This is a genomic window from Mesorhizobium vachelliae (assembly GCF_033977325.1).
Classification (GTDB): Bacteria; Pseudomonadota; Alphaproteobacteria; order Rhizobiales; family Rhizobiaceae; genus Mesorhizobium; species Mesorhizobium vachelliae.
On sequence record NZ_JAVIIR010000016.1, the window covers coordinates 1 to 57,269 of the forward strand.

General features: G+C 64.7%; 52 protein-coding genes, 1 other RNA gene and 1 pseudogene (1 of these 54 running past the window's edge). 10 read left to right on the forward strand and 44 right to left on the reverse strand.

Features of this window, described 5'->3' with window-relative positions; genetic code table 11:
- Positions 1-258: 258 nt before the first annotated feature.
- The gene (locus tag RFM41_RS27255; protein WP_320252632.1) at positions 259-1,734 is read left to right on the forward strand and encodes an esterase-like activity of phytase family protein; all 1,476 of its coding nucleotides are present in this window, start codon (positions 259-261) and stop codon (positions 1,732-1,734) included.
- Between the two features lie 102 nt (positions 1,735-1,836).
- Positions 1,837-3,309: an MATE family efflux transporter gene (locus RFM41_RS27260; protein ID WP_320252631.1), complete on the forward strand. Its 1,473-nt coding sequence runs from the start codon at positions 1,837-1,839 to the stop codon at positions 3,307-3,309.
- A 31-nt stretch (positions 3,310-3,340) separates the two neighbouring features.
- On the opposite strand, the gene RFM41_RS27265 is transcribed toward RFM41_RS27260, so the two are convergent.
- Positions 3,341-4,549 (reverse strand): MFS transporter, encoded by a 1,209-nt coding sequence (locus tag RFM41_RS27265; RefSeq protein ID WP_320252629.1) that lies wholly within the window; start codon positions 4,547-4,549, stop codon positions 3,341-3,343.
- A 138-nt stretch (positions 4,550-4,687) separates the two neighbouring features.
- Here RFM41_RS27265 and RFM41_RS27270 point away from each other — a divergent pair, with 138 nt between their 5' ends.
- Complete coding sequence (locus RFM41_RS27270) at positions 4,688-5,263, forward strand: TMEM175 family protein (RefSeq protein WP_320252628.1); 576 nt, start codon at positions 4,688-4,690, stop codon at positions 5,261-5,263.
- Positions 5,264-5,266: 3 nt separating this feature from the next.
- On the opposite strand, the gene RFM41_RS27275 is transcribed toward RFM41_RS27270, so the two are convergent.
- Positions 5,267-5,548, reverse strand: coding sequence for a hypothetical protein (locus tag RFM41_RS27275; protein ID WP_320252627.1), 282 nt, complete (start codon positions 5,546-5,548; stop codon positions 5,267-5,269).
- 196 nt (positions 5,549-5,744) lie between these two features.
- On the opposite strand from RFM41_RS27275, the gene RFM41_RS27280 reads away from it, so the two are divergent.
- Positions 5,745-6,611 (forward strand): SDR family NAD(P)-dependent oxidoreductase, encoded by an 867-nt coding sequence (locus RFM41_RS27280; protein ID WP_320252626.1) that lies wholly within the window; start codon positions 5,745-5,747, stop codon positions 6,609-6,611.
- An 8-nt stretch (positions 6,612-6,619) separates the two neighbouring features.
- On the opposite strand, the gene RFM41_RS27285 is transcribed toward RFM41_RS27280, so the two are convergent.
- The 3 genes from RFM41_RS27285 to RFM41_RS27295 form a co-directional block, all read right to left on the reverse strand.
- Positions 6,620-7,111, reverse strand: coding sequence for a low affinity iron permease family protein (locus RFM41_RS27285; RefSeq protein ID WP_320252625.1), 492 nt, complete (start codon positions 7,109-7,111; stop codon positions 6,620-6,622).
- Positions 7,112-7,445: 334 nt separating this feature from the next.
- A complete protein-coding gene (locus RFM41_RS27290) occupies positions 7,446-8,087 on the reverse strand; it encodes a DapH/DapD/GlmU-related protein (RefSeq protein ID WP_320252624.1) in 642 nt (213 codons plus the stop codon).
- A 68-nt stretch (positions 8,088-8,155) separates the two neighbouring features.
- A complete protein-coding gene (locus RFM41_RS27295; RefSeq protein ID WP_320252633.1) occupies positions 8,156-8,602 on the reverse strand; it encodes a CreA family protein in 447 nt (148 codons plus the stop codon).
- 400 nt (positions 8,603-9,002) lie between these two features.
- On the opposite strand from RFM41_RS27295, the gene RFM41_RS27300 reads away from it, so the two are divergent.
- From RFM41_RS27300 to RFM41_RS27310, 3 genes are all read left to right on the forward strand, one after another.
- Positions 9,003-9,587, forward strand: a complete 585-nt coding sequence (locus RFM41_RS27300; RefSeq protein WP_320252623.1) for an SCO family protein — start codon at positions 9,003-9,005, stop codon at positions 9,585-9,587.
- A complete protein-coding gene (locus RFM41_RS27305; protein ID WP_320252622.1) occupies positions 9,587-10,459 on the forward strand; it encodes a 50S ribosomal protein L11 methyltransferase in 873 nt (290 codons plus the stop codon). Before RFM41_RS27300 ends, RFM41_RS27305 begins: the two co-directional genes overlap by 1 nt.
- A gap of 97 nt (positions 10,460-10,556) precedes the next feature.
- Entirely contained in the window at positions 10,557-12,401 is a 1,845-nt protein-coding gene (locus tag RFM41_RS27310; RefSeq protein WP_320252621.1) for an aminopeptidase P family protein, read from the forward strand.
- Positions 12,402-12,497: 96 nt separating this feature from the next.
- On the opposite strand, the gene RFM41_RS27315 is transcribed toward RFM41_RS27310, so the two are convergent.
- The 11 genes and pseudogenes from RFM41_RS27315 to RFM41_RS27365 all read right to left on the reverse strand — a co-directional run bounded on the left by RFM41_RS27315 (position 12,498) and on the right by RFM41_RS27365 (position 22,845).
- The gene (locus RFM41_RS27315) at positions 12,498-12,794 is read right to left on the reverse strand and encodes an AzlD family protein (protein WP_320252619.1); all 297 of its coding nucleotides are present in this window, start codon (positions 12,792-12,794) and stop codon (positions 12,498-12,500) included.
- Positions 12,791-13,519, reverse strand: a complete 729-nt coding sequence (locus RFM41_RS27320; protein WP_320252618.1) for an AzlC family ABC transporter permease — start codon at positions 13,517-13,519, stop codon at positions 12,791-12,793. Before RFM41_RS27320 ends, RFM41_RS27315 begins: the two co-directional genes overlap by 4 nt.
- A 218-nt stretch (positions 13,520-13,737) precedes the next feature.
- Entirely contained in the window at positions 13,738-15,132 is a 1,395-nt protein-coding gene (locus tag RFM41_RS27325) for a glutamine synthetase family protein (protein WP_320252617.1), read from the reverse strand.
- Between the two features lie 29 nt (positions 15,133-15,161).
- The gene (locus RFM41_RS27330) at positions 15,162-16,259 is read right to left on the reverse strand and encodes a branched-chain amino acid ABC transporter permease (protein WP_320252616.1); all 1,098 of its coding nucleotides are present in this window, start codon (positions 16,257-16,259) and stop codon (positions 15,162-15,164) included.
- A 16-nt stretch (positions 16,260-16,275) separates the two neighbouring features.
- A complete protein-coding gene (locus RFM41_RS27335) occupies positions 16,276-17,175 on the reverse strand; it encodes a branched-chain amino acid ABC transporter permease (protein ID WP_140806932.1) in 900 nt (299 codons plus the stop codon).
- A 6-nt stretch (positions 17,176-17,181) separates the two neighbouring features.
- Complete coding sequence (locus RFM41_RS27340) at positions 17,182-17,886, reverse strand: ABC transporter ATP-binding protein (RefSeq protein ID WP_320252615.1); 705 nt, start codon at positions 17,884-17,886, stop codon at positions 17,182-17,184.
- Positions 17,887-17,902: 16 nt separating this feature from the next.
- Entirely contained in the window at positions 17,903-19,057 is a 1,155-nt protein-coding gene (locus tag RFM41_RS27345) for an ABC transporter substrate-binding protein (protein ID WP_320252614.1), read from the reverse strand.
- A 42-nt stretch (positions 19,058-19,099) separates the two neighbouring features.
- A pseudogene (locus RFM41_RS27350) lies at positions 19,100-19,765 on the reverse strand (ABC transporter ATP-binding protein); the annotation flags it as partial.
- A gap of 197 nt (positions 19,766-19,962) precedes the next feature.
- Entirely contained in the window at positions 19,963-20,547 is a 585-nt protein-coding gene (locus RFM41_RS27355; RefSeq protein WP_320252612.1) for a helix-turn-helix domain-containing protein, read from the reverse strand.
- 71 nt (positions 20,548-20,618) lie between these two features.
- A complete protein-coding gene (locus RFM41_RS27360) occupies positions 20,619-21,416 on the reverse strand; it encodes an N-formylglutamate amidohydrolase (protein ID WP_320252611.1) in 798 nt (265 codons plus the stop codon).
- 19 nt (positions 21,417-21,435) lie between these two features.
- Positions 21,436-22,845: an aldehyde dehydrogenase family protein gene (locus RFM41_RS27365; protein WP_320252610.1), complete on the reverse strand. Its 1,410-nt coding sequence runs from the start codon at positions 22,843-22,845 to the stop codon at positions 21,436-21,438.
- A gap of 179 nt (positions 22,846-23,024) precedes the next feature.
- Here RFM41_RS27365 and RFM41_RS27370 point away from each other — a divergent pair, with 179 nt between their 5' ends.
- Complete coding sequence (locus tag RFM41_RS27370; RefSeq protein ID WP_320252608.1) at positions 23,025-23,783, forward strand: SDR family NAD(P)-dependent oxidoreductase; 759 nt, start codon at positions 23,025-23,027, stop codon at positions 23,781-23,783.
- A 39-nt stretch (positions 23,784-23,822) separates the two neighbouring features.
- On the opposite strand, the gene RFM41_RS27375 is transcribed toward RFM41_RS27370, so the two are convergent.
- From RFM41_RS27375 to mraZ, 21 genes are all read right to left on the reverse strand, one after another.
- Positions 23,823-24,515 carry a DUF2461 domain-containing protein gene (locus RFM41_RS27375; protein WP_320252607.1) on the reverse strand — a complete coding sequence of 231 codons (693 nt, stop codon included), beginning with the start codon at positions 24,513-24,515 and terminating at the stop codon, positions 23,823-23,825.
- Positions 24,515-26,722: an NAD-dependent DNA ligase LigA gene (gene ligA / locus RFM41_RS27380; RefSeq protein ID WP_320252606.1), complete on the reverse strand. Its 2,208-nt coding sequence runs from the start codon at positions 26,720-26,722 to the stop codon at positions 24,515-24,517. The genes RFM41_RS27375 and ligA overlap by 1 nt, the downstream gene beginning before the upstream one ends.
- A gap of 140 nt (positions 26,723-26,862) precedes the next feature.
- Entirely contained in the window at positions 26,863-28,536 is a 1,674-nt protein-coding gene (gene recN / locus RFM41_RS27385) for a DNA repair protein RecN (RefSeq protein ID WP_320252605.1), read from the reverse strand.
- 8 nt (positions 28,537-28,544) lie between these two features.
- Positions 28,545-29,414 (reverse strand): outer membrane protein assembly factor BamD, encoded by an 870-nt coding sequence (locus RFM41_RS27390; protein WP_320252604.1) that lies wholly within the window; start codon positions 29,412-29,414, stop codon positions 28,545-28,547.
- 202 nt (positions 29,415-29,616) lie between these two features.
- Positions 29,617-30,564 (reverse strand): UDP-3-O-acyl-N-acetylglucosamine deacetylase, encoded by a 948-nt coding sequence (gene lpxC / locus RFM41_RS27395; protein WP_320252603.1) that lies wholly within the window; start codon positions 30,562-30,564, stop codon positions 29,617-29,619.
- A gap of 398 nt (positions 30,565-30,962) precedes the next feature.
- Positions 30,963-32,624 (reverse strand): cell division protein FtsZ, encoded by a 1,662-nt coding sequence (ftsZ, locus tag RFM41_RS27400; RefSeq protein WP_320252602.1) that lies wholly within the window; start codon positions 32,622-32,624, stop codon positions 30,963-30,965.
- Between the two features lie 67 nt (positions 32,625-32,691).
- Positions 32,692-33,999 (reverse strand): cell division protein FtsA, encoded by a 1,308-nt coding sequence (ftsA, locus tag RFM41_RS27405; RefSeq protein ID WP_320252601.1) that lies wholly within the window; start codon positions 33,997-33,999, stop codon positions 32,692-32,694.
- Complete coding sequence (locus RFM41_RS27410) at positions 33,996-34,940, reverse strand: cell division protein FtsQ/DivIB (RefSeq protein ID WP_320252600.1); 945 nt, start codon at positions 34,938-34,940, stop codon at positions 33,996-33,998. Before RFM41_RS27410 ends, ftsA begins: the two co-directional genes overlap by 4 nt.
- Positions 34,928-35,854 carry a D-alanine--D-alanine ligase gene (locus tag RFM41_RS27415; RefSeq protein ID WP_320252598.1) on the reverse strand — a complete coding sequence of 309 codons (927 nt, stop codon included), beginning with the start codon at positions 35,852-35,854 and terminating at the stop codon, positions 34,928-34,930. Before RFM41_RS27415 ends, RFM41_RS27410 begins: the two co-directional genes overlap by 13 nt.
- 319 nt (positions 35,855-36,173) lie before the next feature.
- On the reverse strand, positions 36,174-37,139 hold the full coding sequence (murB, locus tag RFM41_RS27420; RefSeq protein WP_320252597.1) for a UDP-N-acetylmuramate dehydrogenase: 966 nt from the start codon (positions 37,137-37,139) through the stop codon (positions 36,174-36,176).
- On the reverse strand, positions 37,136-38,542 hold the full coding sequence (gene murC / locus RFM41_RS27425; RefSeq protein WP_320252596.1) for a UDP-N-acetylmuramate--L-alanine ligase: 1,407 nt from the start codon (positions 38,540-38,542) through the stop codon (positions 37,136-37,138). Before murC ends, murB begins: the two co-directional genes overlap by 4 nt.
- Positions 38,539-39,663 carry an undecaprenyldiphospho-muramoylpentapeptide beta-N-acetylglucosaminyltransferase gene (gene murG, locus RFM41_RS27430; RefSeq protein ID WP_320252595.1) on the reverse strand — a complete coding sequence of 375 codons (1,125 nt, stop codon included), beginning with the start codon at positions 39,661-39,663 and terminating at the stop codon, positions 38,539-38,541. The genes murC and murG overlap by 4 nt, the downstream gene beginning before the upstream one ends.
- Positions 39,664-39,669: 6 nt before the next feature.
- Positions 39,670-40,821, reverse strand: coding sequence for a putative lipid II flippase FtsW (ftsW, locus tag RFM41_RS27435; RefSeq protein WP_320252594.1), 1,152 nt, complete (start codon positions 40,819-40,821; stop codon positions 39,670-39,672).
- Entirely contained in the window at positions 40,821-42,224 is a 1,404-nt protein-coding gene (murD, locus tag RFM41_RS27440) for a UDP-N-acetylmuramoyl-L-alanine--D-glutamate ligase (protein ID WP_320252593.1), read from the reverse strand. Before murD ends, ftsW begins: the two co-directional genes overlap by 1 nt.
- 10 nt (positions 42,225-42,234) lie before the next feature.
- A complete protein-coding gene (gene mraY / locus RFM41_RS27445) occupies positions 42,235-43,317 on the reverse strand; it encodes a phospho-N-acetylmuramoyl-pentapeptide-transferase (protein ID WP_140544456.1) in 1,083 nt (360 codons plus the stop codon).
- A 27-nt stretch (positions 43,318-43,344) separates the two neighbouring features.
- Positions 43,345-44,778, reverse strand: coding sequence for a UDP-N-acetylmuramoylalanyl-D-glutamyl-2,6-diaminopimelate--D-alanyl-D-alanine ligase (locus RFM41_RS27450; protein ID WP_320252592.1), 1,434 nt, complete (start codon positions 44,776-44,778; stop codon positions 43,345-43,347).
- A complete protein-coding gene (locus RFM41_RS27455) occupies positions 44,775-46,229 on the reverse strand; it encodes a UDP-N-acetylmuramoyl-L-alanyl-D-glutamate--2,6-diaminopimelate ligase (RefSeq protein ID WP_320252591.1) in 1,455 nt (484 codons plus the stop codon). The genes RFM41_RS27450 and RFM41_RS27455 overlap by 4 nt, the downstream gene beginning before the upstream one ends.
- A gap of 54 nt (positions 46,230-46,283) precedes the next feature.
- Positions 46,284-48,008: a peptidoglycan D,D-transpeptidase FtsI family protein gene (locus RFM41_RS27460; protein WP_320252590.1), complete on the reverse strand. Its 1,725-nt coding sequence runs from the start codon at positions 48,006-48,008 to the stop codon at positions 46,284-46,286.
- Positions 48,005-48,400, reverse strand: coding sequence for a cell division protein FtsL (gene ftsL / locus RFM41_RS27465; protein WP_320252589.1), 396 nt, complete (start codon positions 48,398-48,400; stop codon positions 48,005-48,007). Before ftsL ends, RFM41_RS27460 begins: the two co-directional genes overlap by 4 nt.
- Positions 48,401-48,404: 4 nt before the next feature.
- A complete protein-coding gene (gene rsmH, locus RFM41_RS27470) occupies positions 48,405-49,421 on the reverse strand; it encodes a 16S rRNA (cytosine(1402)-N(4))-methyltransferase RsmH (RefSeq protein WP_320252588.1) in 1,017 nt (338 codons plus the stop codon).
- Positions 49,418-49,876, reverse strand: a complete 459-nt coding sequence (gene mraZ / locus RFM41_RS27475) for a division/cell wall cluster transcriptional repressor MraZ (protein ID WP_320252587.1) — start codon at positions 49,874-49,876, stop codon at positions 49,418-49,420. Before mraZ ends, rsmH begins: the two co-directional genes overlap by 4 nt.
- Positions 49,877-50,275: 399 nt before the next feature.
- Here mraZ and RFM41_RS27480 point away from each other — a divergent pair, with 399 nt between their 5' ends.
- Positions 50,276-51,391: a cystathionine gamma-lyase gene (locus RFM41_RS27480; RefSeq protein WP_320252586.1), complete on the forward strand. Its 1,116-nt coding sequence runs from the start codon at positions 50,276-50,278 to the stop codon at positions 51,389-51,391.
- Between the two features lie 7 nt (positions 51,392-51,398).
- On the opposite strand, the gene RFM41_RS27485 is transcribed toward RFM41_RS27480, so the two are convergent.
- From RFM41_RS27485 to RFM41_RS27515, 7 genes are all read right to left on the reverse strand, one after another.
- The gene (locus tag RFM41_RS27485) at positions 51,399-51,689 is read right to left on the reverse strand and encodes a type II toxin-antitoxin system RelE/ParE family toxin (protein ID WP_320252585.1); all 291 of its coding nucleotides are present in this window, start codon (positions 51,687-51,689) and stop codon (positions 51,399-51,401) included.
- Between the two features lie 3 nt (positions 51,690-51,692).
- Positions 51,693-51,968 carry a type II toxin-antitoxin system ParD family antitoxin gene (locus RFM41_RS27490; protein WP_320252583.1) on the reverse strand — a complete coding sequence of 92 codons (276 nt, stop codon included), beginning with the start codon at positions 51,966-51,968 and terminating at the stop codon, positions 51,693-51,695.
- Positions 51,969-52,119: 151 nt separating this feature from the next.
- Positions 52,120-52,515, reverse strand: an RNA gene (gene rnpB / locus RFM41_RS27495) — RNase P RNA component class A.
- Between the two features lie 229 nt (positions 52,516-52,744).
- A complete protein-coding gene (locus RFM41_RS27500) occupies positions 52,745-53,452 on the reverse strand; it encodes a lytic transglycosylase domain-containing protein (protein WP_320252582.1) in 708 nt (235 codons plus the stop codon).
- 175 nt (positions 53,453-53,627) lie between these two features.
- Positions 53,628-54,404 (reverse strand): N-acetylmuramoyl-L-alanine amidase, encoded by a 777-nt coding sequence (locus tag RFM41_RS27505; RefSeq protein WP_320252580.1) that lies wholly within the window; start codon positions 54,402-54,404, stop codon positions 53,628-53,630.
- A complete protein-coding gene (locus RFM41_RS27510) occupies positions 54,401-55,120 on the reverse strand; it encodes a TerB family tellurite resistance protein (RefSeq protein ID WP_320252578.1) in 720 nt (239 codons plus the stop codon). Before RFM41_RS27510 ends, RFM41_RS27505 begins: the two co-directional genes overlap by 4 nt.
- A gap of 126 nt (positions 55,121-55,246) precedes the next feature.
- Positions 55,247-55,459 carry a hypothetical protein gene (locus RFM41_RS27515; protein WP_320252577.1) on the reverse strand — a complete coding sequence of 71 codons (213 nt, stop codon included), beginning with the start codon at positions 55,457-55,459 and terminating at the stop codon, positions 55,247-55,249.
- Between the two features lie 176 nt (positions 55,460-55,635).
- Here RFM41_RS27515 and RFM41_RS27520 point away from each other — a divergent pair, with 176 nt between their 5' ends.
- Positions 55,636-57,269, forward strand: partial view of a hydantoinase B/oxoprolinase family protein gene (locus tag RFM41_RS27520; RefSeq protein WP_320252576.1) — the start only. Its footprint extends 1,999 nt past the window's final position; 1,634 of the gene's 3,633 nt are visible here — the first part of the coding sequence; it begins with the start codon at positions 55,636-55,638; its stop codon lies beyond the right edge, outside the window.

Here is a 57,269-nt window from a genome sequence, read left to right on the forward strand (position 1 = left end):
TGTGGGAGAAGGTGGATCGGCGCGCAGTGCCGAGACGGATGAGGGGTGTTCCAGCGGAGTGAGGCGTTGGCTTTCCCTGGAGCACCCCTCATCCGGCCGCTTCGCGGCCACCTTCCCCCACAAGGGGGGAAGGAGAGTCCCTCCTGTCACGCAACCATCACGTTCACGTCCTAGACCGCTCGACGGCAAGGGAAGGCCGCGTCGTCGATGCCGCGCCCTTGAGCCAATGGCCGCTCTGCTCGTCACGAAGGGGATATCATGAAACATCTCAACCGAACCGTCGCGCTCGGCGCGGCACTTGCCCTGTTCACCGCCATGACGCCGGCACTTGCCGACGGCGTCGCTTACGTCAACAAGGGGCTGGTCGGCATCGGCCGCATTCCGGCCGGCCAGAAGGACAAGTTCGGCGAGACCTTCGGTTCGGGTTCCGGCATGTCGATCGACGCCAAGTCCTGGGCTCGCGACGGCGCCGGCTACAAGGGTTCGCTCTGGCTGCTGCCGGATCGCGGCTACAATGTCGTCGGCACCACCGATTATCGCCCGCGCCTCAACACCATCTCGATCGGGCTGGCCCCGACCGCTCCTGGCGCGGCGCCCGCCGCCGGACAGGAACAGACCGGCGTCAAGGCGACGCTCGCCGACACCATGCTCTTGACCGACGATAAGGGCGCCGATGCGACCGGCCTCGATCCGCTGAACGGCGTGCGCGAAGCCGCCGGCGACATGCCGATCCTGCCGCAGGCCCACAACGGCAAGCTGGCGCTCGACAACGAGGCGATCGTGCGCCTGCCCGACGGCACCATGTTCATCTCCGACGAATATGGCCCCAACATCTATCGCTTCTCGGCCGAAGGCCGCCTGATGTCGGCGACGCAGCCGCCGGCCGCGCTGGTGCCGATGCGCCACGGAAAGCCGAACTTCGCTTCCGACAATCCGGGACCCGGCGCCGCCGAGCCCGATCCGAAGGATCCCGAGACCGGCCGCCAGAACAACCAGGGTCTCGAAGGCATGTCGATGACGCCGGACGGCAAGTACCTGATCGCCGTGCTGCAGTCGGCGGCCCGCCAGGACGGCGGCGATTCCGGCTCGACGCGCCAGAACACCCGCGCGCTGGTCTATGACGCCTCCGACCTCGCCCATCTCAAGCTGGCGCATGAATATGTCGTGCCGCTGCCGGTCTTCAAGGATGCCAAGGGCAAGACCAAGGTCGCCGCGCAGAGCGAGATCGTGGCGCTGTCCGACAAGAGCTTCCTGATGCTGGCGCGCGATTCGGGCAACGGCCAGGGCCTGAAGGACGCCGAGTCGCTCTATCGCAAGATCGAGATCGTCGATCTCTCCGCTGCGACCGACATCGCCAACGGTCCGTTCGACGCCGCCGACAAGCCGGTCGCGCCGAAAGGCGTCGTCGATCCGTCGGTGACGCCGGCCAAGCTCACCTCCTTCATCGATATCAACGATAAGGGCGAGCTCGGCCGCTTCGGCCTGCACAATGGCGCGCCGAACGACAAGGACAACCTCTCGGAGAAGTGGGAAGCGATGTCGCTGGCCTCCGTGCTCGATCCGAAGCTGCCCGACGACTATTTCCTGTTCGTCGCCAACGACAACGACTTCCTCACCCAGGATGGCTTCCAGGTCGGCGCTTCGTATAAGGCCGAGGACGGCGCCGACGTCGACACCACCTTCCTGGTCTATCAGGTCACCCTGCCCGGCCTTTCCGGAAACACCACCCAGTAACGGGATGCGGGCGGCTGCGGCTGCCGTTGCCAAAGCGTAATGGGATGCATGAGCATCAGGCCTGCGATAGCATCGCGGGCCTGATTCATTTTCGGTGCTGCCATGGATGACAAGAAGCCCGCCCGCCGGCGGACCCACGACCTGACCAGCGGCCCCATTCCGCGCACGCTGCTTTTGTTCGCCCTGCCGGTGCTGGGCTCCAACGTGCTGCAGTCGCTCAACGGTTCGATCAACGCGGTCTGGGTCGGCCGCTTTCTCGGCGAAGCGGCGCTGACGGCGACCTCCAACGCCAATCTGGTGCTGTTCCTGATCCTCGGCACCGTGTTCGGCATCGGCATGGCGGCGACCATCCTGGTGGCGCAGTCGGTCGGCGCCCGGGACCTGCCGGAAGCCAGGCGCATCGTCGGCACCAGCGCCACTTTCTTCTTCCTGGTTTCCGTGGTGTTCGCGGTCTGCGGCTGGGTCTGGGTCGACGCCATCCTGACCGGGCTCGGCACGCCGGCCGATGCCTTGCCGCTGGCGCGCAGCTATCTGCGAATCATCTTCGTCGCCGTTCCGATGATGAATCTTTTGTCCTTCGTCATGACCGTGCTGCGCGGCGCGGGCGACTCGCGCACGCCGTTCGTCTTCATGGCGCTGGCGGTCGTGCTTGACGTCGTGCTCAATCCGCTGCTGATCCGCGGCATCGGCCCCTTCCCCGAGCTCGGCATTGCCGGCTCGGCGACCTCCACGCTCATAGGCCAGACGGTGAGCGTGATCGCTATCCTCGTCGTGCTTTATGTGCGCAAGCATCCGCTGCGGCTGGCAGGCGCCAACCTCGGCCTGCTCAGGCCCGACCCGACCTTGTTGCGCATCGTCGTCTTCAAGGGCATCCCGATGGGGCTGCAGATGATCGTCATCTCGGCCGCCGCGCTCACCGTGATGGGCATCGTCAACTCCTATGGTTCGCAAGTCGCGGCCGCTTACGGCATCGCAGCCCAGCTCTGGACCTACATCCAGATGCCGGCTCTGGCGATCGGAGCCGCGGTCTCATCAATGGCGGCGCAGAATGTCGGCGCCGGGCGCTGGGACCGCATCGGCAAGGTCGCGGCCTCTGGCGTCGGCTTCAATTTGGTGCTGACCGGCGCGCTGGTGGCGCTATTGTTCGTCTTCGACCGCGCCGTGCTCAGCCTTTTCCTCAGCAACGACAGCGCCGCGATCGACATCGCCGCCCACATCAACAAGGTGGCGTCCTGGTCGTTCATCCTGTTCGGCATCACCATCGTGCTCTTCGCCACGGTGCGCGCCACCGGCGCCGTCATGCCGCCGCTGATCATCCTGATCATCTCGGTGTTGATCATCCGCACCGGCTTTGCCTATTCCATGCGCAGCGTCATCGGCCAGGAAGCGCTGTGGTGGAGCTTTCCGGCGGGCTCGATTGCTTCGCTGGTGCTGGCCGCCGCCTATTATCGTTTCGGCCGCTGGCGCACCATGCACATGATCGAGGACCGGCCGGCCGCAGGCGAGCCGCCCGACACCGGCCTCGGCGTGCCGCGCCAGCGCGCGCAACTCCTTCCGGAGACGCCGAACGGCTAAAATCCGCGACGACAGAAACGGTTAAAATACGCTACCGCGCGTATTTGGCGCCGAAGCCAAGCGCCACCAGTGAGAAGACGATGATCATGCCGGCAAAGGCCAGGCTTGCCACGGTGGCGTTGGCCAGGCTCGATAGGATGCCGATGCCGATCACCGGCAGCGCGTTGCCGCAGAAGCAGCAGATGAAGAAGGCCGAGACAACCTCGGCGCGGCGGTCGGCCGGTGCGATCTGGTTCACCACCTGCAGGCCGCCGCGATAGCCGAGCGCAGCCGCCACGCCGCAGGCCGCCGTCGCCGCGATCATGAGTGTCATCGAGGCGTAGATTTGCGCTGCGACGACCAGCGCCACCGCCGGGATCATCAGGACCAGCGCCGCGAGCATGGTGGAGCGGCTGGACAGCCATGCGGTGCCGACAATGGTCACTGCTGCCACGATCGACAATTCGAAGAACAGCCCGCCGGCCCCGGCGTGATTGGTTGCATGGAGCTGTTGCGCCAGGATGCTCGGCGCCACCGCCGCGTAGAAACCGACCAGCGCCATGGCGCCGAATCCGGTCACAGCGGGCGCCACGAATTGCGCGCGGATATCGTCGGGCACTGAAAGCCGTGGCCGCAGCGAGACGTCCGAGAGCCGCCCCGGACTGGAGACAGTTTCCTGCGTGCGCCAGATCAGCACGGTCACCAGCGCAAGCAGCACGAGATAGACCGCGAATATCAGCCTGAGCGGCCAGGGCGCATATTGGGCAAGCAGCCCCGCCATGAGCGCGCCGACCCCAAGACCGATGAAGTTGGTGCTGGTGGCGATGACGGCGGCGCGCGACTTGTCCTTGCCTTCGATCAGCTCGGCAAGCCAGGCGGTGCCGGCGCCCGCGCCGACACCGATGCCGAGGCCGCTGAGGATGCGGGCGATGTCCAGCCAGGCGAGGTTTTCGGCGAAGAGGAAAAACAGCGCGCTGACCACGGCGACGCCCATCGCGGCGAGCGCGGCAGGACGGCGGCCGACGACATCTGACACCCGGCCGAAAAACAGCAGCGCCGCCAGGTTGCCGACGACATAGACGGCATAGACCAGCGTCAGCGTGATCTGCGAGAAGCCGAATGCCTGCTTGTAGATCACGTAAAGCGGGGTCAGCGCGGTGCTGCCGGCAAAGAGCGCGGCGATCATCGCGGCGACGGCGGTCATCGCGGCGCCCCCGCCGAGTTCATTGTCACGCGTCATGGTTTGAGCAAGGCTGGTCATGGCGACCTCCGGCGGTTGCAAGCCCAACGCCCATATAATGGCGCTGTTCCGCCCGGCGAAATGTCCTCCTGACAGTTCTGGCAGGATGGTCAGCTGCTGCATCCTCCCGTAACGTCTGCGCAAAGCGAGGGAAGAATCATGGGCAAGGGACGGGTCGAGGCATTCACCGATGGCGTCGTCGCCATCATCATCACCATCATGGTACTGGACCTGAAAGTGCCGCATGGCGAGGATTTCTCCTCCCTTTTGCCGCAGTGGCCGATCTTCTTCTGCTATGTGCTCTCCTTCATCAATGTCGGCATCTACTGGAACAATCTGCACAACATGTTCCACACCGTGCAGCGCGTCGACGGGCGCGTCCTGTGGGCCAACCTGAACCTTCTGTTCTGGCTGTCGTTGATGCCGGTGACCACGGCGTTCATGGGCGAGAACCATTTCGCGCCTGCGCCGGTCGCCGTGTATGGCATAGACCTTGCGCTTTGCGCCGTCGCCTACACCATCCTGGTCATCAAGCTGCGCCATCTGCACGGCGCCGACACGACCTTTGCCAGGGCGGTGGGCCACGACAAGAAGGGCAAGATCTCGCTGGCGCTCTATATCGTCGCCGTGGCGCTGAGCTTCTTCAATCAGTGGATCAGCGTGGCGATCTACGTGCTTGTAGCGGTTATCTGGTTTGCACCCGACAAGCGCTTCGAGCGGCTGATCGAAAAATAGAACTTATTTGCGCATTGCCTTGAGCTTCTCGGCCACCGAGGCGGCAAGGTCGGCATAGCGTTCCTCCAGTCGCTCGGCCGCCTTGATGATCGGGAAGTCGTGGCCGAACTTCTCCAACGCCAGCCGCAGCTTCTCGGCGAAATCCGCCTGCTTCTCCAGCGCCGCGAACAGTGTTTTCACCTGCGTCTCGCTGATATCGGGATTGGCGAGCATCTTCGGCACCTCGCGGCCCATCTGGTCGCCATTGACGGTCTGCTCCTTGAGGATTCCGATCCAATCGGTCAAATACCGAACTCCTTTTTGGGACAACATGCGCGGCAGGCGCATCGATGGTCAACCCGTTGCGGCTATCGCCGTCAACCTGTTGCGGCTATCGCCGTCAACCCGTTGCGGCTATCGCCGCGACTGATCGGCACGGACCAGCCTTGCCTCGGCGGCGCCCGGCGTTAAGTTCGGCCCAACCCGAACAAGGATGGAAATCATGACCAGCGACGCCGAAATCCAGACCGCCCTGCCCGCTTTCGCCTTCGGCAATGTCGCCGTCATCACCGGCGGCGCCAGCGGCATCGGCCTTGCCGCGGCAAAACGGTTCGCGGTGCTGGGCATGAAGGTGGTGCTTGCCGACATCGGCGGCGTGCGCCTCGATCAGGCGAGGCAGGCGGTCGCCGCGATCGCCGGCGATGATGCCGTCCTTCCAATTCCCACCGACGTCTCCAAGGCCGAGGAGGTCGACCGGCTGGCGGATCTTGCCTACGGCGCCTTCGGCGCGGTGTCGCTGCTGATGAACAATGCCGGCGTCGGCAACAACCCGGGCAAGCCCTGGGAGAACCGCGACGCCTGGAAGCGATTGCTCGACATCAATTTCTGGGGCGTCGTGCATGGCGTCGAGGCCTTCGCGCCACGCATGCTGGCGTCGGGCAAGCCGGGACTCATCATCAACACCGGCTCCAAGCAGGGCATCACCACCCCGCCCGGCAACCTCGCCTACAATGTCTCCAAGGCCGGCGTGAAGACTTTTACCGAAGGGCTGGCGCATGCGCTGCGCAACGAGCCGGGAGCGAAGGTTTCGGCCCATTTGCTGATCCCCGGTTTCACCTATACCGGCCTGACCGAAGGCGCGACGGAAAAGCCCGCCGGCGCCTGGACCGGCGAGCAGGTGATCGACTTCATGCTGGCATCGCTGATCGACGATGATTTCTACATCCTGTGCCCCGACAACGAAGTCGCGCGGCCGACGGATGAAAAGCGCATGGCCTGGGCGATGGGCGACATCATCGAGAACCGCCCTGCCCTCTCTCGGTGGCACCCGGAGCATAAGGATGCGTTCGCGGCCTTCATGAACCGCTGACAGCCGTCTCAAGCCGCTTTCTTCTTGGACCCGTTCTTCCCGGCCGTGGTCTTCTTTGCGCCCGCGTCGGCGGTCTTGGGCGCATGCTTGGTGCCGTTCTTTTCGGCGACGGCCTTGTTGGCGGCCGCCTCGGCGATCTTGCGGTCATGCCGCTTCGCGGCGCGCTCGCATTTGTCGCGGATTTCCTCGACCTCCGACTCCGTCAAGTGTTCGATGCCGATGAAGTGATTGTGGGCGCGGCTGACCCTGATCAGCTCGTCCAGCTTGGCCTGGATCGCCGCGCCATCGCGATTCTGCGTGTTCTGGATCAGGAACACCATCAGGAAGGTGATGATGGTGGTGCCGGTGTTGATCACGAGTTGCCAGGTGTCCGAGAACCCGAAGAACGGTCCACTCAACGCCCATGCAACCACGATCGCCACACAGATTGCAAAGGTGGACGGCAGGCCCGCCAGATGCGCGACCCGGTTGGCTATTTTGGTGAAAACCCTTTCGATCATGCAAATCCCTCAGCAGACCGCGCAGGCGCGGGATTCGCTATGAAACAACTGCCGCCGCATCGGGTTCCAAGGATTGAATTTGGCGCTCTGCGCGCTGCCACAATCGGATACGCGCAAAAAGCGCAGACGCGCGAAGAAACACCTTATCCGTTTGTTTGCAATAGTGCCGGTGCAGGCCAGAAAGCCTGTTCCTTCCGCTTCACGGCGGTTTACCTCCAAGCCCCTTCCGTTGCGCCACCCCCGCATGGCGGAAGGGGCAACTCGCCCGAGAGCGCAGCATAACATCTCGACAACGCCGTCATGCGTTGCGGCCGCGTTCTGCCTGTGGTTCGCCTCAGGGGGTATTGGCTTCCCAGCGATCGAGGAAGGCCTCGATCGGCATGGCCTGCATGTCGGGGATTGCGCGCGCCAGTGTCTCGGGCGCCCAGTCCCACCAGGCCAGCGCTTCGATGCGCGCCGCAACTGTGGCGGAGAACCGCCAGCGCAACGGCTTAGCGGGAACACCGGCGACGATCGAGTAGGGCGCGACGTCATGCGTCACCACGGCATTGGCGCCGATGACGGCGCCGTTGCCGATCGCGACGCCCGGCATGATGACCGCGCCATGGCCGATCCAGACATCGTGGCCGATGCGCACTGGTTTTGCCTGCCGCCGCGCGCGGAATTCGGTGTCGACGCCCAGCCAGCGGAAATACTCGTTCGGCCGGTAGCTGACCTTGTGCTGCGTCAGCCGCTCGATTGGATGTTCGAGCGCGTTGATGCGGCTGTTGGCGGCGATCGAGCAGAATTTGCCGATCGTCGTGTAGATCGCCTCGCAATGGCGCTCGAAATAGGAAAAGTCGCCGACGCTCACCTCGCGCAGGATCACCCGCTCGCCGATCGAGGCATAGCGGCCGAGCTTGCACCCCTTCAGCTCCGCGGTCGGATGGATGCGGGGCTCAGGGTCCTTGAGGACGAGGTTTTCAGGACGGTCCATGAAGCGGCTTTACGCCGGCAGGGACGGTCCCGCAAGCACGGCCTGCCCCTGCTTGTCCTGTCGGGAAGCTATTGCGGCTTGCCCTTGGTCCACACCACGTTCTGGCCGTAGAGCGGCACGGTCGTGACCGACATCTTCGCCGAGCCGTTCTGCACCTGGCGCGAATGCGACAGATAGACCAGCGTCTCGTTCTTCTTGTCGTAGATGCGGTTCACCACCTGCTTTTTCCAGATCAGGCTGAGGCCCTGCTTGAACACCTGCTCGCCGCCCTCGCTCATGTCGATGTCGCCGATGGTGATCGGCCCGGTCTGGCGGCAGGAGATCGAGGAATCGGAAGGATCCTCGAACCAGTTGCCCTTGTGCAGCCGGTCGATGATGCTGCGGTCGAAATAGGCGACATGGCAGGTGACGCCGTCGACCTTCGGGTCCTTGATCGCGTCGACCATGATGTCGTTGCCGACCCAGTCGACACCCACTTTACCCACTTCGTCAGCCATGGCCGCGCCGGCGCCCATGGCAAGACAGGCGGCGAACAAGCCAATCAGTTTTCGCAAGGAAGCCTCCAAGGTTCACGTTTGCCGATGTCAGGTGGGACAGGATCGTGGCGTTTGCAAGCCGCCCGATGACTGCAAAGGGCTATGCCTGCGGAAGGCCAGCATCTGCCGCAGCACGTTCGACCTCAGGACGAAGTGCTGGACGAGCGCGCCGGCGATATGGAGCTGCTCCATCACCAAAGCCTTATGGAAGATAGCTGGGAGGCAAAGCCGTTCAAATTAAGGATCGGTAAGGCTCCGCGCCGCGATCGGCCTGCCCGGCCGCTTGCGGCAACGCGACATCTTTGCGCGCCCGGCGCCGACCCGTTAAGACTGTCGCCAAACTGGCTTCAGCCAAAGCAATGGCGACGGACATTCACTGATGATGCGTTCAATCCTGATCGGCATTCTCGTCCTGATGGCGGCGGGTATCGGCTGGCTGACATTCGACTGGTACCGCGGCCATTACGGCGGCGAGCCCTTCGGCGCGCCCTTCACCCTGGTCGACCAGAAAGGCGCGCCGATCACCGAAGCCGCCTTCAGGGGCCACCCGAGCGTCGTCTTCTTCGGCTTCACCCATTGCCCCGAGGTCTGCCCGACGACCCTGTTTGAGCTGGCCGGCTGGCTGAAGACGATGGGCGACAGCGGCAAGAACCTCAACGCCTATTTCGTCACCGTCGATCCGGAGCGCGACACGCCGGAGACGATGAACACCTATGTCAGCAACTTCTCCGACCGCATCACCGGCATCACCGGCGATCCGGACAAGGTGCATGCCATGGCCAAGGCCTTCGGCATCTATTGGAAGAAGGTCGACACCAGCGACGGCGACTACACGATGGACCATACGGCGTCGGTTCTGTTGCTCAACGCCAAGGGCGATTTCGCCGGCACCATCGCCTATGGCGAGAGCGCCGACACCGCGATCGCCAAGCTGAAGCGACTGGCTGCCGGTGGACAAACCTGATGGGCCAGACCCGGCTCCATTTCACCGCCAACAAAGTCGAGGCCGACCGCATCTTCGCGGCGCTGGACGCCGCTTTCGAGGACGACGGCCTGCCGATCGCCGTGCTGGAGCTCGATGAGGAAAAAGACGTCCACGAAGTGTCGCTCTATGCCGATGGCGACATTGATCCGGTCGAGGCGCGGGTCAGGGATATCCTCTCCGGTCTCGGCCTGCCGAAGCTGGTCGAGCGCGAGGTCCTTCCCGATGTCGACTGGGTGTCGCGCTCGCTGGAAGGCCTGAAGCCGGTGCGCGCCGGCCGCTTCCTCGTTCACGGCTCGCACGACCGCGCCAAGCGCCGCGCCGGCGATCTCGCCATCGAGATCGAGGCAGGCCTTGCCTTCGGCACCGGCCATCACGGCACCACGGCCGGCTGTCTCGAGGTGCTGGAGCAGGTGGTGCTGCGCGAACGGCCGCGCAATGCGCTCGACCTCGGCACCGGCAGCGCGGTGCTCGCCATCGCGCTGGCCAAGCTCGCGCGTATCCCGGTGCTCGCGACCGACATCGATCCGGTCGCCGTCCGCGTCGCCGCCGCCAATGCTCGCCTCAACCATGTCAAGGCGCTGGTCGAGACGGTGACGGCGCCGGGCTTCCATCACCCGATCTTCGCCAGGCGCGCGCCTTTCGATCTCATCGTCGCCAACATCCTCGCCCGCCCGCTGATGCGGCTCGCGCCCGAAATGGCGAAGCATGTCAGGCTTGGCGGTTCGCTGGTGCTTTCCGGCATCCTCGACCGGCAGCGCGACCCCGTGATCTCGGCTTATGTCGGCCAAGCCTTCCGCCACGTCCACACGCTGCATCGCGAGGGCTGGGTGACCATCCACCTCAAGCGCTGAGGCCGGCTTGCATCCAGCCGATCTGGCCCTGCCGAAATCGATTCCGGTTTTCTAGATCATGCGTTACGGTCGCCGCAAGCCACTTGAGGAGCCAGAAATGTTCCAGACCTTTGATTCCGCTGGTGATCCGGCCGTCGGCAAGCCGCGCGTGGCGCTGCTGCGGCAATGGCTGGCCGAGAACGGCCTGGATGGCTTCCTTGTCCCTCGCGCCGACGAGCATCAGGGCGAATATGTCGCCGACCGCTCGGCGCGGCTGAAATGGCTGACGGGCTTTTCCGGTTCGGCCGGCGTCGCCATCATCCTGCGCGATCGCGCCTTCATCTTCGTCGACGGCCGCTACACGCTGCAGGTGCGCAACGAGGTCGACCTTTCCATCTTCACCGTCGAAAGCCTCATCGACAATCCGCCGGCAAGCTGGATCAAGGACAATCTCGGTAAAGGCGCAAGGCTCGGCTTCGACCCGTGGCTGCATACGATCGGCGAGATTAAGGCGCTGAACGCGTCGGCCGAGCAGTCCGGCGCGACTCTGGTGCCGCTCGACAGGAACCCCATCGACATCATCTGGAAGGACCAGCCGGAACCGCCACGCGCGCCTGTCGAGATCCACCCGCAAAACCTTGCCGGCGAGCTCGCCAAGGACAAGCTGGCGCGGCTTGCTAGGGCGATCGAAAAGGATGGCGCCACCCATGCGGCGCTGACCGATCCTTCCTCGATCGCCTGGGCCTTCAACATCCGTGGCGGCGACGTGCCGCACACGCCGCTGGCGCTGGGCTTTGCCATCCTCGCCGCCGACGGCAAGCATCAGCTGTTCATGGACCAACGCAAATTCTCGCGGCAGGTCGCGGCCTATCTCACCCAGCTTGCCGACCTGCATGATCCAGGCGAGTTCGAAGCCGCGATCACTACGCTCGCCAAGGGCGGCGCCAAGATCGCGCTCGATCCGGTGCTGGCGGCGGAAAAGCTCCGCATGCTGGTCGAGGACAATGGCGGCAAGGTCGTCCTAGCGGCTGACCCGGCGCGTATTCCTCGCGCGACCAAGAACCAGGCCGAGATCGCCGGCAGCCGCGCCGCGCATCGCCGCGACGGCGCCGCGGTCGCCAAGCTGCTGTGCTGGCTCGACCGCCAGAAGCCGGGCACGCTCGACGAAATCGCTGTCGTCACCAAACTCGAGGAAGTGCGCCGCCAGACCGGCGAGGAAACGCAGATGCCGCTGCGCGACGTCTCCTTCGACACGATTTCCGGCGCCGGCCCGAACGGCGCCATCATGCATTACCGCGTCTCGCGCGCCACCAGCCGCAAGCTTGAAAGCGGCGAGCTGTTCCTGCTCGATTCCGGCGCCCAGTATCAGGACGGCACCACCGACATCACCCGCACCGTGCCGATCGGCCAGCCGACCGAGGAGATGCGCGAGCGCTTCACTTTGGTGCTGAAGGGCATGATCGGCATCTCGACGCTGCGTTTCCCGGCCGGCACGCGCGGCTCGGAGATCGACGCCGTTGCCCGCATGGCGCTGTGGAAGCATGGCTGCGACTTCGCCCACGGCACCGGCCACGGTGTCGGCTCCTACCTTGCCGTGCATGAAGGCCCGCAGCGCATCGCCCGCACCGGCACCGAAAAGCTGCTTGCCGGCATGATGCTGTCCAACGAGCCGGGCTACTACAAGGAAGGCGCCTACGGCATCCGCATCGAGAACCTCATCCTGGTCACGCCGGCGGAGCAGATCGAAGGCGGCGACATCGCCATGCACGGCTTCGAGACGCTGACGCTGGCGCCGATCGACAAGCGGCTCATCCGCACCGATCTGCTGCACCGGGACGAGCTGCAATGGCTCGACCGCTATCACGCCTGGGTGCTGGCCGAGATCGGTCCGATGGTCGACGGCGAAACGCTTGCCTGGCTTGAGAAAGCCACCGCGCCGCTGCCGCACGACGCCAAGATTTGAGATAAGCCTCTTTCTCCCCGTTCTACGGGGAGAAATGCCCGGCAGGGCAATGAGGGGCAGCGCCGACGATCCGAAACGATCGCACCGGCAAAGGTCTTACCCGACAATCTGCCTTACCAGGATCAGCACCGCCGCGCCGGCCAAGAACATCGCCATCAGACCGCCGCGCAGCGAAACCAGCACGGTGACGATCAGCGCCGCCCATTCCGCCGGGCCGGCATTGAGCAGTTCCGGCGCGACCAGCGTCGTCAGCACCGCGGCCGGCACGGCGTTGAGGCCGGCCTCGACGCGCGGATGGATGGTGTCGAAGCGCGAGATGACGAGATGGCCGCCGACACGCGTGAGATAGGTGGCGACGGCGCCGGCCAGGATGATCCAGAAGGTTGTGCTCATGGCCGCTTGCCCACGCCGCTATGGTGCGGCGGCAGGATCACCGCCAGGAGAACGCCGGCAAGCGCGCCGATCGAGACATGCCAGGGCGAGCCGACGGTCCGATAGGCAATGATCGAGGCGATGGCGCTGGCCGCGACGACAGGGCCCCAAAGCGGCCGTTTGCGGAAGCCAAGCACGAGGCCAAGGAAATAGATCGGCAGCAGGAAATCGATGCCGAGCGCATGCGTGTCCGGGATCATCTTGCCGAACACCGCGCCCAAGCCGCTTTCGATCACCCAGAAGAGATAGACCGGCAGCCCGAGCCCCAGATACCAGACGAAACCGACCGGACGGCCGGACTCGGCCCTCGCCTCGGCGATGGCGAATTGCGGGTCGGTCAGGATGAAATAGCCAGCGGCCTGCTGCAGCAGCGGCCAATGCGCGATGCGCCTGCCGATGCCGGCCGAATAGAGCACATGGCGGAAATTCACCGCGAAGATCGACAGCACGATCAACCATGGCGCGACATGCTGGCCGAACAGCTCGATACCGACCATCTGGCTGGCGCCGCCATAGATCATGGCGCTCATCAGGAACGCCTCGAGCACGGAGAAACCATTGTCGACGGCGATCGCTCCGAACAGGATCGCGAATGGCGCCGAGGCGACGACGACCGGCATCGAAAGCCGCACGCCGTCCCAGAAATCGCTTCCCGTTCTGCCCTCGGAGATTGCTTCCGCTGTCATCAAGCCGCTCCCAATGCATGTCGCCCAGAAGTGCGCAGTGGTTCTGCGACATGCATCAACAAAAAGACTTAAAGCGCGTCGCCTGAATCTGTTGAGTGCGACGTGCTTTAAGTGCGGCTTGATTTAGGGAGCGTCGCCGTCAATGTCACACCAATTCGCTTGACCCAGCGATCAGCGGAACTGATCGCCGGGTTGCGAGGCGTCGAAAATCTCGCAGCTCAGCTGACGAAATAGCGCTGCCATTCGAAGTCGGTGATGTGCGACGCCTGCCAGGCATCGAAGGCTGCTTGCTCGGCGCGGCGGCTTTCGGCGTAGTTGTCGCGGAATGCTTCGCCGAAAGCCTCGGCGCAGAATTCGGAGCCGGCAAAGGCCTCGATGGATGCGTTCAGCGTGCGCGGCAGCTTCGGCTTGTCGAGATTGGCGAGGTTGCTTGTCACTGGCGCCTCGAGCGGCAGGTCCTTCTCGATGCCTTCGCAGCCCGCCGCCAGGATCGCAGCGATCGACAAATAGGGATTGACGTCGGCGCCGGGCGCCCGGTGCTCGAAGCGGCAGGCGGCGTCGTTCGGCGTGGTGATCGCGCGGATCGGCGCCGTGCGGTTCTCGAAGCCCCAGGCGACATCCTCCGGCGACCACGCGCCGCGGTCGAAGCGGCGGTAGGAGTTGACCGTCGGCCGGAAGAAAATATGCGTCTCCTGCATGCGGTTGAGCACGCCGGCCAGGAATTTTTCCGCGACCGGCGTCAGGCGGTTGGGTCCGGCCGCGAAGGCAGGCTTGCCGTCCTGCCACAGGCTGACATGGTGGTGCGCGCCGCAGGCGCTTTCCTTGCCCGGCGGCTGGAAGCGCGTCATGAAAGTGGCGACCAGCCCGCGCTCGGCGCACAGCTCGCGCAGATGCAGCTTGGCGCGCATGGCGGCGTCCGCCGCGGCGAGAGCGCTCTTCGGCGTCAGCGCGTATTCATACATGCCATAGCCATATTCGGTGACCAGCGAGGCGACGCCGATGTCGATGCTCTTCATGCGCGTGATGAACTCGGCAGCGAAATCCTGGTATTCGCCGCTGCGCACTAGGTCGTAGTTGATCAGCGAATGGCCCCATGGCTTCAGCTCGCGATAGCGGCCGGCGCGCATCAGGTCATGGTCGGCGTGGAAAATGCCGAACTCGTATTCGAGCGCGAATTTCGGCTCGTAGCCAAGTGCCCGCGCCCGCTCCTCGACGCGCGCCAGCACGCCGCGCGGATCATACGGACAGGTCGCGCCGTCGAGCATGTAGGTGCGCGTGATGGCGGACGCGAATTTAGGCTTCCAGCCATGCTGCACCACCGTGTCCGGATCGATTATGCCCTTGATGTTGGGAAAGCCGTTCTCCTCATTGGCGCTCGGCGAGGCGAAGGCGACGTCGCCCATCGGCTGGCCGTCGCCATGCGTGACGCAATAGAGGATGGCGTTGATCGCCTCGCCATAGGTGGAAAGCTTCAGCGGCGCGATCTTGGAGCGCACGACGCCCGACGTGTCGACCGTATGCACCTCGATGAACTCGACGCCGCGCGATGCGAGCTCGGCCTGCAGCGCTTCGAGCTTCGGCGCATACGCCGCCACCCTCTCCTCAAATTCCACGTTCAACCCTCCACCAGGAAATGACTGAGCTATTTGGCGTTGCGCCGCGACAGAAGCGACAGGAGCTCGTCGAGCTCATGCCGGCCGCTGATGCCGCTTGGCCGGAACGCCATGCAAAGCACGATGACCACGCCGAGCGCCACGCCCGACAGGCCAAGCAGCTGCGGCATCTGGATACCCGCGACGGTCACGCCGGACTCGATGCTGCGGATGAATTCCAGCCCGATCGAAAGCACGATGACGCCGGTCACCGCCCCCGTCACCGTCGCCATGCCGCCGAGGATCAGCATCGCCAGCGTGTTGAAGATCATCTGGAAATAGAACAGCTTGGGGCTGATCGTGCCGGCGAAATAGGCGTAGAGCACGCCGGCAAGGCCGCAGATCAGCGCCGACAGCACCCAGGATATCAGCCGCAGCTTCTTGGCATCGATGCCGAGCGCTGCCGCCGCTTGCGGGCTCTGCGCGCTGGCTCGCAACTGCAGGCCCCAGCGGCTGTCCTTGAAGAGCCGCGCCGCCACGATCGCCAGCACCGCGAAGACCAGCATCCACGGCAGGCCGACCACTTTCGGGATGCCGAAGAAAGCCTGGTTGCCCTTGAACAGATCCGTCCAGTTGAGGAACACCGAATGGACGATGATCAGCAGCGCCAGGCTGACGATGGTCGCAGCTACCCCCGACAGCCGGCTGATCACCTTGCCGCTGACCAGCGCCACGATGCCGACGAGCAACAGCGCGATGAGCGCCGACGAGACCGGATCGAGCTCAAGCGTCGCAAAGCCGAATGGCGCGTTGGGGATCGACAGCTTCTTCATGGCGAGCGGCGTCGACAGGATGGCGACGCCATAGGCACCGAGCCCGACAAAGGCGCTGTGGCCGAGATTGGCGATGTTGGAATTGCCCATGAACACCTGCAGGCCGACCACGACGATCAGGTTCACGAAGGCGCCGAGCGCCAGGAAGGTGTAGTAGGTCGGCGCAAAGTTCAGCACCAGCAGCCCGATCACCAGCACTGGCAGAGCCGTCACCAGCCCACCGATCAGCGAGCGGACCAGCGCGTTGCCGGATCGCGTTGAGCCAGTCGGAGCCGCCATCTGCTCGACCGCCTGCGAGAGTTCGGAGCCTGCCACGTGAGATCTCCCCGCCCTAAATCTCTTTGTCGCCGAGTTCGATGCGCTGGCCGAGCAGGCCTTCCGGCCGGTAGACGAGCAGCGCCACGATGATCGCGTAGGTGAGCGCGTCCCTGAAGCCCGCATATTCTTGCGGCAGCGCAACGAGCAGGCCGACTTCGATGAAGCCAAGCAGCATGCCGCCGACGGCAGCGCCAGGCAGCGAGCCGAAGCCGCCGATGACGCAGGCGACGAAAGCCTTCAGCACCAGGCCGAAGCCGAGATCGGGCGAGACGCTGCCGCGCCGCGCCAGGATGAAGACGGCGGCGATGCCCGCCAGCGCGCCTGAAATCGCGAAAGCCGTGGCAATCACCCGGTTTGCCTTGATCCCCATCAGCCGCACCGTGGCGAAGTCGCGCGAGGCGGCGCGGATCGCGAGGCCGAGCGTCGAGCGGTTGAGGAAGAGCACCAGGGCAAGGATGGTAAGACCCGAGACGATCAATTCCATCACCTGCAATGACGACACGGCGAACGGGCCGAAGAACCACATCTGGTTCAAGCCGTTGAGGATCGAAACCGACTGCGGCTTGGGCGAGATCAAAAGCATGAAAAGGTTCTGCACCACGATCGACACGCCGAAGGCGGTGAGCAGCCCGGTCGTGGTCGGCGCGTAACGGACCGGTCGGAAGGCGACGCGTTCGAACACGACCGCCGCGAGCGCCGCCATGCCGACGGCGAGCAGCACCGCGACGAAGGGCGAGGTCAGCCCGAGCGCCGCTGCCAGGAACACGCTGTAGGCCGAGACGCCGATGATCTCGCCATGCGCGAAATTGACCAGCCCCATGATCGAGAAGACGACCGCGAGCCCGAGCGCCACCAGCGAATATTCGGCGCCGAAGGCTAGCGCGTTGAGAAGCTGCTGCAGAGCGTAGTCCATCGCCGCCTACCCGCCGATGTAAAGGTTGAACAGGCCGTGCTCGTCAGCGAGCCTGGCCGGCGGTCCGTCATAGCGCAGCGTTCCCGAGCTCACGACGTAGACGCGATCGGCGAAGCGCAGCGCCTGCTTGGCGTTCTGCTCGACCACCAGCAGCGTCAGCCCTTGCGCCTTGAGCTCGCCGATGAAGTCGAAGATGCGCGCCACGATCTTGGGCGCCAGCCCGAGCGACGGCTCGTCGAGCAGCAGCAGCTTCGGCCGCGACATCAGCGACCGGGCGATAGCCAGCATCTGCTGCTCGCCGCCGGAAAGCGTGCCAGCCGCCTGGCCGAAGCGTTCGGATAGCACCGGGAACAGCGACAGGAACCGCTCGATGTCCTGGCGCACGCCGGCGGGGTCGCGCCTTGTCGCGGCCCCCAGCCGCAGGTTCTCCCCGACGCTCAGGTTCGAGAAGATGTGACGGCCTTCCGGCGTCGAGGTCAGCCCGGCGCGGATGCGGTCCTCGGTGCGGACATGCGAGATGTCCTTGCCGTCGAGCACGATGCGGCCCGAAGCCGGCGTGACCAGGCCGGTCAGCGCGTTGATGGTCGAGCTCTTGCCGGCGCCATTGGGCCCGAGCAGGGCGACAAGCTCGCCCTGCCCGACCTCGAGCGACAACTCGCGCACCGCCGTGACAGCGCCGTAGCGCACGACAAGCTTCTCGACCTTCAGCACGTGTCCCCGCCCCGCTTTAGTTCAGCGCCGGAACAAAGGTCGGCGGCGTGTCGGTGATCAGCACCCGCTTGCCGTCGGCAAAGCCCATCACCGGCACGACTTTGACCGGATAGCCCTTCTTCTCGGCGAAGGAGATCGTCGGCGCCGTGGTGCCGGGATAGCCGCCCGGCGCGCGGATCGCTTCGCGCAAGGCGGCGGGCTCGACGGTGCCGGCCTTCTTGGCTGCCTCATAGCTGATCTGCACCATGTCGGCGCCGAGCGCGTCGAAGATGCCGTTGATCTTGTAGCCGTCGGCCTTGCACTGCGCCAGGAACTTGTCGATCGGGCTATCAATACCGGTCGCGCCATGGGTCGCGAACATCACCTTTTCCAGCGACTTCGGATCGCCGACCGTGCCTTCCAGGGACTTGTCGTCGAAGGCGTCGCAGCCGGCCACCCACCCTTCATAGCCATTGGCGCGCAATTGCCGGATGAGGATGCCGACATCGGGCAGCACCGCGCAGATATGGATCGCGTCCGGCTTCTGCGGCAGCGCCTTGATCGAGGCGATCTGCGGTGACCAGTCGGTGGTTCCGTAGGAATAGTTGAACTTGCCGACCACCTTGCCGCCGAGATGCTCGAACACCTCGCCGAACCACTCCGGCAGCTTTTCCGAATAGGAGCCGGCATCGGGCGACACCATCAGCGCGACGGTCCGCGCGCCTTTGCCGTAGAGCGCGTTGGCGGTGGCCGAGGCGTTGATCGGATCGGGCACCGCGCCGGCGATGAAATTGTCGAGGCCGGCCTGCTGCATCTCGAGCTGCGTGTTCGGCGCCGAGAACACGGTCGCGCCGTAAGATTGCGCTGTCTGCGCCATCGGGATCAGCGCATCGGGGAACGGCACGCCGGTGATGATCTGCGCGCCGGCATCGAGGAATTTCTGGCCGAGCGAGACCGAAAGCTGCGGGTCGGAGCGGTTGTCCTCGATCATCAGCTCGACCTTGGGATCGTTCGCGCCGGCCGCCTTGTTCAGCTTGTCGGCCATGCAGCGCGCGCCCTCGGCCTCGCTGTAGGGCGCATAGGCGCCGGTCATCGCGACCGCAAGCCCGATCTTCAGATCCGACGCGCCCGCGTGCCCTGCCTGCAGCAGCCCCGCCGTCAGCACCGCGGCTCTCAGCAAAATCTTTTCCATTCTACCCCTCCTTCCTCTCATTGTGGTTGTTCCTCCCGGCCCTCAGGCTGTCTCCGACTGCCCGACATAGACCTCGATGACGCGCGGATCGCGCCACACTTCTTCCGTCTCGCCCGAAGCGATCACCTGGCCCTGGTCCATCACGCAAAGCCGGTCGCAGAGCCGGTTGATGAAGCGCAGATCGTGATCGATGACGATGGTCGCGCAGCCGACGTCGCGGCGGATGCCTTCGATCGCCATCGCCAGCGTCTCCGACTCGGCCTCGTTGAGACCGGCGGCAGGCTCGTCGAGCAACAAGAGCGATGGCCCCAGCGCCAATGCCCGGGCAATCTCGAGCCGGCGCTGGCTGCCATAGGGCAGCGTGCCGGCCGGGCTGTCGGCGAAGCCCGCCAATTCATATTGCTGGAGCAGCTGATCGACGCCGATCCGGTTGGCGGCGTCGGGGCGCACGGCGCGACAGGTGATATGCGCCACCTCGACGTTCTGGCGCACGGTCAAATCCTTGAACAGCCTGATGGTCTGGAAGGTGCGGCCGACCCCTGCCCGCGCGCAATGCTCCGGGCCGCGCCCGGTGATCTCCTCGCCCGCCAGGCGCACGCTGCCGCTGTCCGGCTTGAGCACGCCGGAGATGGCGTTGACGAGCGTCGACTTGCCAGCGCCATTCGGACCGATGAGGCCGAGAATCTCGCCGGCCTCGCAGGTCAGCGAGGCATTGCGCAACGCCTGCACGCCCCCGAATGTCTTGCTGACCGCCTCAACCGACAGCATCGGCCACCTCTCCCATTCCGGCCGCTGGCTGTTCTCCTGTCGGCCGGTCAAAAGGATGCTAGTCCCCCGACTTTTCCAGAACAAGTATTTTTTTCCATTTTAGAAAAATTCTTGAGCGGAAGGCCTTAGCCCGTCGGTCAGGCGCCTGCTGCCGGCGGCAGCCCGTCGCGCGGCACGGTGTTCGACATCAGCATGATGACGGGCTCGTCGCCGAGCGCGACATAGGCGTGCTGCATCTCGCCGTCGAACAGGATGCTGTCGCCGGGCTGCAGCACGGTCGGGTCGTAATGGAGCGTATGAAGCTGCAGGCTGCCGCTCAGCACATGGATGAACTCCTCACCCGAATGGCTGCGCCAGCCACCGTTTTCCTCGAAGCTTTTGGCGCGCAGCGTGACGCGCCAGAAAATATTGGTCTTGTCGCGGAAATCGCTGCACAAGACCTCGAATTCCATGGCGTTGCCTTCATGCAGGATGCCGCTGCCGGCGCGCGTGATCGAGCGGCGCGCCTGCGGTCCGGGCTTCGGGCTGAACAGGAAGGAAGCCACCGGCACATGCAGCACGCCGGCGATCATCAGCGCGATATCGACGGTCAGCCTGGCCTTGCCGTTCTCCAGCTTCGACAGCTGCGAAACGGAAAGGCCGGAGCGCTCGCTGAGGTCGCGCAAGGTGATGTTCTGCTGCTTGCGCGCATCACGGATCTTGCTGCCCACATTGCCTTGCATCGTCCACGCCCTTGGCTGCCGTGTTTCCAATTCGACAAGCTCTAGCGTTCCGCTATTTGAGCGTCCAGCCTTTAGACGGCTGCGGCTGATTGCGGCCATAGGGACATCGCGACAGTGGCAAAGGCATCTTCGAGAAGGCGGCTGATGCGTTCGAAAGTTTCCGGATCGGCAAGCAGGTCGTTGCGGACCTCGAGATAGAGGCAGGGCCGGCCTTGCTGCAGCCCATGCCGGTTCTGCGTGTAGCCGACAGCCTGGCGCCAATCGTAAGGTTCGTTGTCGCCGATCCTGAAGCCTGCTTCCACGCCCTGGGTCCTGAGCGTTTTCAGCACCGAGGTGACGAAGGGCGACTGTTCCCGCCATAGCACGCCGATATCGACATTGCGCCTCACGCCGCCCATCACCGGCGTGAAGGAATGAACCGAGATCAGCGCCCGCCTGCCGGTGGCGGCTTCGATGATTGCCTGTTCGACCGGCGCCCAGGCGACAAGCTTGCGCAGCCTCGCATCCGCCGCGTCGGCCGCCAGATTGCCCGGCACCGGGATGCCACCGAGGTCGGGCCGCATGAAATCCCACTCATCCGCGGGGCGATTATAGTCGAGGAACAGCCGCGAATAGCGCGCGATCACCGCCGGCGCCCGCAACGTTTGCGAAAGCCGCCGCGTCAGAGCATCGACGCCGATGTCGACCGCGAAATGCGTGTCGAGATAGGGCTCAGCCAGGCCAAGATCGCGCCACGGCGCCGGCACGGCGTTGCCCGCATGCTCCGCGATCAGAAGATAGGGGCTTGCCGCTTCTGGCAGCAGCCGTTCCACGCCGGCCGCGGCAAGCGCCGCGACCGCCGCATCGCCAAGCTTTTCAAGGTTCCGCACGGCCGGTTGCCTTTGGCGGTCAGGCGATGACGGAGCGGACATGGTAAGCCTTCGCCGCCGTCGCCTCGATCAGGCCGGCGCGCCCGTTGGTGCGGCCGAGGCCGGAATTCTTGATGCCGCCCCAGGGCAAATAGAGGTCGGCGTGGTCGCAGCGGTTGAGATAGACCGTGCCGGCCTCGACCTCGTCGAGCAGCGCCACGCCGCGCTCGACATCGCGCGTCCAGATGGAGGCGCTGAGGCCGTAGTCGCTGTCGTTCATCAGCCGGATCGCCTCGTCGTCGCCGGCGACCGCCTGGACGCAGGCCACCGGGCCGAACAGCTCGTCGCGCATGATCTGCATGCCGTGATCGACGCCGGTCAGAACCTCGGGCGCGACATAGGCGGTCCCGAGGCTTGCCGCCTTGAGCGCGCCATCCCGCGGCATCAGGCGCCTGGCCCCTGCCCGCACCGCGCTTTCGGTGAGGCCGCGAATGGTGTCAGCCGCAACCGCGCGCACCACCGGGCCCACCATCGGCTTTTCGCCGATCGGATGCCCGATTGTCCATTTCGCGGTCTCCGCAACGAGTGCCTCGACGAAGCGGTCATGGATCGAGCGATCGACATAGATGCGCTCGACCGAGCAGCAGGACTGGCCGGCATTGGAATAGCTGCCCTCGGCGATCAGCGGAACCGCAGCTTCGAGGTCGGCATCGGAGCGCACATAGGTCGGATCCTTGCCGCCGAGCTCGAGTTGCACCTGGGTGAAGGTGCCGGCGGCCGCCGCATGCACACGCCGGCCGCCATTGACCGAGCCGATGAAATTGACCGCGTTGAAGACGCCGGAGGCGATCAGCCGCTCGGCGTCCGGATGGTCGAGATGCAGGCTCTGGAAGACCCCTTCCGGCCCACCGGCGGCGCGAAACGCCTCCTCGGCAAGCTCCGCGATCAGCGGCGTCTGCGGCGAATGCTTGAAGATCACCACATTGCCCGCGGCAAGCGGCGACGTGACCAGATAGCCGAGCATGGCGGTCGGATAGTTCCAGGCGCAGATCGACAGATGCAGGCCGCCGGCCACCGGCTTGGCGTAGCGGCGGATGTTATCATCGGACGGGAACGGCATGTCGGCCAGCGTCTCCGGGGCGGCACCCGCGAGCAGCTCGCCGATCAGCGCCAGGCGCGGCGTTTCGTCGGCCTGCCACAAGGGCCTGCCGATCTGCCATGCCACCGCCTCGGCAAGCGGGGCGGCGCGCGCCTTCATCTCCTCGCCGAAGCGCAAAAGGATCGCCAGCCGTTCGGCCAGCGACGAGCGCCGCCAGGCCGGCAGCGCCGCGCGAGCCCGGGCGACGGCGGCCTCGATCGCCGCGCCGTCCGCATAGCTGCGCGTGGCATAGATCGAGCCGTTGACAGGAGAGGTCACCGAAAAGGTCCGCGCGCCGGAATGCAGGTTCATGGTCTTGGAATCCACCCGAAAGAAAGCTGTCAATCGCGGCACGATATCGCGATTTTCCATTTTGGCAAATTTTTTCGAATACGGCTTGATGGATTTTTTGTCCGCCCCTATTGTCCCGCCATCGCGCCTTGGCGCCGATTACAAATCGCGCCTTGGCGCCGACATAAGAGGGGTGACGGATGGTCGTTTTTGATTTCACCGGCAGGCATGCGGTGGTTGCCGGCGCAGGCGGCGGCATGGGCGAGGCGATTGCGCTTGCGCTCCTCGATGCCGGCGCCTCCGTCACCGCCATCGACGTCAAGGCGCGTCCCGCGTCGTTTGCCGGGTCTGACGATCGGCTGACCTTCGCCCAGGGCGACCTCACCGATACCGCCTTCGTCGAGCAGGTCATCGGCACCGCCGGCCGCGAGCGCGGCGGCATCGACTATCTCGCCAATGTCGCCGGCGTGCTGTGGTTCGGCCGCGACAAGTCGGCGCTCGACATGGATCTCGGTGTCTGGGACGACGTCTTCAACATCAACCTGAAGTCCTTCGTGCACACGGCGCGCGCGGTCGTTCCCTATATGCGCGCCGGCGGGCGCGGCGGCGCCATGGTGCATTTCTCGACCATCCAGTGGTATCGCGGCGATCCAAACCCGCAGGACGCCTACCAAGCCTCGAAGGCCGGCGTCTGCGCGCTGTCCAAGTCGCTCGCCATGCAGCTTGCCGGCGAGCACATCCGCTCGAACGCGATCTGCCCCGGCATGGCGCTGACGCCGCTGCAGGCGCGCTGGGACACCGAAGAAAAGCGTGCCACCGTGGCGAGCTACGCGCCGCTCGGCCGCATCGGCACACCACAGGACATGGCCAATGCGGCGCTCTTCCTGCTCTCGGATGCCGCGAGCTACATCACCGGCATCGAGCTCGCCGTCGACGGCGGCCTCTTGATGCGGATGTAAGCTTCTGGCCTGGCCGCCTCGGACCAACGCTATCCGGGGTTAGGCCGCCACGGCCGTCCCTTGGATCGCCCTGCCCCAGTCGAGCAGCGGCTTGGCGCCAAGCGTGAAGTCGACGAGGTCGTCGACCAGGGCCGGCGAATGGATCGTCGCCGGATCGATGTCGTGCCGGACCACGAAATGCCGGCTCCGCACCGCCTGGGCGAGATCTTCGTCGCCAACGTCCTCGAAACCGCGCGGCGCCCGCTTCAGGCGGTCTTCCGCATCGAGCTCCAGACCGGCCTTCTTGAGCGATGAGACCATGCCCCGGAACGCGGCCGGCTTGGTCGCGATCGCCTTGCGCATCGCCTGCAGAAGCTCGGGCGTCGGCTGCCACCAGGCGACGCCGGCAAAGCAGCGCTCCAGCCCGATATGCACATAGAAGACACCCTGCTCCATCTTTGTGCCGTCGGGCGACAGGATGGCCGAGAGATGCCGGTTGTAGGGCCGCTTGTCCTTCGAGAAGCGCACATCGCGATTGATGCGGAACATCGACCTCTTGCGATCGCCGCGCAGACCGAGCTTGGCCGCTTCGAAACGCTCCGTGAGCGTCTCGACCAGGTCGCAGAACGGTTCGTGCAACTCGCTCTGGTAAAGGTCGCGATTCTCCTGGAACCATTCGCGGCTCTGGTGGAAATCGAGCGCCTTCAGGAATGGGATGGCCTTCTGTCCAAAACCCTTGAACGCGCCAGCCATCAGCCGCCCCTGCCGATGCGCTGCAGCCAGGTATCCTCGTCGATCACCTCGATGCCGAGGTCGCTCGCGACTTTCAGCTTCGAGCCGGCGCCGGGACCTGCCACCACAAGATCTGTCTTGGCCGAAACCGAGCCCGCGACCTTGGCGCCCAGCCGCTCCGCCATCGCCTTGGCTTCCGAGCGCGTCATCTTTTCCAGCGAACCGGTGAACACCACCGTCTTGCCGGAGACTTCGCTGCCGGCCGATATTTCCATGACATATGGTTTCGGGTGGACCTGCGCGAGCAAGGCATCCAGCACGTCGTCATTGCGCTCATTGCCGAAGAAATCGCGCAGCGCGTTGATTACCGTGTCGCCGATGCCGTTGATCGACGGGAAGACGCTGTGCGGATCGTCCGCCTTCGCCGTCTCCTTGCCGATACGGATCAGCTCTTCGATGGTCGAGAACTGGCGGGCAAGCACCGCGGCCGTGGTCTCGCCGATATGGCGGATGCCGAGCGCGAAGATGAAGCGGTCGAGCTCCGGCTCGCGCCGCGCGTCGATGGCCGCGAAGAGTTTGTCCAGGCCTTCATAGTTGCGCTCCTCGACGCTGCGCACATTCTTGCGCGTCTTGCCCGATGCCTCCTCGCGCAGCCGCGCCTGCTCCTCGCGCCGCTCGGCCAGCGCCTTGGTGACAGCCGGCCTGCGATCCTTCAGCGTGAAGATATCGGCGGCGGTTTTCACCAGCCCCGAATTGAAGAAGAGGTCGATGTTTTCCGCGCCGAGGCCCTCGATGTCGAGCGCGCCGCGCGAGACGAAGTGGCGCAGCCTTTCCACGGCCTGGGCGGCGCAGATCAGCTCGCCGGTGCAGCGGCGGCGCGAGTCTTCCTTACCCGTCTTCTCGTTGATCTCGCGCGTGGCCGGGGAGCCGCAGACCGGGCAGGTATGCGGGAACTCGTAAGGCACCGCATTGGCCGGCCGCTTGTCGATGACGACGCTGACGATCTGCGGGATGACGTCCCCTGCTCGCTGGATCACCACCGTGTCGCCGATGCGCACGTCGATGCCGTCGCGAATCGGCTGGCCGTTGCTGTCGAAGCCCTTGATGTAGTCTTCATTGTGCAGCGTGACGTTCTCGACCACCACGCCGCCGACGGTGACCGGCGCCAGCCGCGCCACCGGCGCCAGCGTGCCGGTGCGGCCGACCTGGATGTCGATCTTCTCGACCGTCGTCATCGCCTGCTCGGCCGGGAATTTATGCGCCACGGCCCAGCGCGGCTCGCCGGTGACGAAACCCCAGCGGCGCTGCAGCTCGAGCTGGTCGACCTTGTAGACGACGCCGTCTATGTCGTAGCCGAGCGAGGAGCGCTGCTCCTCGATCCGGTGATACTGCGCGATCAGCTCGTTGATCGACTTTGCCCGTACCATCAGCGGGCTGACCTTGAAGCCCCATTCGGCGAACTTCTGCACCGCTTCGAACTGCGTCGGCGCCGGATCCGCTGTCGTATAGCCCCAGGCATAGGCGAAGAATTTCAGGTTGCGGCTGGCGGTGACCGACGGATCCTTCTGGCGCAGCGACCCGGCCGCGGTGTTGCGCGGATTGACGTAATCCTGACCGCCGATCGCCGCCGAACGCTGCTTCAGCGCCTCGAATTCGGCATAGGTCATGTAGACCTCGCCGCGGATTTCGATGATGTCCGGCCAGCCAGAACCGTGCAGCTTCTTCGGGATGTCGGCAATCGTCTTCAGATTGGCGGTGATGTCCTCGCCGACCGCGCCGTCGCCGCGCGTCGCGCCCTGCACGAACACGCCGTTCTCGTAGCGCAGCGAAGCCGACAGCCCGTCGATCTTCGGCTCGGCGGTGAAGGCGATGTCGAGGTCCTTGTCGCGATCGAAGAAACGCCGGCCGCGCTCGATGAAATCGGCGACATCCTGGTCGGTATAGGCCTTGGCGAGGCTGAGCATCGGCACCGCGTGCCGTACCTTGGCAAAACCTTCCGCCAGCGCGGCGCCAACCCGCAGCGACGGCGAATCCTCGCGCACGAGATCCGGAAAGCGTTCCTCGATGGCGAGGTTGCGTCTTGCCAGCGCGTCATATTCGGCGTCCGAGATCGTCGGCGCGTCCTCGGTGTGATAGCGCCGGTCGTGCTCGGCGATCTCCGCCGCGAGCCGCTTCAGCTCCTCCGCGGCCTCGCTTTCGTTCAGCGAATCGACTGGTTTTTCCGACATGAACGCGGTCCTCGAACTATGGCTGGCCACTATAAATCAGGATTCGCTGTGAGGGAGTCGGATTGCGAAGAAATCATTCCTGAACAGCAGGATGCAGTCATCTGCTGACTCAACTTTTCGAGCTGGAGGAATCTAGCAGCCTAAGCTGCGGCCGTGTTCTCGCGCAGCAACCTCTCCGCCGCGGCACGCGCCTCGTCGGTGATGACCGCGCCGGCCAGCATACGCGCGATTTCTTCCTGGCGCGCGGCGCGGTCCATTTCGGCGATGCCGGTGGCGACACGGTCCTTGCCGCCGGATTTCGAGATCAGGAAATGCGTCGCGGCACGCGCCGCAACCTGCGGCGCATGCGTGACCGAAAGCACCTGCACGCGCTTCGACAGCCGCGCCAGCCGCTGGCCGATGGCGTCGGCCACCGCGCCGCCGACACCGGTGTCGATCTCGTCGAAAACCAAGGTCGGCGCCGACCCACGATCGGCCAGCGCCACCTTCAGCGCCAGAAGGAAACGCGAGAGCTCGCCGCCCGAGGCGACCTTCATCATCGGCCCCGGCCTGGTGCCTGGATTGGTCCGCACCCAGAATTCGACCTGGTCGATGCCCTCTTCCATGCGGCTTTCTGCATCGCTTCCGATCTCGACGATGAACTCGGCCCGCTCAAGCTTCAGCGCCGGCAATTCCGCCATCACCGCTTTGGTCAGCCCCGCTGCCGCCGTATGGCGCAGTGACGACAGCTGCGCGGCGGAAATATCGTAGGCCTCGCGCCCGGCGGCCGCCTGCTTCTCCAGCGCATGCAGCCGCTCCTCGCCGGCATCGAGATCGGCAAGGTCGGCCACCATCGTGTCGCGCAGCTGCGCGAGGTCGTCGACGGCGACATTGTGCTTGCGCGAGGCGGCGCGCAGCGCAAACAGACGCTCTTCCGCCTTCTCCAGGCGCTGCGGATCATATTCGGTGGCGCGAAGCGCTGCCTCGACGCCGGACTGCGCGGCATCGAGTGAGATCATCGCTTCGTCGAGCGATTTCACCACGTCGTCGAGCAGGCCTGGCGCCTCGCCCGACTTGCGCTGCAGCCGGCGCAATAGGCTGGCGAGCTGCGGCAGCGGCGAGGACGGACCCGACAGAACATCCTGCGCATCATGGATCTCGGCGGCGATCTTTTCCACGCGCATCATCTGCGCGCGCAATTCCGCAAGCTCCGTCTCCTCGCCCGGCTGCGGATCGAGTTTTGCAAGCTCGGCGACGGAAGCGCGCAGATAATCGGCCTCGCGCGCCGCCGCCTCGACCTTGGCGCGATGCCGGGAAAGCTCCTGCTCGCAGTTCCGCCAGTAGCGCCAGGCTTCGCCCGTGCCGCGGACGGCGCCTAGATGGCCGCCGAAACTGTCGAGCAACTCGCGATGCGCGCCGGGATCGACCAGGGCGCGTTCGTCATGCTGGCCGTGGATCTCGACCAGCGCGCGGCCGACATCGCGCATCAGGGTGACGCTGGAGGGCTGGTCGTTGACGAAGACGCGCGTGCGGCCGTCGGCCGTCTGCACGCGGCGCAGGATGATGTCGCCATCGTCCTCGATGTCGTTGTCGGCAAGCAGCGCGCGCGCCGGATGGTTGCGCGGCACATCGAACACGGCAATGACCTGGCCTTGCGCGGCGCCGTGGCGGACGAGCGATGCGTCGCCGCGCGCGCCGAGCGCCAACGACAAGGCATCGAGCAGGATGGATTTGCCGGCGCCGGTTTCGCCGGTCAGCACCGAAAGCCCAGGCAGGAAGTCGATGTCCAGCTTCTCGATCAGGACGATATCGCGGATCGACAGTCTGGACAGCATCGCAAGCTTCAGGCGCCGGTGATCATCTTCCCGGCCTTGGAGATCCACGATCCGGCATTTTCGCGCGGCTCAAGCCCGTTGCTCTGCAGGAGCTTGTAGGAATCCTTGTACCACGGACTGTCCGGATAGTTGTGACCAAGCACCGCCGCGGCCGTCTGCGCTTCGGAGGTCAGGCCCATCGCATAATAGGACTCGGTCAGGCGCGCGAGCGCCTCCTCGACATGGCGAGTGCTGGAATAGTTTTCGACCACGGTGCGGAAGCGCTTCACGGCGGCGATGTATTCGCGGCGCTCGAGATAATAGCGGCCGATCTGCATTTCCTTGCCGGCGAGCTGGTCGTTGGCGAAGCGGATCTTGTCCTTGGCGTCGGCTACATATTCGGAGTTCGGCCAGCGTGTCACCAGATCCTGCATGGTCTGGATGGTCTGGCGCGCCTCCTTCTGGTCCTGGGTGACGTCCTTGATCTGGCGGTAGTAGCACAGGCCGATGATGTATTGCGCATAGGCGGCCTCGTCGGTCGACGGATAGAGCGTCAGATAGCGCTTCGCGGTGCCGATCGCCTCGTCATAATTGCCGGCGCGGTAGTCGGCGAAAGCGCCCATCACCATCGATTTGCGGGCGAATTCCGAATAGGGATGCTGGCGGTCGACGGCGTCGAACTTCTTGCTCGCCTCATCGAGGCGGCCGGCATTCATATTGGCGAGGCCCTGATTGTAGAGAACGTCTGCCGGTTCGGTCTGGTCGACATAGGTCGCCAGATTGATGTCCTTTTTGTCCGACGTGCAGGCTGACACCACGAGCGCGGGAGCAACCACCGACAGCGCCAGCAAAACACCTCGACGCGGCGTTACCGATTGACCAACTCGCGAAAAAAACATGTTTGGATTCCGCCCCTTCGGCGTCGTTTCGGTCCGGGCCGAAGCCTTAAACCATTATCCCCTTGCCCGGCAACGCTATGTCCGGCCAATCGCACATTTTTGTGGCGGCCCGGCGCTGTGCCCGAGCTTGTGCAATTTCAGCGATTCGTGATGCAATCGTGCAACACAAGCCTGCTCTACAAAGCCAGAAAATGGTTAAAAATCAGATCACCCAGGGCGCGTAGACCGGCCGGCTGACAGCGATCATCTCGGCGACGCGGCCGCGCTCGCGGCGTCTCGTCTCGACGATCTCGAAGGCCGTATGGTCGGAAAGCAGCCGCCGCAAGGCAGACGCGTTCATCCGGTGGCCACCGCGATAGGAGCGGAAGCAGCCGATGAAGCGCGCGCCGGCCAGCGCCAGGTCGCCCATCGCATCGAGCGTCTTGTGGCGGGCGAATTCATTGGGATAGCGCAGCCCGCCGACATTGATGACGCGGTTGTCGTCGCCGATGACCAGCGAGTTTTCCAGCGACGAGCCGAGCGCGTAGCCGGCGGCCCAAAGCCTCTCGACGTCCTTCATGAAGCCGAAGGTCCGCGCCCGCGCGATGTCACGGCGGAAGATATCGGGATTGATATCGGAAGCGAATTGCTGCCGGCCGATCGCCGGGCTCTCGAAATCGATCTCGACCTCGAATCGCGTGCCGTCATAGGGCCGGAATTCCGCCCAGGACGCGCCGGCTTCGACGCGCACGGGCTTGACGACGCGGATATAGCGGCGCTTCACCGCCAGCGTCTCGATGCCGGCCTGATCGAAGGCTTCGATGAAGGCCATGGCGCTGCCGTCGAGAATGGGGACTTCCGAACCGTCGATCTCAATGATGAGATTGTCGATGCCGAGGCCGAACACCGTGGCCATCAGATGCTCGACCGTGCCGATATGCTCGCCGGCCGGATCGCCAAGCATGGTGCAGAGATCGGTGGCGCCGACCTCCGCAACCAGGGCGCGGAACTCCCGGACGTCGCCGCCATTCGAAAGATGGAAGACGATGCCCGTATCGGCGTCGGCCGGCAAGAAATGAACGGTCACGGTCTTGCCGCTATGGACGCCGATGCCGGCCAGCGTCGCGCGCGATTTCACTGTCGTCTGATAGTCGTGCAAGAGTAACCCCATGCCCTAATGCCTGCGTCCGCTCGATCGGCCTTGGGTATCTTGCAGCCAGATGGATGGTCCGGCGCTCGCACAAGGCGGCAAAATAAGCAAGAGCATGCGGCTCTATACGATCGGTAGGCAGGGCTAACTCCCCGAATCCCGGCAAACCGACTTTAGTCCGTGGCGAAGATAATGGCCCGCCCTGGAGACTCCAAATCACGGTTTCTTACCCCGTGTAACCACGGGATCGTGTTAGAAAAAGACCATAAGATGCTGTTTTTAATGAATTTTATAAAAGCAACAGGCAGACGATTTCTCGCCTGCCTGTTAATAACCGTTATATATCGTTAACGATCGGCTGGCCGCCGTATCAAGATCGGCGGCTCGCCGTATCAAGATCGGCGATCTCGCCGTATCGATCAGTTGGCCTGCCGGCGCAGGAAGGCCGGAATTTCCAGCTGGTCGTCTTCCTGGACAGTACGGGCCTGCGGCGTCAGCCGGCCCTGGTCGTCGAGCTGCCCGCGGCGCGGCGCGTAGAGCTGCGGGTCCTGGCTGGCGAGGCGGCGCATCTCGGGGGCGGCCTGGCGCAGCTTCGGCTCGCGCGGCTGCGCCGGCTGGAGCCGGGCGGGCTCTTCCTCACGGCGGGTCAGGCCGTTGGTCAACCGCTTGATCAGCCCCATCGGACCGCTGTTCTCATGGTCCGCCGGACGGGTCTTGGCTTCGACTTCAGCCCTTACTACCGGCGGAAAGTCTTCCACGCGCGGCATCCGCTGCGGCGCCTGGGCCACCGGCTGCGGCATCTCGCGCTGCGGCGCGGGCTGCTGCATGACCTGCTGCGGCACCACCGGCTGCGGCTGCGGCTGGGCCGGCGGAGCCTGGAAGATCTTGCTCTGCGGGCGGAAGTCGTCGACCGGCGCGGGGCGCGGCTGCGCCATGGCGGCGGCGTTCGCCTCGGCAAGCTGGATCGCCTCGGCGACCGGATCGACCGCGCGCGGCTCATAGGCCTGCGGCTGAACCGGCGCGGGGCGAATCTCGGCAGCCGGAGCTGCCGCCGGGCGGGCGGCCGGCTTCTGCGGCGCGCGAATCGAGATCGGCGCGGCCGCGATTTCGGCCGCCGACTTGTCGATGCCGGTGGCGACGACCGACACGCGGATCACGCCTTCCAACTCCTCGTCGAAGGTGGCGCCCAGGATGATGTTGGCGTCCTGGTCGACCTCCTCGCGGATGCGGGTCGCGGCCTCGTCCACCTCGAACAGGGTGAGGTCGCGGCCGCCGGTGATCGAGATCAGCAGGCCCTTGGCGCCCTTCATCGAGGTCTCGTCGAGCAGCGGGTTGGCGATCGCGGCTTCCGCCGCGGCCATCGCGCGGCCCTCGCCCGAAGCCTCGCCCGTGCCCATCATCGCCTTGCCCATCTCGCGCATCACCGAACGGACGTCGGCGAAGTCGAGGTTGATCAGGCCTTCCTTGACCATCAGGTCGGTGATGCAGGCGACGCCCGAGTAGAGCACCTGGTCGGCCATGGCGAAGGCATCGGCGAAGGTGGTCTTGTCATTGGCCAGCCGGAACAGGTTCTGGTTGGGGATGACGATCAGGGTGTCGACGCATTTCTGCAGTTCCTCGATGCCCATGTCGGCCGTCTTCATGCGGCGCTGCCCCTCGAAATGGAACGGCTTGGTGACGACGCCGACCGTGAGGATGCCCTTCTCGCGCGCCGCGCGGGCAACGACCGGAGCAGCGCCGGTGCCGGTGCCGCCGCCCATGCCGGCGGTGACGAAGCACATATGGGTGTTGGAGAGGTGATCGATGATCTCGTCGATGCACTCTTCCGCCGCCGCGCGGCCGACTTCCGGCTGCGAGCCGGCGCCGAGGCCTTCGGTGACATGCGCGCCGAGCTGGATCAGCCGCTCGGCCTTCGACATGGTCAGCGCCTGCGCGTCGGTGTTGGCCACCACGAACTCGACGCCGCGCAGGCCGGCTGTGATCATGTTGTTCACGGCATTGCCGCCGCCGCCGCCGACACCGAACACGGTGATGCGTGGCTTGAGCTCGGTGATGTCCGGCTTCTGCAGATTGATGGTCATTGTCTCCGTCCTTTGCCTTTCCCGCCGCCTCGCCGCTGCGGCCGCCTATGGGGCTGTCCCCGTCAAATTAAAAACTGTCTCTCAACCACTGACTCATGCGATGCAGTTTTCCGCCCGTTCCGGTCATCCTGAAACCGGAAAGTCCTTTCGCCGAATGGCTCTCGAAGCTCGCCATCTGCGGATAGATCATCAGTCCGACCGGGGTCGAGAACGCCGGTCCCTTGGCCGCTTCCGGCAGGCCTGCGACGCCCAGCGGCCGGCCGACGCGCACATTGCGCCCGAGAATGCGGCGCGCCGCTTCCGGCAGGCCGGCGAGCTGGCTGGCGCCGCCCGTGAGCACGACGCGCTTGCCGACGGCATTGCCGTAGCCGGACTTGTTCAGCCGGTCGCGCAGAAGCTCCAGCGTCTCGTCGATGCGGGCGCGGATGATGCGCGTCATCACCGAGCGCGGGATCTGCAGCGGCACGTCGCCCTCCTCGCCGATCGGCTGGATCGAGACGAGGTCGCGGTCGTCGGCGCTGCCGGGCAGCGCCGAGCCATGCATGACCTTCAGCCGTTCCGCGGCATCGAGCGAGGTCGACAGGCCCTTGGCCATGTCGAGCGTCACATGGTTGCCGCCGATGGCGATGGCGTCGCCATGAACGAACTTGCCTTCCGAGAACACCGAGATGGTGGTCGTGCCGCCGCCCATGTCGATGCAGGCGGCGCCCATTTCGAGCTCGTCGTCGACCAGCGAGGCAAGCCCGCTGGCATAGGGCGTCGCCACCATGCGTTCGACCGACAGATGCGAGCGGTTGATGCAAAGCTCGAGGTTGCGCATCGGCGCCGCGTCGCCCGTCAGCACATGCATGTCGACGCCAAGCGCATCGCCCACCATGCCGCGCGGATCGCGCATGCCCCGCTCGCCGTCGAGCGAGAAGCCGACGGGCAGCGAATGGATCACCTCGCGCTCGGCCCGGAGCGCCTGCTTGGCGCCGGCCGCGAGCACACGCTTGATGTCGACCTCCTCGACCTCATGGCCGCCGAGATTGATGGTCGCCGAGAAGGCCTCGCTCTTCAGCCGGCCCGCCGTCATGTTGACGATGAGGGAATCGACGGTGAGCCCCGCCATGCGCTCGGCCGCGTCGACGGCAAGCCGAATGGCATGCTCGGCGCGGTCGAGGTCGATCACCACGCCCGATTTCACGCCTTGTGACTTCTGGTGACCGATGCCGATCACCTGGATGCGATGCGACCGCCCGCGCAGGAGCTTGCCGTCCTCATTCGGCTTGAGCTTCGCCACCACGCAGCAAACCTTGCTGGAGCCGACATCGAGCACCGTCAGCGTGCCAGACCGGCGCGAAGAAGCATCACCGCTGCCGCCAAGCCAGCTCATATCTTCGTCCCCGCCTTGCGCTTGGCCAGATTCTTCGGCTTGTCGCTGAGCGCTGCCTCGCGCTGTGTCGCCGCTTCCGGCGAGAGCTCCACCACCAGCCGGTCGGAAAGCCGCATGTCGACGGCGGCGATATCGCGGGTCAGCAACCCGTTGTCATGATCGATCTTGACCAGCTCGGCGATCGCCTGATCCTCGCCGTCCTCCGGCAGCTTGATCGTGATGCCGTTCTCAAGCCTCAGGTCCCAGCGGCGCTCGCCGACCCGGATGTAACCCTTGACCCGCGCCGCGAGCTCGGGATAGCGCTCGATCTTGGCAAGGAAGGCCGGCGCCATCGCCGGAGCGCCCGCGCCGATGATCAGCGGAAGCAGCGCCTGCTTGCCGCCCGAGAACGGCGCGATCACCTCGCCCGACCGCTCGATGACCGAGACCGAAGTGCCCTGCTGCCAGAGCGCGAATGCCTCGCGCTCCTCGATGCGCACTTCCAGCGTGTGCGGATAGATCTTGCGCACCGCCGCGCTCTCGACCCAGGGCAAGGTGGTAATACGTTCCCGCGCGGCCTCGGCATCGAAGCCGATCAGCGAGGTCCAGCCGTCGAGGCCGAGCCGGTCCAGCACGTCGATCTCGGAGGTCTGGCGGTTGCCGACAACCTTGATCTGGTCGACGGCAAAGCCGGTGCGCGCGGTCACGCCTTGCACGATGCTGTCGGTGTATCCGCCGAGATAGGCGCCATAGGCGCTCATCGATGCGATCAGCGCGGCGGAAAGGATCGCCGCCGAAAAGCGTGGCGCCTCATACTCGCCGCCGCACAGGCGCGCCAGCACGCGCATCGGCCGGCGGAGCTGACGCGGCAGCACGAAACGGTCGAATGACAGCGACACGCCGAACGGCGCGGAACGAGCCGCACCGCCGCCATTATCCTGTCCCCACCTCAACGCAGACACGAAGCGTCCTCCACCATCCAACTCAACAAATCGCCGAACGAGTGTCCCGCTTGCGCGGCGATTTCGGGCACCAGAGACGTCGGCGTCATGCCCGGCTGAGTGTTGACCTCGAGCCAGACAACCTCGCCGTTTTCGGAGTGACGGTCGTCGTAACGGAAGTCCGATCGGGAAACGCCCCGGCAACCAATGGCAAGATGAGCCTTAAGGGCCAGTGTCTGTATTTTTTGGTAAATATTCGGTGAAATTTTAGCAGGGATTTCGTGTTTTGATCCGCCCGGAACGTATTTTGAATCGTAATCGTAGAAGGAATGCCCGGTCGGGATGATCTCGCAGACGCCGAGCGCCACATCGCCCATCACCGCGCAGGTCAATTCGCGCCCGTGGATGTAGCGCTCAACCATGACGATCTCGCCATATTGCCATTCGGTCGAGCCGATCACCTGCGGCGGATGCGACTGCCCCTCATGCACGATGACGACGCCGAAGCTCGACCCCTCATTGACCGGCTTGACCACATAAGGCGGCTTCATCGGATGCTTGTTCTGGACGGCGAAGCGGTTGACCACCTTGGATTCCGCGACCGGAATGCCGGATGCCTTGGCAATCTTCTTGGCCTGCTCCTTGTTCATGGCCAGCGCCGAAGCGAGCACGCCCGAATGGGTGTAGGGAATTGCGAGATATTCGAGAATTCCCTGGATGGTGCCATCCTCACCGAACGGACCGTGCAGCGCATTGAAGGCAACGTCAGGCTTGAGCTCGGCAAGCACAGCCCCGACATCGCGCGAAACATCGACACGGGTGACCTGATAGCCTTCACTCTCGAGCGCATCCGCACACGCCTTTCCCGAGGACAGAGACACGGGCCGCTCCGAGGAAAATCCACCCAGGAGGACAGCCACATGCTTCTTCTTCATCCCGTCATCCCCTCTCACGCCGGGCCTGCAACCGATATTCCCGCACCGCATTTCCAAGCATTGAGTCCGAGTCTTCCAGAAGGTTGCCCCCCAGACGGAAAACGCGACTGAACGCGTCGAACGACTCAAATCAGGAAACGCTTCAGGGCAGAGAATCAGAGAGTTGATTCGCTGGCAAGTGCCTATGATTCCGAGAGATTCACTTTCCGCGAAAACGGACGAGAAAAGTGTGTTGTTGAGTCTTTGCGGCAACGGTTGACACCGTCGCAGGGCACGGAAGTTCAAGCGTTACTTGAACATCACGAGGCGTCGACACAGCTCAAAGAAGCTGCCCGAGGAACTCCTGCACGGCATGCCCCGGCCTAAAATTGCCGAGGCGCTTGATCTCCCAGTGCAGCCGGATGCCGGAATTCTCCAGCACCCGCGCCCGCACCGTCTCGCCGAGATATTCGAGATCGTAGCCGGTGGCCGTGCCGGTGTTGATCATGAAGTTGCAATGCATCGGCGACATCTGCGCGCCGCCGATCATCAGCCCCCGACAGCCGGCCTTGTCGATTTCCTTCCAGGCCGAGGTGCCTTCCGGATTCTTGAAGGTCGAGCCGCCGGTTTTCTCGCGGATCGGCTGCACCGTCTCGCGATGGTTCTGTACGGCATCCATCGCCGCCTTGATCGCCGCCTTGTCTTCAGGAAAGCCTTCGAAGATGGCGGAGGTGAAGATCAGTCCGGAAGGCGCGGATGAATGGCGATAGGCATAGCCCATATCATCGGTGAGCAACGTGTGGAGATTACCCTTGCGGTCCAGCGCCGTCACTTCGACCACGCGCTCCCGCGTCTCCACGCCGTTGGCGCCGGCATTCATCCTGAGTGCGCCGCCAACGGCGCCGGGGATGCCGTGATAGAAATGGAAGCCGCCTATCCCGGCCTCATAGGCCACCGCTGCGAGGCGCTTGTCGGGCGTAGCAGCACCCGCCTTGATGCCGATCGACGAAACAACTTCGGCCTCGCCGAAACCCTTGGCCGAGAGCCTGACGACGAAACCGGGAATGCCGCCGTCGCGCACCAGAAGGTTAGAGCCGATGCCGACCACCATGACCGGTATTTCTTCCGGCACGGCGCGCAGGAAGGCGGCGAGGTCTTCCTCGTCAGCCGGCTGGAACAGCGCCTCGGCGAGGCCGCCGGCTCGGAACCAGGTGATCTTGTCCATCTCCGCGTTCGGCGTGATGCGGCCGCGCAGGCCGGAAAGCTTGTCGCCGAGTTTGTCGATCAGGTCCTGGCCGCGCATCATGAGGGCGTCCCACCAAGTTCCTTGGGCAGCGCATAGGCCCATTGCGTGATGTTGCCGGCGCCGAGGAAGACGACGAAGTCGCCGGGCTTGGCAAGCTCGCGAATGGCGGGCGCGATCGCCGCCGCGCCATCGATATAGCGTGCGTCGCGGTGGCCGCCAGAGCGGATGCGCGACACCAGCGCGTCGGAGGTGACGCCTTCGATGGGTTCCTCGCCGGCCGCGTAGACCGGCGCCACCATGACCGTGTCGGCGTCATTGAAGCAGACCGAGAATTCCTTGAAGAGGTCGTGCAGCCGGGTGAAGCGATGCGGCTGCGCGATGGCGATGACACGCCCCCTGGTCGCGCTGCGCGCGGCCTTCAGCACCGCCGCGATCTCGACCGGATGGTGGCCGTAATCGTCGAACACCTCGACGCCGTTCCACGAACCGGTATGGGTGAAGCGCCGCTTGACGCCGGCGAAGGACGACAGGCCCTTCTTGATCGCCTCGGCCGAAAGGCCAAGCTCATGCGCGACCGCGATCGCCGCCGTCGCGTTGGAGACGTTGTGCCTGCCGGGCATCGGCAGGCGCAAATCGTTGATCGTCGAGGTGCCGCGCCCCTTGCGGTCGCGGATCACCACATCGAACGCCGAGGTCGCGCCTTCCATGCGGTGGTTGGTGAAGCGCACATCGGCCTGCGCGTTCTCGCCATAGGTAATGACGCGCCTATCCTCGATGCGGCCGACCAGCGCCTGCACTTCCGGATGGTCCGTGCACATCACGCCGAAGCCGTAGAACGGCACGTTCTCGACGAACTGGCGGAAGGCCTCGCGCACCTTGTCGAAGCTGCCATAGTGGTCGAGATGCTCGGGATCGATATTGGTGACGACGGCGATGTCGGCCGGCAGTTTCAGGAACGTGCCGTCGCTCTCGTCGGCTTCGACCACCATCCACTCGCCGTCGCCCATGCGCGCATTGGTGCCGTAGGCGTTGATGATGCCGCCATTGATGACGGTCGGGTCGAGCCCGCCGGCCTCGAGCAGCGTCGCCACCATGGAGGTGGTTGTCGTCTTGCCATGCGTGCCGCCGATGGCGACCGCCTGGCGGAAGCGCATCAGCTCGGCCAGCATCTCGGCGCGGCGCACGATCGGCAAAAGCTTCTCGCGCGCGGCTTTCAGTTCCGGGTTGGACTTCTTGATCGCGGTCGAAACGACCACGACTTCGGCGTCGCCGAGATTCTCGGCCTTGTGGCCGACGAAGCATTCGATGCCCTTGTCGCGCAGACGCTGCACATTGGCGCCATCGGTCTGGTCGGACCCCTGCACCTTGTAGCCGAGATTGTGCAGCACCTCGGCGATGCCGCTCATGCCGATGCCGCCGATGCCGATGAAATGCACAAGGCCGATCGTCTGCGGCATCTTCATGCGCGCGTCCTCCTGTAGTCCGAAACCGTTTTGCCGGACGCAATAGCCTCTGTCAGATCGGCGAGCAACCGCGCCGCGTTTGGTTTGCCAGCCGAGCGGGCGGCGGCGGCCATGGTCGCGAGCCGGTTCGGATCCTTGATCAGCCCGCCGACCAGCTCGGCGATCCGCTCCGCCGACAGCGACGATTGCGGATGGACCTCCGCTCCACCGGCCGCTGCAAGCGCTGCGGCATTCGCCGCCTGGTCGTGGTCGAGCGCGTGCGGATAAGGCACCAGCAGCGCCGGCCGGCCGATGACGGCGATTTCCGAAACCGTCGAGGCGCCGGAGCGCGACATCACCAGATGCGCCGCTCCAATGCGCGCCGCCATGTCGGTGAAGAAGGGCGAAACCTGGGCGTCGACACCGAGATCGGCATAGGCCGCCTTCACCCGCGCCACGTCTTCGGCGCGCGCCTGTTGGGTGATCGCCAGCCGCTTGCGCTGGTCTTCAGGCAAAAGCGCGATCGCCGCGGGCACGGCATCGGAAAAGAATTGCGCGCCCTGGCTGCCGCCAAACACCAGGAAGCGAAACGGCTCGCCATCGTTAGACGCCAGATACGGCGTCTTCGCCGCCTCGAGGATCTGCGGCCTGACCGGGTTGCCGGTGGTCACGGTCTTCGCGCCGGCAGCGCTCGCCCCTTCCGGCAGGAAGCCGCCGGCAATCGCGTCGACGCGGCCGGCGAGCGCCTTGTTGGCACGGCCCATGACGGCGTTCTGCTCATGGATCAGCGTCGGCACTCTTCGCCTTGTCGCCGCATAAAGCGGCGGCAGCGTCGGATAGCCGCCGAAGCCGACGACCGCCTCCGGCTTGATCCTGGCGATCACCCGGCTGGCCTCCCGCACGCCCTGCCAGATTTTCCAGAAGGCCGAGAGCATGGCGACCGGATTCTTGGAACCAAGCGTGGCCGAGGGGATCGTGTGAGTGTCGGCCGCCGGGAAATGGCGGGAATAGCGCTCGGCGCGATGGTCGGTGGCAAGATGCACCTTCCAGCCCCGATCGATCAATTCATGCGCGAGCGCCTCGGCCGGAAACAGATGTCCGCCCGTTCCGCCGGCCGCGAGCAGGATGTTACCCTTCGCCATCCTGCCTCATTCCGCCGGCATTGCGCGTTGCGCAAGGACGAAGCCCATCTGCTTGCGCCTTTCCGGACGCTTGCGCGTCAATGCGAGCACCATGCCCATAGAGATGGCGATGGCGATCTGTGAGGAGCCGCCATAGGAGATGAAGGGCAGCGTCATGCCCTTGGCAGGCATCAGCTGCAGATTCACGCACATGTTGATGGCCGATTGCAGGCCGAAGACGGTGACGAGGCCGCCCACCGCGTAGCGGGTGAAATCATCGTGTTCCTTGAGCGCGATGCTCAAGCCGCGCAGCACGATGAAGGCGAAGATCGACATGATGAAGAAGCACATGATCAGCCCGAACTCCTCGCCGGCGACCGAGAAGACGAAGTCGGTATGAGCATCCGGAACAATGCGCTTGACGGTTCCCTCACCCGGCCCGACCCCGAACCAACTGCCGTTGATCAGTGCCTCGCGGCCCATGTCGACCTGGAACGTATCGCCTTCGCCGGTCAGAAACTTGTCGATGCGCAAGGCAACGTGCGGGAACACCGAATAGGCGGCGAACAGGCCGCTTGCCCCGACGATGCCGAGGGCCACGATCCACAGCCACGGCAGGCCGGCCATGAAGAACATGACGCCCCAAGTGCCGGTCACCAGCATGGTCTGGCCAAGGTCGGGCTGCGCCACCAGAAGCGAGATGACCAGCGCCAGCAAAAGCATGGCGAACAGATTGCCGGGAATGTCGGGCTGGCGCTTGTGCTCGGCAAACAGCCACGCGCAGATGATGACGAAGGCGGGTTTCAGGAATTCGGACGGCTGGATGGAAAGCCCGGCGAGCGACACCCAGCGCCGCGCGCCTTTCACCTCGACGCCGATGTAGAGCACCGCCACCATCAGCACCAGCATGATGCAGAGCATCACCAGCGACATGCGCCTTATCTGCCGCGCCTCCAGGAAGGAGACCGCAAGCATGACGATGAGCGCCGGGATGGTGAAGATGACCTGTCTGGTGGCGAAGTGAAAGCTGTCGAGGCCGATACGCTCGGCCACTGCGGGGCTCGCCGCGAAGGACAAGATGATGCCCAGCCCCATCAGTGACAGGAACGCGGCCAGGAACCAGCGATCGATCGTCCACCACCAGGTGGCAACAGGACTTTTGTCGAGACGGCTTTGCATCAACGTGGCCCTCCGATGGGTTTAACGCCATCAATAGCAGTCGCAGCTTGCCTGAAGGCTTCGCCGCGAACTTCGAAATTCTTGAACTGGTCGAAGCTGGCGCAAGCCGGTGAGAGCAGCACCACCGCCTCGCCGCCAGTGTCGTTTGCCGCGTCATGGGCGGCATGCTCGACCGCCGCCGCAAGCGTTCCCGATATCTCGTAGGGCACCGCCTCGCCGAGCGTCGCGGCAAAGGCGGGCGCCGCCTCGCCGATCAGATAGGCCTTGGCGATGCGCGGGAAGAAGCCGCGCAGCGGCTCGATGCCACCTTCCTTGGGCAGGCCGCCGGCGATCCAGTAGATCCGGTTGGCGAAGCTCGACAGCGCTGGCGCCGCCGCATCGGCATTGGTCGCCTTGGAATCGTTGACGAACAGCACATGGTTCTTGCGGCCGACCTGCTCCATGCGGTGCGCGAGCCCCGGGAAGCTTTCGAGCCCCGCCTGGATCTCGCCGAGTTCGAGCCCGACCCTGAGACAGGCGACGACCGCGGCCAGCGCGTTCTGCGCGTTGTGCTGGCCGCGCAGCGAGCCGATGCCTTCGAGGAAGGCGACGCGGCTGTAGCGGCCATCCGCCGCTTCCATCAGATTGGTGCCGTCGGCGAAGTATCCGTCGGTCAAAGGCAGGCGCTTGGAAATACGAACGACTGGCCGGCCGGCCCGCTCCAGGCGGTCGGCGATCTGGGCGCCCCAGGAATCGTCGATGCCGATGATCGCGGTGTCGCTGCCGGCGACCAGCCGCTCCTTGATCGAAGCGTAATGCGCCATCGTGCCGTGCCGGTCGAGATGGTCGGGCGTGAGATTGAGCAGGATACCGGCGGTCGGGTTGATCGAGGGCGCGAGGTCGATCTGGTAGGACGAACACTCGACCACATAGTGCCGCTGAGGCTCGGGCGGATCGAGCGTCATGATGGCGCGGCCGATATTGCCGCCCATCTGCGTGTCGCGGCCCGCCGACTTCAAGATATGCGCCGTCAGCGCCGTCGTCGTGGACTTGCCGTTGGTGCCGGTGATCGCAATGAAGGGTGCTGCCGGCGCGCGGCTGTTGCGCTCGCGGCAGAACAGCTCGATATCGCCGATTACCTCGACGCCAGCGCCGCGCGCGAGCTCAACCGTCCAATGCGGCTTCGGATGCGTCAGCGGCACGCCTGGCGACAGCACGAAGGCGGCGAAACGCGGCCAGTCGGCGGCGCGCAGGTCGCCGGTCGCAATGCCCGCGGCGGCCGCCTTGGCGACGCTGTCTGGATTGTCGTCCCAGGCAAGCACCTCGGCGCCCCCCGCGATCAGCGCATGCGCGGTGGCGATCCCAGAGCCGCCAAGCCCGAAGAGCGAAACGCGTTTGCCGGAAAAGGAAGCGGCGGGGATCAAGCGGGGCGTCCTATCTGAGCTTGAGGGTGGAGAGGCCGACCAGGGCCAGGATGACGGCGATGATCCAGAAGCGGATCACGACCTGGCTTTCGGTCCAGCCGAGCTTTTCGAAATGGTGGTGGATCGGCGCCATCAGGAAGACGCGCTTGCCGGTCATCTTGAAATAGCCGACCTGGATGATGACCGAGAGGATCTCGACCACGAACAGGCCGCCGACGATGACCAGCACGATCTCGTGCTTGGTGGCGACGGCGATGGTGCCGATGAGGCCGCCCATCGCCAGCGAGCCGGTGTCGCCCATGAAGATCGCGGCCGGCGGCGCGTTGAACCAGAGGAAGCCCAGGCCCGCGCCGATCACCGCGCCGAGCACGACGGCGAGCTCGCCGGTGCCGGGCACGAAATGGATCTGCAGATATTCGGCGAAGACCGCGTTGCCCGAAAGATAGGCGATGACGCCGAAGGACGCCGCCGCGATCATGATCGGCACGATCGCCAGCCCATCGAGGCCGTCGGTCAGGTTCACCGCATTGCCGGCGCCGACGATGACGAAGCAGGAGAACGGCACGAAGAACCAGCCGAGATTGATCAGGAATTCCTTGGCGAAGGGAAAGGTCAGCGACGACGAGAACGGCGCCTGGCCATTGTGCATGATCACCCACGCGGCGATTGCCGCGATGATGAACTCGATCGCCAGCCTCGCCTTCCCGGAAAAGCCCAGATGCGACTGCTTGGTGACCTTGAGATAGTCGTCGTAAAAACCGATCGAGCCAAAGCCGACGGTGACCAAAAGCACCACCCAGACATAGATGCTGGACAGGTTCGCCCATAAGAGCGACGAACCGATGATGCCGGACAGGATCATCAGCCCGCCCATGGTCGGCGTTCCCGCTTTCTTGAAATGCGTCTGCGGGCCGTCGGCGCGGATCGGCTGGCCCTTGCCTTGCCGCAGACGCAGCGAATTGATGATCGTCGGCCCGAAGATGAAGACGATCAGCGCCGAGGTGATCAGCGCGCCGCCGGTGCGAAAGGTAATGTAGCGGAAGACGTTGAAGAACGAGATCTTGTCCGCGAAATCGACGAGCAGTGTGAACATGGTCCTTCCGTCCCCCGGAATCCGACCTCAAGTCGGCTTAATGTTTGTGGCTTCCGCCGGAAATTTGCCGAGCAGTGCCTCGACCAGCTTTGAAAACCCGATGCCCTTGGACGACTTGACCATCACCACGTCGCCGGGCCTGAGCGCGGAGATCACGATCGGCTTCAGTTCCTCGGCGCCTGCCCGATATTCCATCTGGATATCGGCCGGCAAAGTCTCGGCAAGTGCCTGCATTTCCGGGCCGCCGAGAAAGACGTTGCGCGTGCCCGTGCCGACGATCAGCTGGGCGAGCGCCGCGTGGAGCTTGGCCGAATGGCTGCCGAGCTCCAGCATGTCGCCGAGCACCGCTATCCGACGGCCCTCGCCCGAGACCGGCGTGGCGTTGAGCAGCGCCATGGCCGCCGCCATCGACGCTGGATTGGCGTTGTAGCTCTCGTCGATCAGCGTGATCGGCCCGTTTGGATGACGCAGGACGTGGCGCCGGCCGCGCCCGCGTTCGGCCGAAAGGTCCGCCAGCGCGGCCGCGACCTTGTCGACATCGGCGCCGACCAGTTGCGCGGCGCCAAGCACAGCCAGAACGTTCTGCACGATATGGCGGCCGGGCGCACCGACACGGGCCGTCAGGTCCTTCTTGCCGGCCTTGACGGCGATGTCGGAATGGTCGGCATGAAGCTCGCAGCCGACAAGGCGGAAGGCCGAGCGGACATTTTCGCCAAATCCGAAGACATGCTCGACGCCGGCGTCTTTCGCCATTTTCCCGAGCAGCTTCCAGCGTGGATCGTCGCGGTTGAGCAGCGCGGCGCCGCCGGGCTCGATCCCCTCGAAAATCTCGGCCTTTGCGACGGCGATCTCGTCCAGATTCTTGAAGAAACCGAGATGGGCGGCGGCAATTATGGTGACGATAGCCACATGCGGCCTGACCATCTTGACCAGCGGCCTGATCTCGCCCGGATGGTTCATCCCGATCTCGAAGATGGCATAGTCGCAGTCCTGCGGCATGCGCGCCAGCGTCAGCGGCACGCCCCAATGGTTGTTGAACGACTGCGCCGAGGCATGCACCCTGCCGACCGCCGACAGCACATGGCGCAGCGCTTCCTTGGTGGTCGTCTTGCCTGCCGAGCCGGTGACCGCGATGATCCTGGCCTTCGAGCGGGCGCGGGCGGCGACGCCGAGCTTCTCGAGGGCCGCAAGCACATCCTGCACGACGATCATCGGCGCCGTCAGCCGACCGAGCGAGGGCAGCTTGCCCTCGGCGACGACCAGCACGGCCGCTCCGGCCTTGACCGCCGCTGTCGCGAAATCATGGCCATCCATCGCCTCGCCCTTGATGGCAAAGAAGGCGTCTCCGGGCTCCAGGCTGCGGCTGTCGATCGAAATGCCGGTGATGCCCTCCGGCAGCGAGCCGATCGGCCTGCCGCCCATCGCTTCGACCAGCGCTTCCGACGTCCACAACAGGTTCATGCGGCGCGCTCCTTGAGCGCATCGCGCACTTCCTCATGATCGGAAAAGTGGAAGGTCTCGGCGCCGATGGTCTGGCCTTCCTCATGCCCCTTGCCGGCGACGATGAGCGTATCGCCGGCGCGAAGCATCGCAACCGCTTCGTGGATCGCCTTGCGCCGATCACCGATCTCGATGGCGCCGGGCGCGGCGGCAAGGATCGCAGCGCGGATGGTCTCGGGCACCTCAGTGCGCGGATTGTCGTCGGTGACGATGACGACATCGGCGAGCCGTGTCGCGATCTCGCCCATGATCGGCCTTTTCCCCCGGTCGCGGTCGCCGCCGCAGCCGAACACCACGACGACGCGACCCGTGGTGAAAGGCCGCACAGAAGTCAGCACATTCTCCAGCGCATCGGGCTTGTGCGCGTAGTCGACATAAACGGGAGCGCCGGCTGCGGTGGTGCCGACGAGGTCGAGCCGGCCCGGCGCGCCCTTCAATTTCTCCAATGCCGCCAAAGCTTTGGCCGAGGGCGTTCCAGTCGCGATGGCAAGGCCTGCCGAGACCAGCGCATTGGCGATCTGGAAATCGCCGGCCAAGGGCAGGTCGACCTCGTGCAGCACGCCGTCCGCCACGATCTCGGCGCGCTGGCGATGGCGCTCATGCTCGACCCGCTTGAGCGTCAGGAAATCGCCATGGCGGCCGACGGTCAGCACTTTCAGCCCCGCGGCCTTCGCAGCTTTGATGGTCGGCTCAGACCACGGATCGTCGGCAAAGACGATCGCTGGCGCGCCCTTCGGCAGCAGCGTGTCGAACAGGCGCAGCTTGGCGCGGTGATAGTCCTCGACCGTCGGATGGTAATCCATATGGTCGCGGCCGAGATTGGTGAAGCCGCCGGCCGCCAGCTTCACGCCGTCGAGCCGGCGCTGGTCGAGACCGTGGCTGGAGGCTTCCATCGAGGCGTGGGTGACGCCCGAATCCGCCAGTTCCTTGAGCAATCGGTGCAACGCCACCGGATCGGGCGTCGTCAGCGAGCCATATTCGTTGCGGCCGGGCGCCACGACACCGGTCGTGCCGATCGAGGCGGCGACAAAACCCGCCTGCTCCCAGATCTGGCGGGTGAAGGCGGCGACGGACGTCTTGCCAGCTGTGCCGGTGACGGCGACCATGGTTTCCGGCTGGCGGCCGAAGAAGCGCGCCGCGCTGAGCGCCAGCGCCAGGCGCGGATCATCGACGGCGAGAACCGGGATCGACAGGCCTGAGACGGTCGTGTCCCTGCCGGTGACGATCGCCGCGGCGCCGCGGGCCGCGGCATCGGCCGCATAGGCGGAGCCGTCGGCCTTGCTGCCGGCAAGCGCGAAGAAGACGACGCCGGTCTTGACCGCGCGGGAATCGGAGGAAAGTCCGGTCACCTCCAGGTCGGGGAAAGCTGTTCCCTCGACGGGCAGGATGCCGGCTAGATCTTTTAGATGCATTGAGTCCCGTTCACCGCAACAAAATAGCGCGCAGTTGCCGGCGCGCCCCAAGAATCACTGATAGGAAACCAGCGTTGCACCATTTTCATGGCTGAAATCTGGCTTCACGCCAAGCATGGCGGCCGCGCGTCTGATGATATTGCCGGCCATGACCCCCGCATTGTTGGCGGCGACGTCCGTCATCCCGGGCTTTTCCGGATGCGGAGCGTCAGCGATCGTGAACACCAGAAATTGCGGATCGTCCATCGGGAAGGCGGCGACGAAGGTGTTAAAATTCAATTCCTTGGAATAGCGGCCGTTGATGACCTTCTCGGCCGTTCCGGTCTTGCCGCCAACGCGGTAGCCGGGAGCCCTGGCATTTCTGGCCGAACCCTTCTCGGCGTTGAGCGTATAGAGATAGCGCATGCCTTCGACCGTCTTGTCGCTGACCACTTTCTTGGCCACCGCCATTGCCTCCTGCTCGCTGCGGACCAGGAATGTCGGCTCGATCAGATAACCCTGCATCAGCGCCGCGCAGCCGACGGCGGCTTGCAGCGGCGTCGTCGACACGCCATGGCCGAAGGCGATGGTGAACGAATTGACCTGCTTCCAGACCTTGGGTTCGGTCGGGCGCGCGACTTCTGGCAGTTCGGTCTGCATCCTGTCCAGAATGCCGAGACGATGCAGGAATTCGCGGTGCCCTTCTATGCCGACCAGCTCGGCCTCCCTGGCCGACCCGATGTTGGACGAATAGAGGAACACTTCCGGCAAGGACAGAACACGGTTCTTGCCGTGGAAATCGTGGATGGCCTGATGGCCGACCCGGATCGGATGCGAAGCGTCGAAGCGGCTGTTCATCGTCGCCTTGCCGGAATCGAGCGCCATGGCCGAGGTGAAGCTCTTGAAGGTCGAGCCCATCTCGTAGAGACCGGCCGACATGCGGTTCAGCCGGTCCTTTTCCTGGGCATTATACGGATTGTTCGGGTCGAAGTCCGGCACCGAGGCCATCGCCATCACTTCGCCCGTCTTGATGTTCAGCACGACAGCGCCGGCGCCCAGCGCGCGATAGCGCTCCAGGCCGGCGGCGATCTCGTCGCGCACCACATGCTGGACGCGCAGATCGATCGAAAGCTTGACCGGCTTGAGATCCTTCGCAACCGCGAGCCCCGACGCCTGCAGGTCGCTCAACCCCTGCTCGTCGATATATTTCTCCATGCCGGAGATGCCCTGGTTGTCGATGTTGGTGAGGCCTACGATGTAGGACGAGGTCTCGCCGCTCGGATAAAAGCGGCGCTTCTCGGTGCGGAAGCCGAGGCCGGGGACGCCCAGTGCCATGATGTCGGCCTGCTGCTTCGGTGTCAGCTGGCGCTGCAGCCAGACGAAGCCGGCGCCGCTCTTGAGCTTGCGATAGGTCTGCTCGTAGTCGATCTCAGGCAGCACGGTCGACAATTTCTCGATCGCCTCGTCGGCGTCGACGATGCGGCGCGGCTCGGCGAACAGCGACGCCGTCTTGATGTCCGTCGCCAGCACCTCGCCGTTGCGGTCGACGATATCCGGGCGCGATGCCGTGACCCGGTTCTCCGGACCGCCCGAGAGATCCGGGTTCTGCATGCCGAGATAGACAAGCCTGCCGGCAATCGTCGAATAGATGGTGAAGAACACCGCCATGGTCATGACGATGCGCGTCCTTGCCTTGCCGCCTGTCGCCTTGCGGGCGGCGTCGACGACGATCGAGCCGTCCTCAGCCTGCTTCTTCCGGCGCTTCAGCAGGTCACCGATCCTTGGAAGCCTGCTGATCATTGAACGGTGCTCCCGGTGACCACTGGATCCTTGCCGTCCGAGGGCTCCTTGCTCGAATTGTCGGCCATGCCGCCAAGCCGCTGCGAGGAGAGGTCCTCGATGGTCACGGGTTTCACCGGAATGTCGTCGAGGCTGCCGATCTGGTGCGCGTTGACCGGTTCGAGTCCGAGCTGGCTCTTATAGACGTCGGCAAGCTTCTGCAGCCGCGACGGCTGGGTAAGCAGGCTCCAATCCGCCTTGAGGAGATCGATCGTCTCTTCCTCGTAGTGGATCTGCGACTGGATCTTCTGCACCGCCGCCAGTTGCTCTTCGGCTTCTCGCTTCGTCTTGTAGGTCAGGGCCGCGGCCGAGACCATGACGGCGATCAGGACTATGTCGCTGGTACGAAACACGTGCTCACCTCTCCCCCGGCCGTTCGATGGCGGGAAGCTTTGGAAGGCCGAAAATCGAAAAATCGCCGGCGCGCGCCGGCGCCTCGGTGCGGATTGCCGCGCGCAGCCTGGCCGAGCGCGCGCGCGGATTGGCGTCCAGCTCGGCGTCCCCTGGCGTCACGCCGCTGCCGGCCTTGCGGAAGGTCGCGACGCGCTGCGGCGCATCGGGCATATGGCGCGAGCCGCCGGCGGCTTCGGAACGGTCGGCGATGAAGCGCTTGACGATGCGGTCCTCCAGCGAATGGAATGTCACCACGGCGAGCCGTCCGCCAGGTTTCAGCACACGCTCGGCGGCCAGCAGCGCCCTTGCGAGCTCGCCGAGCTCGTCATTGACGAAGATGCGCAGCGCCTGGAAGACGCGGGTGGCCGGATGGATCTTGTCCTTCGGCGCCCGTCCGATGTGCGTTTGGATAGCGTCGGCGAGATCGAGCGTGCGCTCGAAAGGCTTCTTCTCGCGCCGGCTCTCGATCATGCGCGCGATGCGCCCGGCATGGCGCTCCTCGCCGAGAAAGCCGAAGATGCGGGCAAGGTCGCCAGCCTTGAAGGTGTTGACGACGTCGGCGGCGCTCAGACCCGCCTGCGCCATGCGCATGTCGAGCGGCCCGTCGGCCCGAAACGAAAAGCCACGCTCCGCCTGGTCGAGCTGCATGGACGAGACGCCGATGTCGAGCACCACGCCATCGGCGCCTTCGGCATGCTCGTCCAGCGTCGAGAATGGCGCCTGGACCAGCCTCAGCCGGCCGCCGGCCTGCTCTTCGAGCGCCCTGCCCGCCGCGATCGCGTCCGGGTCGCGATCGATGGCGACGACCGAAGCCCCGCGATCGAGGATGGCGCTGGTGTAGCCGCCGGCGCCGAATGTCCCATCGATAATCGTCTCGCCGGCTTTCGGCGCGAGCGCATCGAGCACCTCGGCAAGGAGGACCGGAATGTGACGGGCCAGTCCGCCAACGGCGTGAGGGTCATCGCCGTGGCCAGCCATCATTCCGATCGCTCCCCGGGCTTCGTCCCCTGCCGAAGCTGCAAAAGCCTGGCCCGCGCCTGCGCCCCATAGGCGGCAAGCCGTCCCGGCTCCCATATCTGAAAGAAATTGCCGCGGCCGACAAAGGCCGCCTCGTTCGCGATGCCCGTATGTTGGCGGATGAAATCGGTCATGGTGATGCGGCCATCCTGGTCGAGCTTCAGAAATGTGCCGTCGCCATGGCAGAAGAACGACATGTCGTCCGCCGTCTGCAAAAAGGGGTCTTCCAGCGCGATCCGCTGCTCGTAGCGGTCGAGCAGGTCGAGGCCGCCCACATCCATGGCCGGCAGGTCCAGGCAGCGCAGGGCGTAGAGTTCCGAATAGCCGCGTTTCTGGACCACGGCGCGGAAATGCGCAGGAACGGACACCCGCCCCTTCGCGTCGATCCTGCTCACCGTATTTGACAGAAATCGGTCCAATGAACGCTACAGCCGCTTCCGCCGCCGCACCCCTTCCCATGTTGTTCTCCGCGCCCCGGCCGCACTCGCGGCAAATCGCTTCATTTACTGGGGCGAAAACCGGCAAACGCGCAGCCGCCGCGGCTGCCCGATTGGCGTACGCTTCACCCTGACGCGGAACGAAAGCTTGATGATGCGAATGGGATAACATGGGGCACTATGGGCGTCAACGGGAACAGGCATCACAAACATGCGCGCCACAACCAGGAAGCGCAGGCTGAAGGCACGTCTCGTCTTTATCGTCCATTAAGCCTAACGAAGCGTTTAGAGCCCTCTGGCCCAAAAAGACGCAGCTTGCTGCGGAGGGCCGGCACGCATAGCGTCGGTTGAAGTTTTCTGCCCTGACCAAGGATCGAGTTGATGTCTGACACTGCGAAATCACGCGCCGCAACACTTACCCATCTGCGCAGCGCCGGTTTCGCCAAGGGCGATCCTATCCCCTTGCCGCTGACCATGGCCTCGATCTTCCACGCGCCCGGCGACGCGACCGGCTTCGATCAATATGGCCGCTTCAGCAATCCGACCTGGCATGCCGTCGAGCATGCGCTCGGCCACCTGGAAGACGCGCAATGCGTTGCCTTCCCTTCGGGAATGGCCGCGATTTCCGCTGCTTTCTTCGCGCTCGTCAAATCGGGTGACCGCATCCTCCTGCCGTCGGATGGCTATCACACGACGCGCGCGCTGGCCGAACGTTTCCTGAAACCGCTCGACGTCGCCTATGACGTGCGGCCGACGGCGAGCATGTTGGATGGCGGCTTCGCCGGCTACCGCGCGGTCTTCGTCGAAAGCCCGTCGAACCCTCGGCTGGACATCTGCGACATCACCGCCGTCGCCAAGGCGGTCCATGCGCAAGGGGGTGTGTTGATCGTCGACAACACGACAATGACGCCCTTCGGCCAGCGTCCGCTCGATCTCGGCGCCGACATCGTGGTCTCGGCCGACACCAAGGCGATCAACGGCCATTCCGACGTTCTCTTCGGCCATGTCGCCAGCCGTGATCCCGACATTGTAGCTAGGGTGAAGGATTGGCGCGAGACGGCCGGCGGCATCCCCGGCCCGTTCGAGGCATGGCTCGTGCATCGTGGCCTTGAGACGCTGGAAGTGCGCTTCGACCGCATGTGCTCGTCGGCTGAAACGATCGCACGGCGGCTGAAAGACCACCGCGCCGTCAGCGGCCTGCGCTTTCCCGGGCTCGAAGGCGATGCCTCGCACAATCTGGCGCGTGCCCAGATGGAACGTTTCGGCTTCCTGATTTCGTTCGAGCTGGCCTCGGAGGACAAGGCCGAGGATTTCATCAACAATTGCGGACTGATTGAAGCGGCAACCTCCTTCGGCGGCGTGCATACGTCGGCCGAGCGGCGCTCCAAACGCGGCGACGCCGTGCCGCCGGGCTTCGTTCGTCTGGCGATCGGCTGCGAGCCGGTCGAGGAGCTTTGGCAGGCAATCGAGGCGTCGCTGGACAGGATCGGCGCCTAGTCGCTCACTAGATCAGATCATCAGCCTCGATTTTGCGCCGGCCATGCAGCACGCGCAGGATTCGATCGCATCCCCGGCTACACGGTAAGCTTAGATATTCGCCGACGACGAGATGGCGGATTCCCGGAGCAATATCGTCGCGTATGGGACCAGATGAAGGATAGACGGCGAGTTGCCGCCAGCGCCTTTCGATGCGATCGGGCAACCGGTCCGCTGCGACTTCGCTGTCACGCGCAACGTACTGCCAGATCGCGATCAAATCCTCTTCCGCATGCGCGGTTCGAACGATGCGCAGCAAATGTCATACCGCTCCGCCAGATCGAAAGCGCCGGCGCGCCTCAGCTTTGATCTCTTCCATGGATTCGAACCGGCCGGGCCCGCTGTCGATGCCTTCCTGCACCAGCACTCGCAATTCCTCGACGGTGTAGCCGAGCAGGTCGCGCCGCTCCTTCCATTGCCTGAGCGCATCGCGGATCACTTCGCTCGCGGAAGCATACTCTCCGGCAGAGACGACATCGTCGACAGCCTGCGCCAGTTCCGGTGAAAGCGTGATGCTGCGTTTGTCGACCTGGCCCATGACATGCTCCTATTTCACTCATGGTACGATTTAATCGCACCAGCTTCAAGGATTGACCAAATCGAGGAGGCTGTTCCGCAGAAATGCTTGAACAGAGGTCTCGCCCGTCGGCGTAAACCTCCTGATCCCGTTCAGCTATCGCTACGAGAAAAATGCCAGCTGGCCTGTAAGCCGGGTTCTGTATGGCCCTCGCCTTGCGACGAGAACGTGGCGGCCATTCATCTTGGGCGCATGTTGCCACGCGCCTCACGCAACCTACCCGGACGGTGGGCCGGAAACAGCCCTCGAAGGTTTCCCTTCGCACCGCCCCTATTCGGTTTTGCTCCCGGTGGGGTTTGCCTTGCCGCTCCTGTTGCCAGGCGCGCGGTGGGCTCTTACCCCACCCTTTCACCCTTGCCCCGGCAATGCCGCGGCGGTTTGCTTTCTGTGGCACTTTCCCTGGGGTCGCCCCCGCCGGCCGTTAGCCGGCACCGTGTCTCCATGGAGCCCGGACTTTCCTCACCCGCAGCCTTTCGGCTCTCGCGGGCGCGGCCGCCCGGCCAGCTGGCAAGCGCGTATAAAGGGATTCCCGCCTGAAAACGCAAACGAAAAAGCGCCTGAAGCGCAGCGGATCTGGGATAACGACATGCATGAAACAGACACGCGTTGCCCAAATCCACTTCGACGGGCAGCCTTAAAGCATGTCTCCCGAAGGTGGGAACCGGTTTCGGGATAAAGATATGCGCAAAATCAAAACCTAAAGCGCATGGAGCGAATCTGAAAGATCGCGACGCGCTTTAGACAGGCGAACCCAGCGCCGCCATCTGCACCTTCACCTTGCTGCAATAGGCGGCCGAAACCGGATTCATCCGTGTGGCGCCGTGACCGGCATTGTATTTCAGGATGGTGCCGCAGGTGGAGCCGCCGCCGAGACCTTGCGCCATGGCGAGATATTTCATGCCGTATTTGATGTTGGTGTCGGGGTCGAACAGCCCCTTGGCCGAACCGGTGTAACCCATCATGCGCGCCGTGGCCGGCTTGATCTGCATCAGGCCGATCTCGCCGGCGCTGCCGACCATGTTCGGCCTGTAGTTGCTTTCGATCTTGATGACGGCCTTGGCCAGCGACACCGGCACGCCATAGCTGGCGGCATAGCGGGCAATGATCGCCGAATACTGGCCGCCGCCCGTCGCCGAGGACGACAAAGCCGGCTTCTCGGGATGGATGGAAGCTGTCGCGGTCAGGTCGATGGTTTGCCTGTTGCGCTTCGAATTGCGCCCTGCCGTTTTCTTCGCTGCTTTGGCCACAGCGACCTTCCCTACCTTGGTCGAGGCCGTTCTTTCGATTTTTGAACCCTTGGCGGTCGGGCTTGCCTTCGGTGCTGCAGGGGCGGCGGCAAAGCCGTTGTCCGACCGCAAGCTCAGAGGGGCACTGTTCGCTGGATTGAAGGCAAGAGTCATCACTCCGGCAGCAATAGCTGCCGCTACAACGGTCAATCTTTGCATGTAGCCCTGTTCTGTTAGAGCCACGCGAAGAACTTCGCGCAGTTGGGTCAATTCAACATCGGGCATCTTGGGGGGATAGACGCCCGACAACTTGCGGGAGAGGCATTTGGAGGCGGAATTGGCGGCAATGAAGGCGGCGCAATTCACTTTAAATGACAGATTGTAATTTAGGAACTTATCGCGACTGCTTGGCGGGAGTTGCCTTCACGGAAGCCACGAGCCTTTCAAGCGTGCGGAATGTCGAATTGTCCGCCACGCCATCGACCAGGCGCCGCCGGAAATGCCGCTGGAACGCCGCCACCACGATCTCCGTCTGCCGGTCGTAGACGCTCGACATCTCGACACCGTAGCCGTAGAGCGCCAGCATCGACTGCAGCACTTCGACATCGGAGCCGGTATCGCCGGTCTTCAGTGCGGCGCCGGGCCTTATCGGCGCCGCCGGCACAAGATGGCCGACACCGGCCGCAAACAGCGCCTTCCACGGAAATTTTTCGCCGGGATCGACCTTGCGGCCCGGCGCCACGTCCGAATGCGCGAGCACCCTTGCCGCGGGGATCGAACAACGGCTCGCGATACCCGCGCACAACTCGATCACGGCGCCGATCTGCCGCCTCGGGAAAGCCTTATAGCCCAGCGAATGCCCGGGATTGACGATCTCGATGCCGACCGAACAGGAGTTGATGTCGGTGCGCCCGAGCCAGGAGCTCTTGCCGGCATGCCAGGCGCGGTCGCTCTCGCGCACCATCTGCACGATGCGGCCATCCTCGTGGACAAGATAATGCGAGGAGACTTCACTTGCCGGATCGCACAGCCATGCCTCGGCGCCAGCGCCGCTTGCCATGCCGGTATAGTGCAGCACGATCATGTCGGGCCGGAGCGTCTCGCGGCGCGGACCGAAATTCGGCGACACTCGGACCTCGGCGCCTGGCTGGTCGGGCGGGAAGCCGCTCATACGTGCCTGAGGCCCCGTTCGATCATCTCATAGGCGGCATTGATCGCCGCGACCCTGGTCGTGGCGATCTTGATGAATTCCTGCGGCAGGCCGCGCGCGATCAGCCTGTCCGGGTGATTGTCGGAGATCAGCTTACGGTAGCGTTTCCTGACCTCCTCGAACGGCTTGCCACGCTCGATGCCCAGGACGACATAAGGATCGGCCGCGCCAAGATTGACGTGCCTGGACAGGATCGCCTCGTAGTGCGCCTCGTCGATCTGAAAGATCTCGGCGATCCGGTGCAGGAACTGCCCTTCCCGCTCGTGGATGAGCCCGTCCGCCTTGGCGATGTGGAACAGGCCGTCGAGGATGTCTTCCAGCATCATGCAGTTGGCATGACCGGAGCCGCAGAGCTGCGCCATGCGCTGGGCATAGGTCTCGAAGCCGGCGATGTCCTGCTTGGCGATGTCGTAAAGCCGCGCCACGTTGCGTGTCTCGCTCGGCGGCACCTCGAAGATTTCCTGGAAGGCCCGCACCTCGTCCTGCGTGACGATGCCGTCGGCCTTGGCCATCTTGGCCGAAAGCGCGATCATCGCCACAGAGAAGGCCACGCGCCGGCGCAGGTCCGGATCGCCGGAAAACACGGTGCGCACGGCTTCGACGACATCCGCGACGCCCGAGGACGCCGACGACGAAACACGAGCGATGAAGTCGCCAAGGCGGTCCCAAATCGACATGCGGCTTCATAGTGCGAACCGGGCGGTTCTATCAAGCCGGGACAATGCCGCAGGGAGCCGGCGTCATATGGGATCAACGCAAGAAGGCCGGCAATGCCGGCCTTCCTCAAAATTATCAGTCAGCTCTTACTGCGCAGGCGCGGCAGGAGCCGGTTTTGTTGCCGGAGCCGGTTCAGCAGGCTTCGAAGCGTCGGGCGAGGCTGGCTTCATGGGCTGCTCGTTGGCCGGCGGATTGGTGCTCTGGGTGGTGGTGGTGTCGGTGCCCTTGCCGCTGTCGCTACAAGCCGCGACCCCCAGCAGGGCGAGCGCCGACATAGACGCCAGAATGAGCTTCTTCATGGTATCACTCCTTCAACAGACGCTCACATTTCGGTGAGCGGTCGCAGGGAAAATGCATCAGCAGGCTGCCGGTTTCGTAACGTTGCATTTCGATGTGTAACATCAACTTGCGATTGCTGGCGCCGAAATCCCGAACTAACAGAACATACGGTCGAAGACACAAATGGATAAGCAGCATGCCGGCAGCCGCGGGAACTGAGAAATGGGACTTCTGGATCGACCGCGGCGGCACCTTCACCGATATCATCGGCCGTGATCCGCAAGGCCGGCTGCACCCCCGAAAACTTTTGTCCGAAAATCCCGAGGCCTATGCGGACGCCGCCATCCAGGGCATCCGCGACCTGCTGGGCCTGAAAGCCGGCGCCGCCATTTCCGCCGACGCGATCGGCGACGTCAAAATGGGCACGACCGTTGCCACCAATGCGCTGCTCGAGCGCAAGGGCGACCGCGTGCTGCTGCTCATCACCAAGGGTTTTCGCGACGCCTTGCGCATCGCCTATCAGGCGAGGCCGGACATCTTCGCCAAGGAGATCATCCTGCCGGAGCAGCTTTACGAGCGCGTCATCGAGATCGACGAGCGCGTGCGCGCCGACGGCTGCGTGGAGCGCCTGCTCGACATCGCGGCCTGTCGCCCGGCGATCGAACAGGCGAAGGCCGACGGCATCGATGCGGTCGCCATCGTCTTCATGCATGCCTGGAAATATCCCGACCACGAAAAAGCCGTGGCAAAAGTATGCCGCAAGATCGGCTTCAGCCAGATCTCGGTCTCCCACGAGGTCTCGCCGTTGATCAAGCTGGTCGGCCGCGGCGACACCACCGTGGTCGACGCTTATCTGTCGCCGATCCTGTCGCGCTATGTGCAGCGTGTGGCGGGAGAGCTGGGCGCCGGTCCGCGCCTGATGTTCATGATGTCGTCGGGCGGACTGACCGCCGCGGACATGTTCCAAGGCAAGGACGCGCTGCTGTCGGGGCCGGCAGGCGGGGTCGTCGGTATGGTCGAGACGGCGAAGCTCGCCGGCTTCGGAAAAGTTATCGGCTTCGACATGGGCGGCACCTCGACCGACGTCGCCCATTTTGACGGCGAATATGAGCGCGCGTTCGACACCGAGGTCGCCGGCGTGCGCATCCGGGCGCCGATGATGCGCATCCACACCGTCGCCGCCGGCGGCGGCTCGATCCTGCATTACGAGGCTGGTCGCTTCCGCGTCGGGCCGGACTCGGCCGGAGCCAATCCCGGTCCCGCCGCGTACAGGCGCGGCGGCCCGCTCGCCGTCACCGACGCCAATGTCATGCTGGGCAAATTGCAGCCCGATTTCTTTCCTGCGATCTTCGGCGCGGGTCAGGACAAGCCGCTCGACATCGGCACTGTTCGCGAAAAATTCACGGCGCTTGCTGCCGAAATCGGCGACGGCCGGACGCCCGAGGCGGTCGCCGAAGGCTTTGTCACCATCGCCGTCGAGAACATGGCCAACGCCATCAAGAAGATCTCGGTGCAGCGCGGCTACGACGTCACCGAGTATCTCCTCAATTGCTTCGGCGGCGCCGGCGGTCAGCACGCCTGCCTGGTCGCCGACGCGCTCGGCATGGAAGCCGTGCTGATCCACCCCTTCTCCGGCCTGCTTTCGGCCTACGGCATCGGCCTCTCGTCGGTCTTCGCCTCGCGCCAACAGGGTCTGCTGCAGCCGCTTGCCGAGGAATCCCGCACGGCGATCGAGACACTCATCGCGACGCTGCGCGGCGACGTCATCGCCGAGCTTGGCGAGCAAGGTATCGCCGAGGACATGGTTTCGACGAGACCTGTCCTGCACAT

Bases quoted from the DNA above. Each gene is read 5' to 3' on its own strand.
- RFM41_RS27255 (WP_320252632.1), top strand. From the start codon at position 259: ATGAAACATCTCAACCGAACCGTCGCGCTCGGCGCGGCACTTGCCCTG.
- RFM41_RS27260 (WP_320252631.1), top strand. From the start codon at position 1,837: ATGGATGACAAGAAGCCCGCCCGCCGGCGGACCCACGACCTGACCAGC.
- RFM41_RS27265 (WP_320252629.1), bottom strand. From the start codon at position 4,549: ATGACCAGCCTTGCTCAAACCATGACGCGTGACAATGAACTCGGCGGG.
- RFM41_RS27270 (WP_320252628.1), top strand. From the start codon at position 4,688: ATGGGCAAGGGACGGGTCGAGGCATTCACCGATGGCGTCGTCGCCATC.
- RFM41_RS27280 (WP_320252626.1), top strand. From the start codon at position 5,745: ATGACCAGCGACGCCGAAATCCAGACCGCCCTGCCCGCTTTCGCCTTC.
- RFM41_RS27285 (WP_320252625.1), bottom strand. From the start codon at position 7,111: ATGATCGAAAGGGTTTTCACCAAAATAGCCAACCGGGTCGCGCATCTG.
- RFM41_RS27290 (WP_320252624.1), bottom strand. From the start codon at position 8,087: ATGGACCGTCCTGAAAACCTCGTCCTCAAGGACCCTGAGCCCCGCATC.
- RFM41_RS27295 (WP_320252633.1), bottom strand. From the start codon at position 8,602: ATGGGCGCCGGCGCGGCCATGGCTGACGAAGTGGGTAAAGTGGGTGTC.
- RFM41_RS27300 (WP_320252623.1), top strand. From the start codon at position 9,003: ATGATGCGTTCAATCCTGATCGGCATTCTCGTCCTGATGGCGGCGGGT.
- RFM41_RS27305 (WP_320252622.1), top strand. From the start codon at position 9,587: ATGGGCCAGACCCGGCTCCATTTCACCGCCAACAAAGTCGAGGCCGAC.
- RFM41_RS27310 (WP_320252621.1), top strand. From the start codon at position 10,557: ATGTTCCAGACCTTTGATTCCGCTGGTGATCCGGCCGTCGGCAAGCCG.
- RFM41_RS27315 (WP_320252619.1), bottom strand. From the start codon at position 12,794: ATGAGCACAACCTTCTGGATCATCCTGGCCGGCGCCGTCGCCACCTAT.
- RFM41_RS27320 (WP_320252618.1), bottom strand. From the start codon at position 13,519: ATGACAGCGGAAGCAATCTCCGAGGGCAGAACGGGAAGCGATTTCTGG.
- RFM41_RS27335 (WP_140806932.1), bottom strand. From the start codon at position 17,175: ATGGACTACGCTCTGCAGCAGCTTCTCAACGCGCTAGCCTTCGGCGCC.
- RFM41_RS27345 (WP_320252614.1), bottom strand. From the start codon at position 19,057: ATGGAAAAGATTTTGCTGAGAGCCGCGGTGCTGACGGCGGGGCTGCTG.
- RFM41_RS27355 (WP_320252612.1), bottom strand. From the start codon at position 20,547: ATGCAAGGCAATGTGGGCAGCAAGATCCGTGATGCGCGCAAGCAGCAG.
- RFM41_RS27365 (WP_320252610.1), bottom strand. From the start codon at position 22,845: ATGAACCTGCATTCCGGCGCGCGGACCTTTTCGGTGACCTCTCCTGTC.
- RFM41_RS27370 (WP_320252608.1), top strand. From the start codon at position 23,025: ATGGTCGTTTTTGATTTCACCGGCAGGCATGCGGTGGTTGCCGGCGCA.
- RFM41_RS27375 (WP_320252607.1), bottom strand. From the start codon at position 24,515: ATGGCTGGCGCGTTCAAGGGTTTTGGACAGAAGGCCATCCCATTCCTG.
- ligA (WP_320252606.1), bottom strand. From the start codon at position 26,722: ATGTCGGAAAAACCAGTCGATTCGCTGAACGAAAGCGAGGCCGCGGAG.
- recN (WP_320252605.1), bottom strand. From the start codon at position 28,536: ATGCTGTCCAGACTGTCGATCCGCGATATCGTCCTGATCGAGAAGCTG.
- RFM41_RS27390 (WP_320252604.1), bottom strand. From the start codon at position 29,414: ATGTTTTTTTCGCGAGTTGGTCAATCGGTAACGCCGCGTCGAGGTGTT.
- lpxC (WP_320252603.1), bottom strand. From the start codon at position 30,564: ATGGGGTTACTCTTGCACGACTATCAGACGACAGTGAAATCGCGCGCG.
- ftsZ (WP_320252602.1), bottom strand. From the start codon at position 32,624: ATGACCATCAATCTGCAGAAGCCGGACATCACCGAGCTCAAGCCACGC.
- ftsA (WP_320252601.1), bottom strand. From the start codon at position 33,999: ATGAGCTGGCTTGGCGGCAGCGGTGATGCTTCTTCGCGCCGGTCTGGC.
- RFM41_RS27415 (WP_320252598.1), bottom strand. From the start codon at position 35,854: ATGAAGAAGAAGCATGTGGCTGTCCTCCTGGGTGGATTTTCCTCGGAG.
- murB (WP_320252597.1), bottom strand. From the start codon at position 37,139: ATGATGCGCGGCCAGGACCTGATCGACAAACTCGGCGACAAGCTTTCC.
- murC (WP_320252596.1), bottom strand. From the start codon at position 38,542: ATGAAGATGCCGCAGACGATCGGCCTTGTGCATTTCATCGGCATCGGC.
- murG (WP_320252595.1), bottom strand. From the start codon at position 39,663: ATGGCGAAGGGTAACATCCTGCTCGCGGCCGGCGGAACGGGCGGACAT.
- ftsW (WP_320252594.1), bottom strand. From the start codon at position 40,821: ATGCAAAGCCGTCTCGACAAAAGTCCTGTTGCCACCTGGTGGTGGACG.
- mraY (WP_140544456.1), bottom strand. From the start codon at position 43,317: ATGTTCACACTGCTCGTCGATTTCGCGGACAAGATCTCGTTCTTCAAC.
- RFM41_RS27450 (WP_320252592.1), bottom strand. From the start codon at position 44,778: ATGAACCTGTTGTGGACGTCGGAAGCGCTGGTCGAAGCGATGGGCGGC.
- RFM41_RS27455 (WP_320252591.1), bottom strand. From the start codon at position 46,229: ATGCATCTAAAAGATCTAGCCGGCATCCTGCCCGTCGAGGGAACAGCT.
- RFM41_RS27460 (WP_320252590.1), bottom strand. From the start codon at position 48,008: ATGATCAGCAGGCTTCCAAGGATCGGTGACCTGCTGAAGCGCCGGAAG.
- rsmH (WP_320252588.1), bottom strand. From the start codon at position 49,421: ATGATGGCTGGCCACGGCGATGACCCTCACGCCGTTGGCGGACTGGCC.
- RFM41_RS27480 (WP_320252586.1), top strand. From the start codon at position 50,276: ATGTCTGACACTGCGAAATCACGCGCCGCAACACTTACCCATCTGCGC.
- RFM41_RS27490 (WP_320252583.1), bottom strand. From the start codon at position 51,968: ATGGGCCAGGTCGACAAACGCAGCATCACGCTTTCACCGGAACTGGCG.
- RFM41_RS27500 (WP_320252582.1), bottom strand. From the start codon at position 53,452: ATGCAAAGATTGACCGTTGTAGCGGCAGCTATTGCTGCCGGAGTGATG.
- RFM41_RS27505 (WP_320252580.1), bottom strand. From the start codon at position 54,404: ATGAGCGGCTTCCCGCCCGACCAGCCAGGCGCCGAGGTCCGAGTGTCG.
- RFM41_RS27510 (WP_320252578.1), bottom strand. From the start codon at position 55,120: ATGTCGATTTGGGACCGCCTTGGCGACTTCATCGCTCGTGTTTCGTCG.
- RFM41_RS27515 (WP_320252577.1), bottom strand. From the start codon at position 55,459: ATGAAGAAGCTCATTCTGGCGTCTATGTCGGCGCTCGCCCTGCTGGGG.